This window comes from Propionivibrio soli (genome assembly GCF_025770765.1).
Lineage (GTDB): Bacteria > Pseudomonadota > Gammaproteobacteria > Burkholderiales > Rhodocyclaceae > Propionivibrio > Propionivibrio soli.
On the sequence record NZ_JANZKY010000023.1, the window covers coordinates 1 to 52,440 of the forward strand.

Annotated in this window: 45 protein-coding genes and 1 pseudogene; 27 read left to right on the forward strand and 19 right to left on the reverse strand. The window is 57.8% G+C overall.

Translation table 11 applies throughout. From position 1 onward, the window contains the following. From NZ453_RS20985 to tssA, 7 genes are all read left to right on the forward strand, one after another. On the forward strand, positions 1 to 2,495 hold a 2,495-nt coding region (locus tag NZ453_RS20985; RefSeq protein WP_263772915.1), incomplete at its 5' end, for a type VI secretion system Vgr family protein. Continuing rightward, positions 2,492 to 3,256, forward strand: a complete 765-nt coding sequence (locus NZ453_RS20990; protein ID WP_263772917.1) for a hypothetical protein — start codon at positions 2,492 to 2,494, stop codon at positions 3,254 to 3,256. The genes NZ453_RS20985 and NZ453_RS20990, both read left to right, overlap by 4 nt. A gap of 55 nt (positions 3,257 to 3,311) precedes the next feature. Continuing rightward, positions 3,312 to 3,839, forward strand: coding sequence for a hypothetical protein (locus NZ453_RS20995; RefSeq protein WP_263772919.1), 528 nt, complete (start codon positions 3,312 to 3,314; stop codon positions 3,837 to 3,839). A 447-nt stretch (positions 3,840 to 4,286) separates the two neighbouring features. Continuing rightward, positions 4,287 to 7,022, forward strand: coding sequence for a type VI secretion system ATPase TssH (gene tssH / locus NZ453_RS21000; RefSeq protein ID WP_263772920.1), 2,736 nt, complete (start codon positions 4,287 to 4,289; stop codon positions 7,020 to 7,022). Between the two features lie 28 nt (positions 7,023 to 7,050). Continuing rightward, positions 7,051 to 8,502, forward strand: coding sequence for a hypothetical protein (locus NZ453_RS21005; protein WP_263772921.1), 1,452 nt, complete (start codon positions 7,051 to 7,053; stop codon positions 8,500 to 8,502). 32 nt (positions 8,503 to 8,534) lie between these two features. Beyond that, the gene (locus NZ453_RS21010) at positions 8,535 to 8,804 is read left to right on the forward strand and encodes a PAAR domain-containing protein (protein ID WP_263772922.1); all 270 of its coding nucleotides are present in this window, start codon (positions 8,535 to 8,537) and stop codon (positions 8,802 to 8,804) included. A gap of 51 nt (positions 8,805 to 8,855) precedes the next feature. Continuing rightward, complete coding sequence (tssA, locus tag NZ453_RS21015) at positions 8,856 to 9,941, forward strand: type VI secretion system protein TssA (RefSeq protein ID WP_263772923.1); 1,086 nt, start codon at positions 8,856 to 8,858, stop codon at positions 9,939 to 9,941. A gap of 71 nt (positions 9,942 to 10,012) precedes the next feature. Here the strand turns inward: tssA and NZ453_RS21020 are convergent, their stop codons facing one another. The 3 genes from NZ453_RS21020 to NZ453_RS21030 are packed head-to-tail and all read right to left on the reverse strand — an operon-like array spanning position 10,013 to position 12,022. Beyond that, positions 10,013 to 10,849: a helix-turn-helix domain-containing protein gene (locus NZ453_RS21020; RefSeq protein ID WP_263772924.1), complete on the reverse strand. Its 837-nt coding sequence runs from the start codon at positions 10,847 to 10,849 to the stop codon at positions 10,013 to 10,015. Then, positions 10,807 to 11,238 carry a DUF2000 domain-containing protein gene (locus NZ453_RS21025; protein ID WP_263772925.1) on the reverse strand — a complete coding sequence of 144 codons (432 nt, stop codon included), beginning with the start codon at positions 11,236 to 11,238 and terminating at the stop codon, positions 10,807 to 10,809. Before NZ453_RS21025 ends, NZ453_RS21020 begins: the two co-directional genes overlap by 43 nt. After that, the gene (locus NZ453_RS21030) at positions 11,231 to 12,022 is read right to left on the reverse strand and encodes an acetoacetate decarboxylase family protein (RefSeq protein WP_263772926.1); all 792 of its coding nucleotides are present in this window, start codon (positions 12,020 to 12,022) and stop codon (positions 11,231 to 11,233) included. The genes NZ453_RS21025 and NZ453_RS21030 overlap by 8 nt, the downstream gene beginning before the upstream one ends. A 206-nt stretch (positions 12,023 to 12,228) precedes the next feature. Here NZ453_RS21030 and NZ453_RS21035 point away from each other — a divergent pair, with 206 nt between their 5' ends. Continuing rightward, the gene (locus NZ453_RS21035) at positions 12,229 to 13,341 is read left to right on the forward strand and encodes a mandelate racemase/muconate lactonizing enzyme family protein (RefSeq protein WP_263772927.1); all 1,113 of its coding nucleotides are present in this window, start codon (positions 12,229 to 12,231) and stop codon (positions 13,339 to 13,341) included. A 261-nt stretch (positions 13,342 to 13,602) separates the two neighbouring features. On the opposite strand, the gene NZ453_RS21040 is transcribed toward NZ453_RS21035, so the two are convergent. The 6 genes from NZ453_RS21040 to NZ453_RS21065 all read right to left on the reverse strand — a co-directional run bounded on the left by NZ453_RS21040 (position 13,603) and on the right by NZ453_RS21065 (position 22,254). Continuing rightward, positions 13,603 to 15,819 carry an OsmC domain/YcaO domain-containing protein gene (locus NZ453_RS21040; protein WP_263772929.1) on the reverse strand — a complete coding sequence of 739 codons (2,217 nt, stop codon included), beginning with the start codon at positions 15,817 to 15,819 and terminating at the stop codon, positions 13,603 to 13,605. 258 nt (positions 15,820 to 16,077) lie between these two features. After that, positions 16,078 to 18,342: an nSTAND3 domain-containing NTPase gene (locus NZ453_RS21045; protein ID WP_263772931.1), complete on the reverse strand. Its 2,265-nt coding sequence runs from the start codon at positions 18,340 to 18,342 to the stop codon at positions 16,078 to 16,080. Between the two features lie 258 nt (positions 18,343 to 18,600). Beyond that, complete coding sequence (locus tag NZ453_RS21050; RefSeq protein ID WP_263772932.1) at positions 18,601 to 20,427, reverse strand: ATP-binding protein; 1,827 nt, start codon at positions 20,425 to 20,427, stop codon at positions 18,601 to 18,603. A gap of 336 nt (positions 20,428 to 20,763) precedes the next feature. After that, complete coding sequence (locus NZ453_RS21055) at positions 20,764 to 21,057, reverse strand: hypothetical protein (RefSeq protein ID WP_263772933.1); 294 nt, start codon at positions 21,055 to 21,057, stop codon at positions 20,764 to 20,766. Between the two features lie 277 nt (positions 21,058 to 21,334). Further along, positions 21,335 to 21,934, reverse strand: a complete 600-nt coding sequence (locus tag NZ453_RS21060) for an RBBP9/YdeN family alpha/beta hydrolase (protein WP_263772935.1) — start codon at positions 21,932 to 21,934, stop codon at positions 21,335 to 21,337. Between the two features lie 17 nt (positions 21,935 to 21,951). Beyond that, the gene (locus NZ453_RS21065; RefSeq protein WP_263772936.1) at positions 21,952 to 22,254 is read right to left on the reverse strand and encodes a DUF2325 domain-containing protein; all 303 of its coding nucleotides are present in this window, start codon (positions 22,252 to 22,254) and stop codon (positions 21,952 to 21,954) included. A 241-nt stretch (positions 22,255 to 22,495) separates the two neighbouring features. Here NZ453_RS21065 and NZ453_RS21070 point away from each other — a divergent pair, with 241 nt between their 5' ends. The 9 genes from NZ453_RS21070 (at position 22,496) to NZ453_RS21110 (ending at position 31,629) form a co-directional block, all read left to right on the forward strand. Further along, entirely contained in the window at positions 22,496 to 22,834 is a 339-nt protein-coding gene (locus NZ453_RS21070; RefSeq protein WP_263772937.1) for a helix-hairpin-helix domain-containing protein, read from the forward strand. Positions 22,835 to 23,003: 169 nt separating this feature from the next. Next, a complete protein-coding gene (locus tag NZ453_RS21075) occupies positions 23,004 to 24,032 on the forward strand; it encodes a sulfate ABC transporter substrate-binding protein (RefSeq protein WP_263772938.1) in 1,029 nt (342 codons plus the stop codon). Positions 24,033 to 24,158: 126 nt separating this feature from the next. Then, complete coding sequence (cysT, locus tag NZ453_RS21080) at positions 24,159 to 24,968, forward strand: sulfate ABC transporter permease subunit CysT (protein ID WP_263772971.1); 810 nt, start codon at positions 24,159 to 24,161, stop codon at positions 24,966 to 24,968. A 9-nt stretch (positions 24,969 to 24,977) separates the two neighbouring features. Next, positions 24,978 to 25,841: a sulfate ABC transporter permease subunit CysW gene (gene cysW, locus NZ453_RS21085; protein WP_263772939.1), complete on the forward strand. Its 864-nt coding sequence runs from the start codon at positions 24,978 to 24,980 to the stop codon at positions 25,839 to 25,841. Positions 25,842 to 26,042: 201 nt separating this feature from the next. Continuing rightward, positions 26,043 to 26,621 (forward strand): DNA-3-methyladenine glycosylase I, encoded by a 579-nt coding sequence (locus NZ453_RS21090; RefSeq protein ID WP_420851689.1) that lies wholly within the window; start codon positions 26,043 to 26,045, stop codon positions 26,619 to 26,621. Positions 26,622 to 27,244: 623 nt separating this feature from the next. After that, positions 27,245 to 28,228, forward strand: a complete 984-nt coding sequence (locus tag NZ453_RS21095) for a Bug family tripartite tricarboxylate transporter substrate binding protein (protein WP_263772940.1) — start codon at positions 27,245 to 27,247, stop codon at positions 28,226 to 28,228. Positions 28,229 to 28,499: 271 nt separating this feature from the next. Continuing rightward, the gene (locus tag NZ453_RS21100; RefSeq protein WP_263772941.1) at positions 28,500 to 29,447 is read left to right on the forward strand and encodes a Bug family tripartite tricarboxylate transporter substrate binding protein; all 948 of its coding nucleotides are present in this window, start codon (positions 28,500 to 28,502) and stop codon (positions 29,445 to 29,447) included. Between the two features lie 199 nt (positions 29,448 to 29,646). Further along, the gene (locus tag NZ453_RS21105) at positions 29,647 to 30,111 is read left to right on the forward strand and encodes a tripartite tricarboxylate transporter TctB family protein (protein ID WP_263772943.1); all 465 of its coding nucleotides are present in this window, start codon (positions 29,647 to 29,649) and stop codon (positions 30,109 to 30,111) included. A gap of 12 nt (positions 30,112 to 30,123) precedes the next feature. Further along, positions 30,124 to 31,629 carry a tripartite tricarboxylate transporter permease gene (locus NZ453_RS21110; protein ID WP_263772945.1) on the forward strand — a complete coding sequence of 502 codons (1,506 nt, stop codon included), beginning with the start codon at positions 30,124 to 30,126 and terminating at the stop codon, positions 31,627 to 31,629. Positions 31,630 to 31,893: 264 nt separating this feature from the next. Here NZ453_RS21110 and NZ453_RS21115 read toward each other — a convergent pair whose 3' ends face one another. Genes NZ453_RS21115 through NZ453_RS21125 form a run of 3 tightly spaced genes read right to left on the reverse strand, consistent with a single transcriptional unit; the run spans position 31,894 to position 34,472 of the window. Next, positions 31,894 to 32,817 carry an SMP-30/gluconolactonase/LRE family protein gene (locus NZ453_RS21115; protein ID WP_263772946.1) on the reverse strand — a complete coding sequence of 308 codons (924 nt, stop codon included), beginning with the start codon at positions 32,815 to 32,817 and terminating at the stop codon, positions 31,894 to 31,896. Between the two features lie 24 nt (positions 32,818 to 32,841). Then, a complete protein-coding gene (locus NZ453_RS21120; protein ID WP_263772947.1) occupies positions 32,842 to 33,777 on the reverse strand; it encodes an NAD(P)-dependent oxidoreductase in 936 nt (311 codons plus the stop codon). Next, the gene (locus tag NZ453_RS21125) at positions 33,774 to 34,472 is read right to left on the reverse strand and encodes an RraA family protein (RefSeq protein WP_263772948.1); all 699 of its coding nucleotides are present in this window, start codon (positions 34,470 to 34,472) and stop codon (positions 33,774 to 33,776) included. Before NZ453_RS21125 ends, NZ453_RS21120 begins: the two co-directional genes overlap by 4 nt. A 206-nt stretch (positions 34,473 to 34,678) precedes the next feature. On the opposite strand from NZ453_RS21125, the gene NZ453_RS21130 reads away from it, so the two are divergent. After that, a complete protein-coding gene (locus NZ453_RS21130) occupies positions 34,679 to 35,560 on the forward strand; it encodes a LysR family transcriptional regulator (protein WP_263772949.1) in 882 nt (293 codons plus the stop codon). A 70-nt stretch (positions 35,561 to 35,630) separates the two neighbouring features. Here the strand turns inward: NZ453_RS21130 and NZ453_RS21135 are convergent, their stop codons facing one another. Then, positions 35,631 to 36,569: a LysR family transcriptional regulator gene (locus tag NZ453_RS21135; protein ID WP_263772951.1), complete on the reverse strand. Its 939-nt coding sequence runs from the start codon at positions 36,567 to 36,569 to the stop codon at positions 35,631 to 35,633. A 97-nt stretch (positions 36,570 to 36,666) separates the two neighbouring features. On the opposite strand from NZ453_RS21135, the gene NZ453_RS21140 reads away from it, so the two are divergent. After that, a complete protein-coding gene (locus tag NZ453_RS21140) occupies positions 36,667 to 37,488 on the forward strand; it encodes an alpha/beta fold hydrolase (RefSeq protein WP_263772952.1) in 822 nt (273 codons plus the stop codon). A 238-nt stretch (positions 37,489 to 37,726) separates the two neighbouring features. Here the strand turns inward: NZ453_RS21140 and NZ453_RS21145 are convergent, their stop codons facing one another. Continuing rightward, complete coding sequence (locus tag NZ453_RS21145; protein WP_263772953.1) at positions 37,727 to 38,428, reverse strand: SDR family oxidoreductase; 702 nt, start codon at positions 38,426 to 38,428, stop codon at positions 37,727 to 37,729. Between the two features lie 1,662 nt (positions 38,429 to 40,090). On the opposite strand from NZ453_RS21145, the gene NZ453_RS21150 reads away from it, so the two are divergent. The 5 genes from NZ453_RS21150 to NZ453_RS21170 all read left to right on the forward strand — a co-directional run bounded on the left by NZ453_RS21150 (position 40,091) and on the right by NZ453_RS21170 (position 44,185). Beyond that, entirely contained in the window at positions 40,091 to 41,023 is a 933-nt protein-coding gene (locus NZ453_RS21150; protein WP_263772955.1) for a hypothetical protein, read from the forward strand. After that, positions 41,020 to 41,535: a hypothetical protein gene (locus tag NZ453_RS21155; RefSeq protein ID WP_263772957.1), complete on the forward strand. Its 516-nt coding sequence runs from the start codon at positions 41,020 to 41,022 to the stop codon at positions 41,533 to 41,535. Before NZ453_RS21150 ends, NZ453_RS21155 begins: the two co-directional genes overlap by 4 nt. Positions 41,536 to 41,625: 90 nt before the next feature. Beyond that, positions 41,626 to 42,462, forward strand: a complete 837-nt coding sequence (locus NZ453_RS21160) for a peptidoglycan-binding protein (RefSeq protein WP_263772958.1) — start codon at positions 41,626 to 41,628, stop codon at positions 42,460 to 42,462. Between the two features lie 519 nt (positions 42,463 to 42,981). After that, complete coding sequence (locus tag NZ453_RS21165) at positions 42,982 to 43,416, forward strand: hypothetical protein (protein ID WP_263772959.1); 435 nt, start codon at positions 42,982 to 42,984, stop codon at positions 43,414 to 43,416. Positions 43,417 to 43,789: 373 nt separating this feature from the next. Further along, entirely contained in the window at positions 43,790 to 44,185 is a 396-nt protein-coding gene (locus tag NZ453_RS21170) for a PIN domain-containing protein (protein ID WP_263772960.1), read from the forward strand. 96 nt (positions 44,186 to 44,281) lie between these two features. On the opposite strand, the gene NZ453_RS21175 is transcribed toward NZ453_RS21170, so the two are convergent. Beyond that, positions 44,282 to 45,028: a dienelactone hydrolase family protein gene (locus NZ453_RS21175; protein ID WP_263772962.1), complete on the reverse strand. Its 747-nt coding sequence runs from the start codon at positions 45,026 to 45,028 to the stop codon at positions 44,282 to 44,284. A 262-nt stretch (positions 45,029 to 45,290) separates the two neighbouring features. Between NZ453_RS21175 and NZ453_RS21180 the strand changes: the two genes are divergently transcribed. Together NZ453_RS21180 and NZ453_RS21185 are read left to right on the forward strand one after the other, a co-directional pair. Further along, a complete protein-coding gene (locus tag NZ453_RS21180) occupies positions 45,291 to 45,926 on the forward strand; it encodes an SOS response-associated peptidase family protein (protein ID WP_263772963.1) in 636 nt (211 codons plus the stop codon). 90 nt (positions 45,927 to 46,016) lie between these two features. Further along, positions 46,017 to 47,156 (forward strand): sensor histidine kinase, encoded by a 1,140-nt coding sequence (locus NZ453_RS21185; RefSeq protein WP_263772965.1) that lies wholly within the window; start codon positions 46,017 to 46,019, stop codon positions 47,154 to 47,156. A gap of 165 nt (positions 47,157 to 47,321) precedes the next feature. Here the strand turns inward: NZ453_RS21185 and hflX are convergent, their stop codons facing one another. Further along, positions 47,322 to 48,668, reverse strand: coding sequence for a GTPase HflX (gene hflX, locus NZ453_RS21190; protein WP_263772966.1), 1,347 nt, complete (start codon positions 48,666 to 48,668; stop codon positions 47,322 to 47,324). Between the two features lie 724 nt (positions 48,669 to 49,392). Further along, complete coding sequence (locus NZ453_RS21195) at positions 49,393 to 50,139, reverse strand: SDR family oxidoreductase (protein WP_263772967.1); 747 nt, start codon at positions 50,137 to 50,139, stop codon at positions 49,393 to 49,395. Between the two features lie 95 nt (positions 50,140 to 50,234). Between NZ453_RS21195 and NZ453_RS21200 the strand changes: the two genes are divergently transcribed. Then, positions 50,235 to 51,140: an AraC family transcriptional regulator gene (locus tag NZ453_RS21200; protein ID WP_263772968.1), complete on the forward strand. Its 906-nt coding sequence runs from the start codon at positions 50,235 to 50,237 to the stop codon at positions 51,138 to 51,140. A gap of 486 nt (positions 51,141 to 51,626) precedes the next feature. On the opposite strand, the gene NZ453_RS21205 is transcribed toward NZ453_RS21200, so the two are convergent. Together NZ453_RS21205 and NZ453_RS21210 are read right to left on the reverse strand one after the other, a co-directional pair. Further along, positions 51,627 to 52,187, reverse strand: coding sequence for a hypothetical protein (locus NZ453_RS21205; RefSeq protein WP_263772970.1), 561 nt, complete (start codon positions 52,185 to 52,187; stop codon positions 51,627 to 51,629). A 73-nt stretch (positions 52,188 to 52,260) separates the two neighbouring features. Then, positions 52,261 to 52,440: pseudogene (locus tag NZ453_RS21210) on the reverse strand (NADPH-dependent F420 reductase); the annotation flags it as partial.

Here is a 52,440-nt window from a genome sequence, read left to right on the forward strand (position 1 = left end):
TCCTCGCGAGCTTCACCTGGCGTAACGACCTCACCCAGACCTACCCCGTCCGCTCCTACTGCCTGCAGTACCGCGAATCGGATCTGGCCTTCATCACCCGCCTGCTCGCCGAAGAAGGCATTTCCTGGCGCTACACCCACGGCCCCGACCCCGACACCGCCCCCCCGGGCGAGGCCGGTGCCCGGGCCGGGGGCGGCGCCGCTTCGGGGAGTGCTTCCGGGCGCACGTCGGGAGACGCCGCCGAGACCGACGCCGGCGCCGGCGTCCCCGTACACACCCTGATCCTCTTCGACCGCCAGACCGTCCTGCCCTCAAACCCGCTGCAACAGGTGCGTTTCCACCGCACCGACGGCGTCGAAGCCGACGATGCCGTCGATGTCTGGGAAGGCACGCGGCAGATCCAGAGCGGCCAGACCTCCCTCGCGAGCTACGACTACAAGGCCGTGAGCGTGCACACGGGCGGCGAAACGAGCCGTACCGACCAAGGGTCGGTGGGCACCGCGCTCAGCGACGGGCTCGAAGACTACGACCCGCAGACGCTCTACTACGGCACGGACCCCGACGAAGTGACCCGCTACGCCGGCCTGCGCCAGGCCGCCCGCGACCTCGCCGGCAAGACCTTCCGCGGCGCCGGCACCGTGCGCGGTCTCCTCCCCGGCACCTGGGTCGAACTCACCGACCACCCGCTGCACGACCAGGACGCCCCCGAAGACCGCGAATTCCTCGTCACGGGCCTCACCTTCGACGCCGAGAACAACCTGATTCCGGAAGCCAAGCAGGCCCTGGGCGGACTCTTCCCCCGCGAAACGGGGGGAAGTCTGACAGGCACCGCCGGCCTGAACCGGCCCCGTCCGCTGGGCACGGCAGAAACCGCCCAAGCCACGCCGCCGTACCGCAACACCTTCACCGCCGTGCGCCGGCCGGTGCCGATCGTGCCGACCTTCGACCGCACCGCGCACCAGAAACCGACGGCGAAGGGCCTCACCACGGCCACCGTCGTCGGTCCCGCGGGGGAAGAGATCTTCACCGACGAGCACGGACGCATCAAGATCCAGTTCCATTGGCAACGCCCGGCGGATCACCCCGAGGGCGGCGCCGACTACGACGACAAGTCCTCGACCTGGGTGCGCGTCGCCTACCCGAGTGCCGGGGCCGACTGGGGCACGCAGCACATCCCGCGCATCGGCCAGGAAGTGGTGATCGACTTCGTCGAAGGCGACATCGACCGGCCGCTGGTGACCGGCGTCGTCTATAACGGCACGCACCGCCCGCCGACTTTCTCGGGCGCCGGGCACCTGCCGGCGAACAAGACGCTCTCGGGAATCAAGAGCAAGGAGTACAAGGGGAGCCGCTACAACGAACTCCTCTTCGACGACACGACGAACGAGATCCGCGCCAAGCTCTCGTCCGAACACGGCAAGACGCAGCTCAACCAGGGGTACCTCATTCACCCGCGCACCGACGGCCAAGGCGCACCGCGCGGCGAAGGCTTTGAACTGCGGACCGACCACCACGGGGCGATCCGGGCCAAGGACGGGCTCTTCCTGACCACCGAGGCGCAGACCGGCGCCACCGGTAAGCAGCTCGCGCGCGCGCACGCGCAGAGCCAGCTCGACGCGGCGTATGAACTCACGAAGAGTTTGGCCGACGTTGCCACGAAACAACTCGCCGACACGCTCGAACACGGTCCCGAGACCGTCAGCCCGGACAACGCCCGGGAAGGGAAAACCACCGCCGGGCACTTGAAACACCACGTCGAGGCGCTCAAGGCCTGGGAGGCGGGGAGCAATACCGATAAGGACGGCAAGACGGCGCACGACGAAGCCGGACGGCAACCGCTGCTGGTCCTCTCCGCTCCGGCGGGGATCGCGGCGCTCACGGGGCAGAACCTCTCGCTCGCCACGGGCACGAACCTTGACTTCACCGCCCAGCGCGATACGAACCAGACGAGCGGCCGGCGGTGGCTGCACAACGTCGGCCAGCACATGAGCCTCTTCGTCAACGGGGTGAAGGACACCATCGCGATGAAACTCATCGCGGCTCAGGGCAAGGTCCAGGTCCAGGCGCAACATGGGGAGGTCGAGGTCACGGCGGACAAAGACGTGACCGTCACGTCGTGCAAGGGAAAGGTCGTTGTCGCGGCCAAGGAAGAGATCGTCATCACGTCAGGAGGTGGCTACATCCGCCTTACCGCCGCCGGCAACATCGATGTGCATTGCCCCGGTACGGTGAGCATCAAGGGGGCCGAGCATTTGATCCGGGGGCCGGACAGCATGAACGTGGCTCTTCCCGACTTGCCCGATGCACGCGCAAAACTGTATGACGAAGCTTTCATCATCAAGGATCGCAATACCGGCGAGCCGCTGCCCCAACTTCCGTATCGCATCAAGCGGGCTAACGGAAGCTACGAAGTCGGCCTTACCGATGACAAGGGGCGTACGCACTTGGTCTCTGGCGCCGACATCGAAAAACTGGTTGTCGAGGTACTCAAATGACGAGCAGCGACTCCGCCGGGGAAAATACTCCGAAGTGGAAGAAAGCCGGCGACTCCGTAACCTCGCCGCTGGAAAACGAGACGCGCAAAGAAGTTTTTGTTCAGTCGAACTATGGATTAACAATTGGTTTTGAAGTTAATTATCCGGAATACTTCAAGGACGACATCCAGCAAATCGGAGGGCCGGGGTACCCGCCGCCAAATGATGGTGACTACGGACACGCGTTCTTCTACCTCACCAAGAATGGCGTGGTGACCTGTTTTTTCAGCTTTGGCCCGGCTGGAGGAGGCGAGGAGAAAAGGGTTAGCGTCCCTTTTACGGATATTCAGACTAAGGATCTGAATCCTATCCCAATGCACGCGCGCGCGCGGCCGGGCGATGCGAGTTATCGTATTAGCGAACCGGTCACCGCCTTTCGGCTCAGGCTCACCCAGGCGCAGGAAGAATCGATCCGTAAGGAGGCGGAGCGGGTCAGGAAGAAGATCGAAAGCGGTGAGCAGAAGTACACCGCGTGGATCAATGACACCTGCGCCGAAACCGCGCGGGATATCATCAAGAAAACCCTCCCGGACATCCCTGATGGTTCCGGGCAAATCCGCGTCAACGGCACCCTGTCCAGAGTCCATCTGGTTAATCCGTACATGTGGCACAAAAACATGAACGAGAAGTACAAGGCGGTCAGAAAGATATTTCCGAACCCGATACTGTATGAGAATAGCGATGATCCCCTATCCGCATTTGAATTTGAAACGATCAAGTAGGCGGTTACTCGCCGGGCTATTTTTGCTGTTCGTTTTCGTTCATGGAGTTGGCGCAATGGATTTTGGTAACGTACCGATGAAAACCGAGTATTACACTCCCGAACAGAATGCCGAACTGATCGGCATGATCAAGGCGGCCATTCGTATACTGGCAACGGAAAACTCAGTTGAGAGTCAACTGACACTCTTGCCCAATTTCGAGTATCAATCACCGAAGGCGGGTGGGCCGTCGCTGTTTTGTTCTTCATTCAGAGAAGTAAACTCTATTCGTTTCCACAGAGCCTATGGAAAAGAAGCCTGGGAAACCTCAACGGTTTGGTCAGGCGTTGGAAAGGCCTCTCAAATGAGACGTGTCGTTCCAAAAATCGACAAAGAAGTATTCGACTCGCTGTCCCTTACGTTTCTCGGCATTGGCGAGGCCGAAGACATTGATGGAATCAAGACGCTCAGGTTTCGGTTTGACTATGTCTCGCCAAAGACTGGGAAGCGTGTGGGCTTGGTATTTTATGAGCCTGCTTATTTGCATCAGAACGATAGCTCCTATCCGTCGCACTTCCTTTCCGCCGAACTAAAAACGCAATAACGTGGAACAGAGGGGATTAATAAGACTTTTCCCGCCAGACGAATCTCCATCTGCATATGGAAGCCGACGTCGAAATTCCGTTCCAGGGCGTCCGAGAACGACCTTTTTCCAACAAAGCTGAAGGTGAGATTGGCAAGAAAGAATTTTGGGCACTGTGGGGCGGCATTGTTCATCCCCCGTTCAGACCGCAGCAGCCGCATCCGTTCCGAAATTGGTGCAGCGCGCCAAAGGAATCTTGTGCCTTTATGTTCGCAACGGACACAGCATCCACTCGACAATCGCTCGCAGCCTTAGCCGGCGGTAGCTTTCGAAATCCGGTTTGGTTCACGGGACAACCTAATGGAGAAAGCCTGTCTGGAATCTAGCGAATCGGAGAGTCACATTTTTGCGTGCGGATGAGCCGGATCGTTGTGTTCGCCGAGTCAACAATAAAACGACAACAAACTTATGACCATTGACCTGAAATCATTAATCGGAAAACTGGATACTCCCACGCGCAAGGCGATGGAGTCGGCGGCCAACGTCGCGCTTTCGAGGACGCACCACGAAGTCGACGTTGAGCATGTGCTGCTCGAACTCCTCGCGGCTTCGGATGGTGAGTTAGTGCGGATCCTGTCCGCCTATCACGTAGACGTGGAGCGTTTTCAGGCTGACCTACTAGCCGCTCTGGAGCGTTTCCGAACCGGCAACACGCGTAACCCCGTGCTCTCCCGCAATATCTTGCGTTGGCTTGAGGCAGCGTGGCTGGCGGGCAGCGTCAACTATGGAGCCGAGCGCTTGGGGGGCGGGCTGCTCCTGCTTGCGTTGGTCAGCGACGAGGAGTTGCAACGCCTGCTTGCCGGTTCTTGCGCGGCATTGAAGCGATTGCCGCCGGATGACCTCCGGGACAACTTGATGACGATCCTGCGCGTGGCGGGTGGCGGTTCGGGGAGCAGAAAAGCGAAAGGACATGCCGCCGCCGTGGTGGACGACGACGAAGGCTCCGAGATCGGCCGGACGCATTCGAAGAACACGCCGAATCTCGACAAGTACACGGTGGACCTGACGGCGCAGGCGAAGGCGGGAAAGATCGACCCGGTGCTTGGGCGCGACGGCGAGATTCGGCAGATGATCGACATATTGCTGCGCCGACGGCAGAACAATCCCATCCTCACGGGCGAGCCGGGTGTCGGCAAAACGGCGGTGGTCGAAGGGCTGGCGTTGCGCATCGAGCAGGGCGACGTGCCTGAGGTGTTGAAGAATGTCACATTGCGCACGCTCGACCTCGGCCTTCTCCAGGCTGGCGCGAGCGTGAAAGGTGAGTTCGAAAACCGGTTGCGCTCGGTGATCGATGAGGTGAAGGCGAGTCTGAAGCCCATCATTCTTTTCATCGATGAAGCGCACACCTTGATCGGCGCCGGTGGGTCCGCCGGGCAGAACGACGCGGCAAATCTACTCAAGCCTGCGTTGGCGCGCGGTGAGTTGCGCACTATTGCCGCAACGACCTGGTCGGAATACAAGAAATACTTCGAGAAAGATGCGGCTCTGGCACGGCGGTTTCAGGTAGTGAAGATCGACGAGCCTTCGGAGGACGCGGCGATCCAAATGCTGCGTGGCATCGCCGACAAGATGGAAGAGCATCACAAGGTACGCATTCTCGATGAGGCGGTGGAGGAGGCGGTGAAGCTTTCCAGCCGCTATATCGCCGGGCGTCAGTTGCCGGACAAGGCGATCAGCGTGCTGGACACGGCGTGTGCACGCGTCGCGCTTTCGCGGTCGAGCAAACCCGCAGCAATAGAGGATGTCGAGCGCTTGATCCAGAACATCGATCGCGAGTCGGCCGCATTGAAGAAGGAACAGGACCCGGCGCACGGCAAGCGCCTGGCCGAGCTTGCGGATCGTCGCCAGGCATTGGAGAAGGACCTGGCCGTACATCAGGCGGCGTTCGTCGAGCAGCGGCGGTTGGTCGAGGAAATCATCGCGTTGCGTAAGCAAATGGGGGCTGGCGAGATCACAGGCTCGCCACGTGAAACGCTTCCGTTGTCCAAAGCGAGTGTTAAGGCGAGCAAGGTGCCAGTCAAAAGTAACAAGGCCAAGCCATCGACCGAACGTGAAAACCTGCTTTGCGCGCAAGGCAAGTTGCACGACCTGCACAAAAGCCAGCCCTTGATCTACGAATGCGTCGACGCTTCCACCATTGCCGATGTCATTTCGGGTTGGACCGGTATTCCGCTCGGCGGTATGGTGGCCGACGAAATCGATACCGTGCGGAACTTGCCTCAACTGTTGGAGCAGCGGGTCGTTGGGCAGGCGCATGCCTTGCGGCTTATTGCGCGCCGTATCCAGATTGCCAAAGCGAATCTTGAAGACCCGGGTAAGCCGAAGGGCGTGTTTCTTCTCGTCGGGCCTTCGGGCGTGGGTAAGACGGAGACCGCGCTCGCCCTTGCCGATACCTTGTATGGTGGCGAACGCAATCTGATCACCATCAACATGTCGGAGTACCAGGAGGCCCACAGCGTTTCCGGCCTCAAAGGTTCGCCTCCGGGGTACGTGGGGTATGGCGAGGGCGGTGTATTGACCGAAGCCGTACGGCGCAAGCCGTATTCCGTTGTACTGCTCGACGAGGTGGAGAAGGCGCATCCTGACGTTCTTGAACTCTTCTTTCAGGTCTTCGACAAAGGGGTGCTGGAAGACGCCGAGGGACGCGAGGTCGATTTCAAGAACACGATCATTATCCTCACGTCGAATGTCGGCACGGACATCGTCATGAAAGCCGTCGAACATGGTGTGACGGTCGACGAGGTCAACCGCGCGCCGACGCCCGACGATCTCATCGAACTCTTGCGGCCCAGCTTGCAGCGTTCGTTCAAGCCGGCCTTCCTCGGTCGCCTGTCCGTGATTCCGTATTACCCAATCTCCGACGAAATAATGCGCCTGATCGTTGGACTCAAGCTCTCAAAGGTGAAGAAACGCATGCTTGAGAACCATGGATCTGCGCTCACGTTCGAGGATTCGCTGGTGGACCTGATCGTCACCCGGTGCACCGAGGTGGACAGCGGTGCGCGCGATGCGGAGGCGATTATCACCAACACAGTATTGGCGCAGATTTCCGAACAGGTTCTGGCGCGGATGGCCGAAGGTCAGCCGATACGCACCGTGGATCTCAAGGTACGCAAGGACAAACTGGCAGTTACCGTCAAATAGATACCTGATTATTCGGGGGTTTGAGCACGTGATTCGCGCATTGGTTGTACTCGTCGCGCTCATTGCCGGATGGGTGGGCGCGTTGTGGTTCTTGATCGCGCCTGATTTCAACCATTGGCCACTACGCGAAATGGCCGCCCTGCACGCCTTGCCACCCGTCGGTCTTTGGACCGCCTGGCAATTCTGGCGGCGTTGGCGGATCGGAAAGGCGGCCGCGCTCGCGGCGGATCGAGAAGCCGCCTTGAGCAAAGAGAACGAAGCGCAGATCGCTGCCGCACGCTGTGCGCATGCCGAAGAGATGGCTCGCCGCCAATTTGGATGCGATTGCCGCGCCGTGGCGCTGGCTCAAGTCGTGGTACCGGACGGTCTGGAGAATTCTCCCGTGCCAGAAGGGGACGGTGTTTACTGGTCGCAGATTCAACCGGATTCTCCCGACGAGGACTTAGCTGTTTCCGCGGCTGATTTCCTGGGTGCAGGCGTCGACGAGGCGCTACGCGGTGTTTACGCGTATTGCCCGGCGGCCGCGACGTTCCCGATCTATATCGTTCCCCCTCCAGACACTGTCGGCGAGCAAGCGGTTGCGGCGGTGAGGCAGATCCAGAGAAAGCTGTTCATTGAATTGGACATCGATCTCGAAACCCCTACGGAATACGGAAGAGTACTTTTCCTCCGCTCGCGGGATGGCGCGGGTAATAGCGTGATCGAACTGTTCGAAAACAACCCCGAGCTTCCGGGTGCCGTGGTGCTTGCCTTTGATTCGCCATGGTTGCGTGCGGCACTACAGGGCGAAGAAGAAGAGCGGCCCGAGCGACCACGAAACGGTTCTCCGAGCCAGGGCGTCTTCGCGGTGTTCGTTACCAACCCCCGGCTTCCAGAGATGCTCTCCGAATTGCCCGTGCAGCAAGGTGGGTTCGACGTAATGACTCCGTACTGGGAGAAAGGGGCGGCGGTCGCAGCCCGGTCCGCTTTTCTTGCCGGACTCTCTCAATCATTGCGCGAGAGCCTCATTGCTATGCCGGCCCTTGCACGCATCCATCGCACAGTCTCCTCGACGTTCGCCGGAAAGGCGGAGCGCCCTATGGAGTTTGCGCGCGCCCTGGGCGGAATCATCGAACAGGCACAGATCAACGCTGGTCTGGTGGACGTTCCGTTTGTTGCCGCGGTCGACAACATTCCAGAAGAAAGAGAGTCAGCCGCACCTGCGTGCGGGTGGCTGGTGCACAACGCTGGAGACGTAGACGTCTGCGGCAAACGGCTGGCCGGGATCAGCGTTGCAATGGCAAAACGGGGATACGACCTCGACCCGATCGAGTCAGCCACGAACGTCGTCATCCAACTTGGAGATCTAGGCGAAGCCCGCAGCGTTGCCATGCTGGCGATCGCCGCGGCGAGAGCGGCCGACACGAGCGAACCCGTGCTATGCGCCGAGTTTTCGGGGCGAGATGACGTCTCGTTGTACTTCGCTTGCCCGATGAACTGAGACAGTCTTTTTATGAACGGGGATGAGCATCTATGAAACACGTAATTCGCCTCGGCGATCCAACGTCTCACGGGGGAACGGTGGTCAGCGCGGCTTCGAATACCGTGATCAACGGAAAGCAGGTTGCGCGTGTCGGAGATACCGTCACCTGCCCGATAAAAGGACACGGTGCCGTGACGATCGTAGAGGGTGATGCCTCGTGGTCGGAAGATGGTCGGCCCGTCGCTCTCGAAGGACACAAGACAAGCTGCGGGGCTTCGCTTATTTCAACGCTTCCGACACTTGGGCGATCCACCGGCTGAGTGTTCAGAAGATTGCGAATTTGAAGGACGAAAATACTAGGGTGGGAATCCATGATCAGCATTCAGCCTAACCAACTCCTTGAACCCATCCCCGGCGACGATATCGGCGGGACCGACATGTCGTTCTCGTCGGTTTTCGACGAAATACGTGAAGCGCGTCGAGAAGACGACGTGAGCTTGGCGCAAGGCGAGTGGGAAACGCAGCTCAAGACGGCCGAGTGGCCAAAGGTAAAGGAATTGACGGAGGACATCCTCTGCCGTCAAAGCAAGGATATGCAGGTGGCGGCCTGGTACACGGAGGCGATGGGTCGCATGAAGGGATTCGAGGGGGTCAGTACCGGCCTTCGCGTCATGGAGGGATTGATCGACGAGTTCTGGGAGTTTTGCTATCCGAGCTTCGATCCCGACGATCTGGAGGAACGCGCGGTCAAGATCGAATGGCTGAACAAGCAACTGGCGGCCGTGATTCGGGAGATTCCGCTTACCGATCGCTCCTCCGGCGGTTATTCGTGGCTCAAATGGGAGGAATCGCGTGCCATCGACAACCTCGGATTGAAAGACCCGGCGGCTCGGGACAAAGCGGTCGCCGACGGTAAGCTCAGCGGCGAGGCTTTCGACAAGGCGGTGCAGGCTTCCGGTCGGCCGTACTACGAAAAATTGCATGCCCGGATTCGGGAAGCCGTTGAGAGTGCTGCAGCACTGAGCTCGCGCGTCGACGAGCGCTTTGGCCACGATGCGCCCAGCTTCAAAGACGTGCAAAACGCGCTGCAGGCCTGCGACGAGCTCGTCGGCAAACTGCTGATCCGGCTGGGAGGGCAAATGGGTACGACGGCGGCGCCAAACGTCGACGCGTCAATGTCGTCCAAGGATGCGCATCACCTCGAACAAACGGCACAGCCAGTGGCACGTGCGGCGGGTGGCATCATCGTCAACCGCGGCGATGCGGTTCAGGCATTGCGCGACGTGGCTGCCTATTTTCGTCACAACGAACCGCACAGTCCGGTTGCCCTGCTCGCGGAGCGGGCGGCAAGCTGGGCTGAAATGCCGCTTGATCAATGGCTCGCCTCAGTCATCAAGGACCAAAGCACGCTCGGGCAACTCAGGGAACTGCTCGCTATTCCGGATCCCAACCGATAAAGCGAACTCGTCTCCGTGCTTCTGCCGGGTGGCGGCTGTCGGCGTGCGCCTTGGTCACCGGCGCCCACGGCCTAGGCGACCGCAGGTTGTCCGTCTGCGTCGGCACGTTTTCTTAGGGCGGCCTGCAGATCACCCGGTGTGTAACCGAAGGACTGGCGGAATGCACGGGTGAAATGCGCTTGGTCGGCGAAGCCGCTGGCTGCGGCGATTGCCGAGAGCGGCTCGCCGTCGAGCAGAAGTTCCCGGGCTCTATTGACGCGAAGTGCCCGCAGGTACTCGCTGGGGTTCATCCCAGTCCATCGGCTGATCACGCGATGCAGACGCTCGCGGCTGATGCGGCAGCGTTCCGCTAGTGCGTGAATCGACAACTCCCCTTCGAGAACGCCTTGCTCGAACGCCTTGAGTGTCTGTCGCGCCGAGGCGGTGGGATTGCTCGATTGGATCGGCAAGGCATCGCACAACCAGGGCAACAGGGCTCGGAGCCATTGCTCGATCTGCTCGGGCGAATGCAGATTGGATGCAGCGCGGGCCGACTCCGGTTGCGAGACAAAGCCGCTTCCACGAGGCGGGACGAGCGCCTTCTCTTCCAGCCATTCGGTCGCTACGTAAAGCATCACGACCGAAACGCTTTCGCTCCCATCGATATCGGCCAAAGCCCCGGTGTGCACGGTATGCGGCGAAATCGCCAGCACGTCGCCGGCTACCGCCTTCGCCGGCTTACCGTCGATGCTGCACAGACAGGCGCCGCGCACGATCGCCCCGAACGACCATTCGCTATGCCAATGGGGAATCCATTCCTGGCCCGGGTGCCGATGACGCACGTGTTCCAGCGTCGGCAGGCGCCAGCGGCGAACTTCCGAGCGTTTCAGCGCTTCAAGGGAAGGCTTCCGACTAAACGATTCACCCATCGTTTGGGTCCTGCGACTCCAATTCCGAACATCGATTCGTTGCAATGTGACAGAGTACCGTGTCGTTGCCAATAGGCTTCGGCGCTATGGATATCCTTGGCGTAAGCAGGAAACAGCGTAACGGTGCCGCCCTCCGGTCGTGGCGTTGCCACCATACGCTGAAGTAACCCGGACATGCGTTCTTCGTCCGCTTCCAACACGACAATCGGCAAATGGGACGAGGCGGAAGATGCAAAGCCGTCTCGATCGACCAATGTGCGACCGGCCCAACTCGCTTGCTCATTATGCAGCCCGGCCGCGATGCACGCGGCGACGTTGGCTCCGTCACCCGACGCGAGGCCAGCGGCAAGGACAATGGCGACTTTCTCGACAGATATGGCGTCATGCATCGCGCGCACCCTCGATCGTCAGCGCGATCCAGCCGGCGCTGCCTTCTGTGGCCGCGATCGTTCCCAAGCCGTGGAGTTCTTCCGTCGGGTGGGGATACAGAGATAGCGCCGCGTCCAGCGCATACCATTCGCTTTGCACGCGGTCGCGGATGTCAGGCCGGACAATTGTTGGCTCGGGAATCGTGGCAGGGCAGCGCAAATCGGGCCAGCCGACGGCGCCGAGGGTTGGCATCGAAAGGAAGCCCAACGGCCTCCCCGGGGCACCGGTGAGAACCGCTTGCGCGTCGATTACTCGACGGTCTTTTACCGCCAAGCTTGCGCCGAGACGGGTGCCGGCGCGTAGCGGCGCAGCGGCTGGATGGTCGATCGGCAGACTTCGGGTCAGCCATGTGCTGCCCATCTTCTTCGGCCATCCTTGAAGCAAGCCTCTCAAGAGGGAAACGTCCTGGTCGACCCAAATTGCCGGGCAGTACATACAGTGGCTGCCGTCTGGGCGTTCCAGTTCGAGGACGACGATCGTTTCGCGGTACTGCGCGAGGATGGGATCGAGCAGCTCGTGGCCGTCGGTGCAGGCTTGCCAGTCCGCGAAATGCACGCACCCCGTACCGGTGGGTGAACCGGCAGTTTCAGGCACCAACGATCGGGCTCTGTCGCGGTCAAACGAAAACTCGACGTTGATCAGCCAGCCCGCGTAATGCCAGGGAGGCGGCGGGACCAAGGCACTGACGCCGGTCGTGGTGAAGGGGGGGGTGAAGCTCCGGTTGATCCAGGCGGGTGTATTCATGGGCGCAATTATGGGGACTGCGGAAGAGGATGGATAGAACGCAGGTGAACGGGCAACTCGTTTGCTTGGGCAACAGGTGGCTCGCATGGCGTGGAGGTCTTTGCCTACGGCGACGCCAAAAAGGATCGCCGTGGACATGGGGCTTTACGGGTTCCATGCTCGAAACACGAAGAAAGACCAGGTCAGAGTTTCCGGAGTGAGGAGAGATGAGCAACGACACCATCAAGCAGATTGAAACGCGGCTGTATGCCGTTCCCTTGGCCGAGGTTCTCTCAGACGCAAAACACGGCGATCACACGCACTTCGAGCTGGTTACCGTCACCGTGACCCTTGCCGACGGACGGGAAGGCACCGGATACACCTACACGGGGGGGAAGGGCGGTCACGCGATCCAGGCCATGATCGCGCACGACCTCGGTCCGGCCATCGTTGGGCGTAACGCGGAACGAGTCGAAGAACTCTTCGACTTCATGGGGTGGCACGTACACTATGTGGGCCGTGGTGGAATCGCTTCCTTCGCCATCTCGGCGATCGACATCGCACTCTGGGATATCCGTTGCAGATCGCTCGGACAACCGCTTTGGAAGGCCGCCGGGGGGGCTGACAAGACTACCCGCGCTTATTGCGGAGGAATCGATCTCGGCTTCCCGATGGACAAGCTGTTGCGAAGTATCGAAGGCTATTTGGAGCGCGGGTTCAACGGTGTGAAGATCAAGGTGGGGCACGCCAATCTGCGTGAGGATATTGAGCGCGTCAAAGTGGTCCGGCAACTCGTCGGTCCGGACATCACATTCATGGTAGATGCCAACTATTCGATGAGTATCGAGCAGGCGATTCGAGCTGCCGAAGGCTTTGCGCCTTACGACATTTACTGGTTCGAGGAACCGATTATTCCTGACGATTACGAAGGTTATGCGCGCATCGCGGAAGCGACCGGCATGCCTTTGGCAATGGGCGAAAACTTGCATACGCTTCACGAGTTCGGCTGCGCGTTCAAGCATGCCAAGCTCTCGTACATCCAGCCCGACGCGTCAAATTGCGGCGGCATCACCGGATGGCTACGCGTCGCCGAATTGTCGCGACAATACGGCATCACCGTGTGTACGCATGGCATGCAGGAATTGCACGTCAGCCTGCTTTCCGCGCAATCGAACGCCGGCTGGCTTGAGGTGCACAGTTTCCCGATCGACGCATATACGATGCGGCCCCTCGTCGTGGAAGAATTCAGGGCCGTGGCTCCCGATGCCCCGGGAATCGGCGTGTCCTTCGACTGGCAGAAACTCGCGGGGTACCTTGTCAGCACTGGTCGGGCGAGCTAGATGAGCGAAACAGTCGAACCAAGGCCGTGATAAACCGACTCGGCCCCGGCCGTCCATAAAGAAAAAGGTCAACCGACGAAAGTTAGCCTTGTATCAATGGGCGGGGCGGCGGGATTCGAAAACCAGCGATGCTATTCGCCTCATCTCACACGACAGCAATACTCCCGCGCGAAAAAGGCTGTGCCCGCCGTATAAGCAAATAAGGAATGCATCGTTCGCCCGCATCGGAGGCCCACCTAGAATTTCTTCGGGCTCCCAGTTCTAACTCGATGTCACTGCCATCTTGGCCCGCGCCCGGTGCAGTTTCTTGTAACTGTCGATCAGGCGCTGGTGCCGATCGAGCCCCTCCAGCTTCATGCTCGTGGGAGTGAGTCCGAAGAAGCGCACGCTGCCGTCCACTGACCCTATCGCCGCGTCCATGCGCTCGTTGCCGAACATCCGGCGGAAATTGAGCTCGTAATCGTCCAGTTCCAGGTCATCGTCCAGCAGCACCCCGAGCACGACGTTCAACGCCTGATAGAACAGTCCGCGCTCGACCGTGTTTTCGTTGTACTGCAGGAAGGCCTGCACCAACTCCTGCGCCGCTTCGAATTGCTTCAATGCGAGATGGATCAGCAGCTTCAACTCCAGAATCGTCAGCTGCCCCCAGACCGTGTTCTCGTCGAACTCCACGCCGATCAAGGTGATGATGTCGGTGTAATCATCCAGTTCGCTGTCTTCCAGTCGTTTGAGGAGGGCGGCCAGCGCGGCATCGTCCAGCCGATGCAGGTTCAGGATGTCGGCGCGGAACGCCAGCGCCTTGTTGGTGTTGTCCCAGATCAGATCCTCGACTGGATAGATTTCCGAATAGCCGGGCACCAGGATGCGGCAGGCCGTTGCGCCGAGTTGGTCATACACCGCGACGTACACTTCCTTGCCCATGTCTTCGAGGATGCCAAACAGCGTTGCGGCTTCTTCGGCATTGGAGCTCATTTTTGTGTTATCGCCGTGACCGGAGAAATCCCAGTCGACGAAGTCGTAATCCGCCTTGGCGCTGAAAAAACGCCACGACACGACGCCGCTCGAATCGATGAAGTGCTCGACGAAGTTGTTCGGCTCGGTCACGGCGTTGCTGACAAAGGTCGGCTGCGGCAAATCGTTCAAGCCTTCGAAACTGCGACCCTGCAGCAGTTCGGTCAAGCTGCGTTCCAGCGCCACCTCCATGCTGGGGTGCGCGCCGAACGAGGCAAACACGCCGCCGGTACGCGGGTTCATCAGCGTGACGCACATTACGGGGAACTCCCCGCCCAGCGAGGCGTCCTTCACCAGCACCGGGAAACCCTGCTTCTCCAATTCCTCGATGCCGGCCAGGATGCCGGGAAACCTCGCCAGCACGTCAGGCGGGACATCCGGCAGGGCAATCTCGCCCTCGATGATCTCGCGCTTGACCGCACGCTCGAAAATTTCCGACAGGCATTGCACCTGCGCTTCGGCCAGCGTATTGCCAGCGCTCATGCCATTGCTGAGGAACAGGTTGTCGATCAGGTTGGTCGGGAAATACACCACTTCGCCATCCGACTGGCGCACATACGGTAGCGCACAGATGCCGCGTTGCACGTTGCCGGAGTTGGTGTCGAGGAGATGCGAGCCGCGCAGCTCGCCGTCGACGTTGTAGATGGCCAGGCAGTAGTCGTCGAGAATTCCCGCCGGCAGCGCATCCTTGCGGCCAAGCTTGAACCAGCGCTCGTTCGGGTAATGCACAAACGCCGCGTTGGCGATGTCCTCGCCCCAAAACTGGTCGTTGTAGAAATGATTGCAGCTCGTCCGCTCGATGAACTCACCCAACGCCGACGCCAAGGCGCTCTCCTTGGTCGCGCCCTTGCCATTGGTGAAACACATCGGCGAATGCGCATCGCGGATATGCAGCGACCACACATTGGGGACGATGTTGCGCCAGGAGGCGATTTCAATCTTGATGCCCAGATCCGCCAAGACGCCCGACATGTTGGCGATCGTCTGCTCCAGCGGCAGATCCTTGCCGGCGATATAGGTGCTCGATCGTGAATCGGGTTTCAGCGTCAGCAAGGCCTGCGCATCGGCATCCAGGTTTTCCACCTCCTCGATCACGAACTCAGGCCCGGTCTGCACCGCCTTTTTCACGGTGCAACGGTCGATGGAGCGCAGAATGCCCAGCCGGTCTTTGTCGGAAATATCCGCCGGCAACTCGACTTGGATCTTAAAGATCTGCTTGTAGCGGTTCTCCGGATCGACGATGTTGTTCTGCGACAGGCGGATGTTCTCGGTGGTGATCTTGCGGGTGTCGCAGTACAACTTCACAAAATACGCCGCGCACAAAGCCGACGAAGCCAGAAAGTAATCGAACGGCCCCGGCGCGGAGCCATCGCCCTTGTAGCGGATCGGCTGGTCGGCGATGACCGTGAAGTCATCGAATTTGGCTTCGAGACGAAGCTTGTCGAGAAAATTAACCTTAATTTCCATGCGGGAATCCAAGAATGGCGTTCAAAAAGAAGCGGCCGCTATTATCGGTGTTTGGCAGCGGAAATTCTGTGCTGCACAGTAGTTCGAGGATCCTGGGGGGCGGGGCGGGTGTTCGGCCAAACCAGTCATACGAATGGCGCCAAACAAGCGGCAAGTGTCCCACAGACAGTAGAAGTCGGCTTCGCGAGCGATGGAGCAGCGCAAACGTACTGCATGGCGCCAAAACAGAAAAATACGGCAGGCGCCGGCGAACGCAAATTACTCGTCTATGTCATCAAAAATGCTGCGGCTGACGTCATGGTTTGCACTCGGTTCATTAACCGTGATATCCCGAGAAACCGAGCTATCGGCCTCCGTTGGGTTTCCATCTATCCACTCCCGAACCTGCAGACGCTCCCTTTTTACAATCCTTCTTATACGCCAACTCTGCGGATATGCTTCCTCGATGGCGGATAGAAACTGTGTAAAGCGCCTCATGTGCCATTCAGGGTCATCTTCCGCTTCACGGCCTGCTTGATGTTCAAGGCGTACCTCCTCGATGCGTGGCAGCACCTCAGTACGAACCGTCTCCCTTAGTCTTCTCAGTTCCTTGTCGTTCAACAGTGAACGCAACTCCGGATCGCATAGGACGCGAGCATCGAGAGCATCGCGAGCGTATTTACTGACATTTTCTACCAATGTTTGACGCGCTTTTTCTGGTAGTAGGCCAAACTTGAATAGGCGAATAGCAAGTTCGACTTCGACAGAGAACTCTAAATACGGCATAGGGTTAACAATTGACTCAATCAATTTCGGGTCAACCGCAAGATACGCCTCCAGAAACTGCTTGCTACATCGTTTGGCCAGAAAGACCAGTAGCCCCCGCCGAGCCTCCCAACCTGACATCCATTCGGTCTTGTATGCAGAACTTGTCTTATACGCTGCAAGGCGCTCAATAACTAGTAAAAACAATGAGCTAGGAAGCGAAACGGCACCTTCAACTCCTACGTCTCCGCAAGTTATCTGTCGCGTCAGCCTTTCGATGTCGCTACCGCGTACATAGATCCCAAGTAACTCCGGATTTACTCGAAGCATGGAAGAGTACGCATCGCCAATGGTTGGGTGCTTGAAAGCCCAATAGGTCTCTCCGTCCGAGGTCACATGGACAGCCAGACTGCCGCGCAGAGCTTCGAGAGCCGCAGTACACGCACCCAAATCGCTATCCAAGCGTCTCAGAGCCTCATCTTCAGCAGCCGATAATGAAATCGGACTCGGCAGACGTCCGTTGGACATATAAATCAATGCCAGCGCCGCTTTGCTGTCTTTGTCTAGTTCCTTACAGACGCCTATGAGGAATTGCTCGCCCTTGTCGACAAAATTCGCCAAGCTCCACTCAGATAAGTGCAGCTTCTTGGTAAAGAAGGGATCTGCCAACCTCCTGGCAATCTCTGGAATGAATCTTTCGTGATCCGCTACAAACTCTAGATGCGGCTTTACCGCAGTACGGAACTCGCGTGGCTGCTTTCCCAGTTTCAAATGGTTGTAAAGAATCTGTCGTCGTTCGTCTACCGTAAGGTCATGGACATCGATAACAACCTGGCTCTCTTGGAACAGAGGAAACGCTCCTTCCTTTAACTCCTGACGGGCACGGTTGTAGATGTAGTCTCGTGACGTCATTACCACACGGTTACCTTGGCGGAGGATCGTCTTCACCTCGTTAAGGACATGATTCCAGCCTGAGACAAGACAGCTTTCGTACTGAGTCACTCCGAAGGCGTCGTCGATCCAGAAGAGCTGAGACTTCTCATGTGGATTCCAGTGCTCAACAAGAGACTCCGGAGTCGCTAGCTTAACTACTGACGCGCCCCACTGGTCAGCAGACGACATCGCGAGTAACGAGGCTAAAGTCGTCTTTCCTGACGCTGGCTCGCCAACGAGGAGTACGAAGCGATGTGAGTCGAGAGATCTTGCTGCCTTCCTATAGGATTCCGTTATAACGACTTTAGCCAGATCTTCGCGCATGGATTCCAGGACCGCCGTGGCCTGGGCATACGCTCGCTCGTCTAGGATCTGACTTAGGTCCCCGAGACCGTAAACCCGTGGAACCATCATCCTTAGGTGCTTGCTTCCACGAATCTGGTCTTCCAGCCAAGTGACGCCAAATATCCGGAGGCCATTGACACCCGCCTGGTAGAGCCTCTCCTTGACCTTCAGTTCAGTCTCACCGGAAACGCCTGCATTTGTTATCAAAATGTAGACGTCACATTCGTTCTTGCTGACCAACCGTCTGACCTTGCTGAATTCTTCTTCGAGATCTGATGGCGTGAGGGCGTAACCGGCGCGAGCGGTGAACTTGCATTGGATGACAAACCGGCCTGAGAGTGACTCACCGTCCTGTTGTCTCCAGATACCTGAAAACGCGCCATCTCTACCACCATCATTGGTATCGAGAAAGGACTGGACAGTTTGACCGAGAACCTCGCGCGACACGGACAGACACAGTTGTTGGAAGCTGTGCCAGCCTAATGTGTGAAGATGAAACATGAAAATCGTCGTGCTCTTTTTCTACGAAGAGTTAGCTAACATTCCGTCATGCAGTCTGCTTCAACACAGAGGTTGCAGGTAATGGCCGGAGGCCCCAAAACGGTCATCACCAAAAAGCGAAAACCTGAATTGAACCTCCGGGTCGTCGGTATGAGTTCACCTAATCGAAAAACTGACGTGCAATTCGTAGAGTGAGCATTGCGCACCGTTCCCATTAGCTCTGCCCCTGTCATCTTTAGCCCAGCGGCAACGGCATGGTTACTGGATCATGTCTCGAATCCTGGTCATCCACCCAAGAACCTCCCCTTGCGGGTCACGTTCATGAATCCTTGCAGCAGTCATCAGCGGAAACGCGCGTTCCGCGAGGCGGAGCTTTGCCTTCGTATCCCCCATTACCGCGTCGAATCCCTGGAGGTTCGAGTATGCCTCCGAGAATCGTTTTGGCGTCGCTTTTCCATCGACTGGATGATCGGTCACCTCGACTGCAACATTGAAGGCTTCAAGGATCGCATCAGAATGTAGATAGCTTTCGATTTCATGTTTTTCTGTTTGCACGGCCCAAGAACCGTCCTGCCGCGCATTCACCTTGGCGGCTGCCTCGGCGTAGCTAGCAACATCGCGGTCGTAGATGTGCACCTCTTTTCTGTTGAGAGCACGCAAGTAGTATTCATCGACCCAATGCTTCAAGGTGCCCCCACCCAGCACAACGAACGCAACTCGGTCATCGTTTTCTAGATTTGGCAGCGACTCGTTTTCCAAGTGTAGCGCCTTGCTGAGAGCCTTGAACGCGGCAACGTCAGTTGGGCCTTCTACGCACAACAATACCTTTACACGACTATCCGGTGTCACCCCAAGTGTTTCCGCGACAGCACCAAAAACGTCAGCACCAGCTTGGATAACAGGCTTTCTTGTTGTGGTATCCCGGAAGATAAAGCGAATACTGTCATTTGGAAGATCGGCGGCAAACCCTGGGCTGTGTGTCGTAAGAATGACCTGGCATCCTGCTTCCGAAGCGAGAGACTTGAACGACTCGATCAATATTCGTTGGTTGTTGGGATGCTGGGCGGTTTCCGGCTCTTCGATTGCGTAAATAATGCTACGACGATTGCTGATCTTGAGACGACGTTCGGCCTCTGCCTTAAAGAAACTAACGAGAACCAGCCGCCGAACACCGCTGCCACGTTTGTTCAGCGGAATGCCGGAATCAGTGTTAAGTCCGACGGAGAACAATCCCTGCCACTTGGCTGCTGTCGGTGGAGTGAATTCTGGATTCAACTCGCTGGCTAGCCCAGGGTCTATGGTTTTCAATGCTTCGTGGGTGTTTCTGGCGATTTCCTCGACCTTTTCTTGGACACGCTGCTGAATCTTGGCAATATCCGCTTGGACTTCGGCCAATGCAGCGGCAACGGCTGCCTTCATTGGGCTTTGCACTTCATCATCGGAATCCTTGCTGCTTCTGTCGCTTTGAAAGAGCGCGAACATTGGAAGGTAACTCTCGATCTGATCCCAGATTCTCTTAGCGTCTTCCTTGGCTTTACTGACGGGGATAGCGGTTTCCGTGAACTGCAAATCACCTCCCACTGCCCAGATCGCCTTGCGCATTCCGGGGTTGCCCTTTAGCGGCACATTCAGCTTCAGCTCTTTGACCTTCGCCTGTAGTTCTTTTTCCTTGAGTTCAAGGAGGTTTTGAAAACCGGGAGCCGAGGGGTGTTTGGCAATCACGAAGATTTCGAGCGACGGTTTCTTGTTGCCGCAGTCATAAACTTTTCTGAGCTTCAGGGTTCCCGTGTCCGTCAACAGGAACTCCTCTGCGAGGGATGTTTGAGCCCCAGCGTCGAGGGTTAGCGAATCAGGGAAATCGGTAAATTCACAGGTGATTTCGACCTTTTCGTTTCCGCTGTGTACGTGCGCATCGCTTTGTTCAATTGAGACGACGCCATTGTTGAAAAAGATCTCCAGGGCTTCCAGTACCGATGACTTACCAGTATCGTTCCGGCCAACGAAGGTAGTGAGGTCTGAAAAATCGACTTTGATTTCATCCTCATAGCACCGGAAATTTTTCAGCGTGACAGTCTCCAAGCGCATTCGTCTCTCCCCGAGGTATGGTGGATAACTGCTCAATTTCGATGGTTATTGTCTTGCTAAGCATGACGGATGAGACTATCAGCTGTAAAGAGAACTGCGAAGCGGACATACTTGCCAATTTGCCGCGCTATGACGGCTGACCGGCACATTGCGGTCGTTGGTAGCATGTAGGATCAATGGCCGGATTGGCCGACGAGCGGGCGAGACGGAAACCACGGCGAGACGGAAACCACGTCGTGCTCAATCTCGAACAGCAATTTCGAAACCAGACGATTGCTGCGATGCAGGCGTCACGCTGCGTCGCGAGAATCGATGTCCGGGTTGTCACATCTCTGCCTAGCCCATTGCAATGATCCCCGCCGTTTCACATTCCCACGCACGCAATTGCCGCCAAGTCTCGTCGCGGTTGCGTTCGATGGCGGCGATGCTTTCGGCATCAACGGACCGGAACCGTCCCTGTTCGCCGAAATAGGTCTGTAGTGGGTCAAAGGCCGAGGGCTTGCGCGTGATGGTCAGTGAGCCGTTTTCCCATTCGGCGAGTGGCCATAATCCTGTATCGACGACCGATTTACCCAGAGGGATCGTGGCGTCCGACTCGCAACCCCAGCCCGTCGGGCAGGGGGCGTACACATGCAGGAACGAAGGCCCCTGAACAGCAGCGGCTTTTTTAATCTTCTTGAGAAAGCCCGCCGGATGCCCGCCGCTCGCCGTGGCCGCGTTGGGGGATGCCGTGTGCGGCGGTTATACGCAGGAGGTCTTTTTTTGTGCCAATGAGCATTTTTCTGGACTGGCGAAATAGCCGTGAGTCGGGTCACGGCGGGTTCGATTCTTATGTCGATGTTGCGCCGCGCTTGTCGGCAGAACCGCAATCTAGCAAGCCCATTTGCACGGGCGAACGATTTCTTTCCTATTTCGATATATGCAGATTGCCCGATCGTTCGCTCAGCCCTGGGTACCATGGAGGCACCGACCGTACGCCACCCGCGTTCCGAATCGTGGTGCGCATGCGTGCGACCAGCGCTTCACCCAACGGCCATTCGCCGTATCCCGAAGCGACGTTGATGTGCCCGGCGTTCCTCAGGGTGACATGGGCAATGCCCCACGAAACCGCGAGAGAAACGGCTGATTCGTGCGACATCCAGGGATCGTTGTCGCTGGCTACCAGGAACCCCGGATTTGGAAGCGGCTGGTCGAACAGCGCGCGAGGGAGGTCGAACCGGGCCGGATCGGCTGGCGCAACGAAGAGGGTGGCGAACACGGGTGTGTCGAACATGATCTGAGCGTGGGCGGCCGCCAAGCAGCCGAAGCTATGGGCTACCAGCAGGGCAGGGCCGGGCAGCGTGCGCACGGTTTCGTCGACGCGGCGGCTCCACACCTCGAGCGCGGGGTTTCCCCATTCGTCCTGATGCACGCGCTGCGCTCCGGCAAAATGCGCCTCCATGTGCGTTTGCCAATGGTCATCGCCGCTGTTGCTGCGGCCGGGGACGATCAGTACGGTCGGCTCCATGCGGGGCTCCTCGATGCTCAATGAGAAGGGCGGCCAATGGCGCGGCGAAAACGGCCGATGACTTCATCCAGATGACTGAGCGAGCGCGGCGAATAGACGATCGGCAGATCGCGCTGGCCGGCCATACGCCGCGTCTTCGTCGCCAAACCGTGATTTACCTGATCCACGAGAATGACGACCAGCCGCGTATGCAACGGAATGGCGCGGTGACATTCACTATGTTTGCGGCCGTTCCAATGCAGGACCGGCCCTAACCCGTTTGCCTGCAGGTAATCGCTGTACGTCTTGATGCGGTCTCCACCAACAAGGAGCGTAATCATGGCGCCCTTTCAATTTGACAACCCATGTCAAATCTAAAGGGCCGGGAGTTGCGGCGGAACGAATAAATGGCGAGAAACTTATTCCTGCAGAGCATAAGAACGTGCCGGCCAGCGCCGGATATCGATATCAGGATTTGTTCGTTGGCACCGATACGCAAGGCCCGTATGCTGCGCTCGCTGGGTGAAGCCGCGGCTCCCCGGTTTCCATTTTCGATGGGTGTCCTGGCACGAGGTGTTGCGCATGTCCGACACGTCCGACTGTCGTCCCGAATCGAGGGACGGTTCTTTATCCCCTGCGTTGCCAACCAGGCAGAGAAACGCGTTGCGGGCCTTGCTGGATAAGCCGAGTTTCTCACCGCAGGAGATCGCGGCGCTCGACTTTCGGGTCGTGGCGCGGGCCCCGGGAATCGGCAGAAAAAGCCTTGACCTGATCAACGCATGGCTGAATGGCTATGGCTACCAATTGTCCGGAATGCCGAGGGCATTGCCGAACAGTCGCCAGGCGCGAAGGCGACGCGAGCTCGAACGCGCCATTCGGCTATTGCGATCCGGCGGGTACGTCGTTCATGGCCCTGAATAGGTCGGGGAGCGCTGCTATCCCGCATCCATTAGGAGGAAGGGCCGCCTGACAAGGGCGGGTATCCGACGCGCTATCTCGTCCTTCGCGCATAAACAAATAAAAACTAAGTCGTTTGGAACGGTAGCCGACGTCCCTAGACTCGGGGGCTGTCATCCTTGAGGAAGCCGCCATGACCCGTCTGCCCCTGCATACCGTTCGCCAACTCGCCCTCAGCCTCGTCCTCGGGGCCGCGCTTGCCGCCGGCCCCGGTATCGTCCGCGCCGAAACCACCCTGCTCAACGTCTCCTACGACCCCACCCGCGAGTTTTACCAGGACTACAACGCCGCCTTCGCCAAGTACTGGAAAGCCAAGACCCAGGAAACGGTGAGCATCAACCAGTCGCACGGCGGCTCCGGCAAGCAGGCCCGCAGCGTCATCGACGGCCTCGCCGCCGACGTCGTCACCCTGGCGCTCGCCTACGACGTCACCGCCCTCGCCGAAAAGAAACTCATCCCCGAGAACTGGCAGCAACGCCTGCCGCAGAACGCCGCGCCCTACACCTCGACCATCGTCTTCCTCGTGCGCAAGGGCAACCCCAAACAGATCCGCGACTGGGGCGACCTCGTCAAACCCGGCCTCGGCATCGTCACCCCCAATCCCAAGACCTCCGGCGGCGCCCGCTGGAACTACCTCGCCGCCTGGGCCTACGCCCTCAAGCAACCCGGCGGCAGCGACGACAAAGCCAAAGACTTCGTCGGCCAACTGTTCCGCAACGTCAAGGTGCTCGACTCCGGCGCCCGCGGCGCCACCACCACCTTCACCGAGCGCGGCATCGGCGACGTGCTGCTCGCCTGGGAGAACGAAGCCTTCCTGGCGGTGAAAGAGCTCGGTCCCGAGAAGTTCGAGATCGTCACCCCGTCGCTCTCCATCCTCGCCGAACCGCCCGTGTCGGTCGTCGACAAGACCGTCGACAAGCGCGGCACGCGCCCCGTCGCCGAAACGTACCTCAACTACCTCTATTCCCCGGAAGGGCAGGAGATCGCCGCCAAACACTACTACCGGCCGCGCGACGAGAAGGTCGCCGCCAAGTACGCCAAGCAGTTCGCCAAGGTGAACCTGATCACCATCGATGAAGTCTTCGGCGGCTGGGACAAGGCGCAGAAGACGCACTTCGCCGACGGCGGCACGTTCGATCAGATCTACGGGGCGGCGAAGTAGGGCGGGCGCCGCGAGGTGGACGGGCGAGGACCCATGCCAGCCGCAACGATCGACGCTTTGGACGTCGATACTCCTGCCAAAGGGGCGATTGTCCATCGCCCCGGTCTTCTAGCGCGCCGGCACAGTATCCTGCCGGGATTCTCACTCGCGCTCGGCTATTCCGTTGTCTATCTGGCGCTGATCGTCCTGATTCCACTCTCCGCCGTATTTCTCAAATCGGCGTCAGTCGGCTGGGATGGGTTCTGGCACACGGTGGTTCATCCGCGCGTACTGGCGTCGTTTCGCCTTAGCTTTGGCGCGTCATTGATCGCGGCGGCGATCAATGCAGCCTTCGGGTTACTGTTCGCTTGGGTGCTCGTCCGATACCGTTTCCTCGGCAGAGGGCTCGTGGATGCGCTCGTCGACCTGCCGTTCGCTTTGCCCACTGCCGTGGCCGGCATCGCCCTGGCCACCTTGTACGCCAAGAACGGCTGGATTGGGAGTCTGCTCGAACCACTCGGCTGGGAAATCGCCTACACCCCCACCGGCGTCTTCGTTGCTTTGGTCTTCATCGGGTTGCCGTTTGTCGTGCGGACCGTGCAACCGGTGTTGGAAGATATTGAAGCCGAAGTCGAGGAAGCGGCGGCTTGCCTGGGGGCGACGCGCTGGCAGACGTTTCGCCGGGTCATCCTGCCTTATCTCACGCCGGCCTTGCTCACCGGCTTTGCCCTGGCGTTCGCACGCGCGGTTGGCGAATACGGGTCTGTCATTTTCATTGCGGGCAATATGCCCTTCGTCTCCGAAATTGCCCCGCTCATGATCATCACTAAGCTTGAGCAGTACGACTACGCGGGTGCGACAGCGATTGCGGTCGTGATGCTCGTGCTCTCGTTCGTTCTCCTCTTGATCATCAACGGGCTGCAGGCCTGGACGCAACGCGGCCAACGGGGCCGGTAGGAGAAAGCGATGGCCGGCATCGTGTCGCGAAAAGGTTTATCAAGCACGCCGGCGCAAACGCGGCCCTCCGCGACTGACGAGCCGGTGCTCGTTCGCGCGTTGTTGATTGGACTCGTGCTGGCATTTTTCGGCCTGTTCTTGCTAATGCCGCTGGCTGTCGTTTTCGCCGAGGCGTTCAAGAAGGGATGGGAGGCCTATGCATCAGGGATACTGAGTCCGGACGCCCTCTCGGCGATCCGGCTCACGTTGCTCGTCGCGGCCATCGCCGTGCCGCTTAACCTGGTGTTTGGCGTAGCGGCGGCCTGGGCCATTGCCAAATTCGACTTCCGTGGGAAGAACATCCTGATCACCCTGATCGATCTACCATTCTCCGTATCGCCCGTCGTCTCGGGCTTGATCTACGTCCTGCTGTTCGGCGCGCAGGGATGGTTTGGTCCCCAACTCGAGGCTTGGGACGTGGGCATTCTCTATGCCGTACCGGGGCTTGTGCTGGCGACGGTGTTCGTTACCTTTCCCTTTGTCGCGCGCGAACTCATTCCCTTGATGCAAGCGCAAGGGAGCGACGAAGAAGAAGCGGCTGTGGTGCTCGGCGCGAGCGGATGGACAACCTTCCGCCGCGTGACGCTTCCGAACATCAAGTGGGGGCTCCTCTATGGCGTTATTCTGTGCAACGCCCGTGCCATGGGGGAATTCGGCGCAGTCTCAGTAGTCTCCGGCCACATTCGCGGGAAAACAAACACCATGCCGCTGCAGGTGGAGATTCTCTATAACGAGTACAACTTTGCGGCCGCCTTCGCCGTTGCCTCTCTGTTGGCCTTGCTTGCGCTGGTGACGTTGGGCGTCAAGACCTTCGTTGAACGGCGTTCTGTGTGACACGATCCGTCGCAGAGCTGCCGCGCTGAACGGCTCACCAAAGATATATCGACTCAAGGGGTGATAATGCCTACCGGCGAAGGGCAGGGGAGTGACGTAGTGTCGCCCATCGGCCGAAACGTACGCCCAAGCTTTTTGTTTTCTTAGTATGCTTTGCCGTTAGCTCAACAGGCAGAGGTTATCAACGTGACAAGCGCTACCCTGATGGAACGTTGCCCATGGAGTGAAGGATTTGATCTTTATCGTGAGTACCATGATAAAGAGTGGGGCGCTCCGCTCTACGATGACCGCGCCTTGTTCGAATTGCTCATTTTGGAGGGGGCGCAGGCCGGGCTGTCGTGGTCGACCGTACTGAAGAAGCGCGAGCACTACCGACAAGTGTTCGATGATTTCGAACCTGCGCTGGTTGCCGATTATGGTGATCAGAAGGTCGCTGAGCTAATGGCCGACCCTGGGATTATCCGCAACCGGGCCAAAGTGGCTGCGGCCATTCAGAACGCGAGGGCTTGTCTAGCCCTCCAGTCCGCAGGCCAGACATTCAGCGCCTTTCTCTGGGGATTCGTCGGGAATTCTCCCGTACAGAACCGCTGGAAATCCTTGTCCGAGGTTCCCGCCAAGACGAGTCAGTCGGATGCGATGAGCAAGGCCCTGGTGCGCGCGGGCTTCAAATTCGTCGGCTCGACGATTTGCTATGCCTTCATGCAGGCCTCGGGGATGGTGAATGACCACTTGGTGAGTTGTCCTCGGCACGCTGAAGTGCAGGGACTTCGCCGTCCCTGATCGGGGCGTTCCGCAGGCGAGGGCAACCACTGCCCGTCTTCGGTCCAGGCTGGCGCGGGGCCACCGCCAGAGCATGAGAGGGCGAACGGACACAACGACGCACTTGCAGATGGGCTTTCCTGCCGACGACTGATTGCGACTCTCGCCTTGAAGAACCACTGTGATTCACCTCGGGTCGGCCGTTTCTTGTTCCTGACTGATCTTCCTCACACGTGAGCTTTTTCGGGATCACTCAAAAAAACGGACTGTCCGTTGATCGGCCAAAGCGGAAGTTGAGCACGCAAGCTTTGACCGTCTTCTATCTAGCGCAAGCCGCCGTTAGCTTCCTTAGTCGCAAAGGCCAGCTCTGCCTGGACTGCTGCACTGTGTCAGGGCGTGTGGCAGGAATCTCGACCAAAGCGGCAAACAGTCCAGTTCCTTGATCTCGAATCTGCTGCTATGCGACCGGAAGATTGCCGCCGAGAAGCGAAGGGGTGAATCACCGATCTAGCCGAATCAATCAGTAGGAATTATCGTTGCGAAGAAAAAAACGATTGGACTTGATGGATTGATGTCCTGATTATGGACTGAGGCTACAGGCATTAGTCTTGATCGTCCGCACACGACAACTGGGAAGGGGCACCATGAGCCACAAAGCAAAACGGACCGCGATGACTGTGTTGTTTGCTTCACTAGCTATCGCGTCGGGAAGTACCCTCGCACAAGCTGATTATCCGAATAAACCGATCCGATTGATCGTTCCTTTCCCTGCGGGGGGAGGAACAGATATCTTCGCTCGCGTTATTTCCAACAAACTGTCAGAGCGTCTGAAATGGGTCGTCATAGTTGACAACAAACCGGGTGCCGGCGGGAACATCGGTGTGGATGCCGCGGCCAAATCCCCGGCGGATGGTTACACAATCGTGCTCGGGCAAACCAGTAATCTGGCCATCAATCCCACGTTGTACAAGAAGCTTCCTTATGACCCGCTTAAGGATTTGGTGCCGATTGTGCTCGTCGCCGATTCTCCCTTGACGTTAGTGGTACCTGCACAATCCTCTTACAAAACGATCAAGGAATTCGTAGCGGCCGCCAAGCAAAAGCCCGGAGACATCAGCTTGGGATCGCCAGGTAACGGCACTGTTGCCCACCTAACGATCGAGATGTTCCAAAGCGCATCAGGTACCAAATATCAGCACATCCCGTATAAGGGAGCCGCGCAAGCGATCACCGACCTCATGGGCGGCAGTACCGATTCCTATATGTCATCGGTAACGACAGCGATCGGACACATCAAGGGCGGTAAGTTGCGGGCACTCGCAGTAACCGGAAAAAAACGGGTCGACTCAATGCCTGATGTGCCAACCATCGACGAGGCCGGCTATCAGGGATTCGACGCCTCCACGTGGTTTGGCCTTCTAGCACCGGCCGGCACCCCGCCTGCAATCGTCGAGCGTATCAACACTGAAGTAAACAAAATCCTCGTTTTGCCCGATGTGAAAGAAAAAATCGCCGTTGAAGGCGGCGGACCACTCGGTGGAACATCGCAGGATTTTGCCCGCTTCCTGGCGACAGAACTCCCGAAATGGGCGAGGCTGGTCAAGGAGTCCGGGGCAAAGATCGACTAGTCAGTACAAAAACGTCGATTACACCCCATCCAATGCGCTCTTTGGAAAAGCAGGAAACCACTCTTGGGTCTCCTGAGCGATTGCGTCGATGAAGCTTAATCGCTTGGGATGAATGGTTGTCAGGAAGGGCGCGCCCCTGGGTAACCCCGGGGGCAAGGCACCCACCAAGATGCACCCCATTCCGTGATAGCTACGCCGACGGGCGGGCGTTGATTGTCTGGGGCGGATAACGATCGGTCCTCGATAAAGGATTCCAACCATGTGTATCCGTTTGCTCATCGTCATTTGTACGTTGGTAAGTCTCTCTTCGGCCTTTGCGGCGGAGTATCCAGACAAACCGGTTCGCCTTGTCGTTTCCTGGGCACCCGGTGGAGCGGTTGACGTCATCGCGCGGAAGGTTGCTCAGAAGCTCTCCGAGCAAACCAAGGGAACGTTCGTCGTTGAGAACAAACCAGGTGCCACGGGGACGATAGGAACACAACAAGTGATTCGCTCGGCACCCGATGGTTATACGTTGCTCGCCCTCGACAACACTTTTGCGTTGTTGCCCTTTGTGTTCAAGAAATTGCCATGGGAGCAGGAGGTGCCGTTCATTCCGATTGCAGTCGCGGCATTGCAACCCGTAGTTATCCTGGTCAAAGGTGATTCCCCTTATAAGGACTTGGCGAGTCTTGTCAATTACGCCAAAGCAAACCCGGATACCGTGACTTACGGCACCGGCGGGGCAGGAAGTGCACCTCATTTTTCGGCAGAAGCCTTTCAGCAGGCCGCGGGGGTGAAGCTGATGCACGTGCCCTACAAAGGTGCCGGCGAAGCTATGACCGGTTTGATTTCCGGACAAATCGACATGGTCCTCCTCTCGACGCCTTCAGCAGTATCCCAACTTAAAGCGAATCGGGTTCGTGCGCTGGCGACGAGTGGCAACAAGCGACTAGCGAGTTTCCCCAATATCCCCACCTTTGCAGAAGCCGGTATGCCGGGTTTTGGCATTACGAACTGGGTGGGCATCGCGGCGCCTTTGGGCACGCCAAAAGAAATCGTGTCGCGACTCAATGTTGAGATCCGAAAGGCGCTCGATTCGTCGGACATGAAAGACTTTCTCGGTGGAATGAGCGCCGAAGCGGGCAACCTTGAAGCGGACGGGTTTCTTCGTTTGATCAAAGAGGAAAACGCTCGTTGGGCACAGGTTGCCAAGCATGCCGACATAGAAAAGCAATAGGTACCTAGTGCCGAACGGATTGCGATACGCGCGTCATCGGTGCTGGGATGACCGGTTTCGATAATCACGAGGAATCAGTGGGAGCGGGCCCTACGACTGTAACGATCACGCTTGGTAACGCTCACGCAATCAGGCAGCAATTCTCCGCTGTCACGGAAGCGGATATTTTGGCTACTTCAAACAACGACGGAGGATAGCGGTGTCACCCATAATCAAGAGTCCGAAAGATTTCTGGACGGGCGTGATGTACTCAGGCTTTGGCGGGATTGCCTTTGTGATATCGCGCGACTATGCATTTGGCAGTGCTGGGCGAATGGGCCCTGGCTACTTTCCGTCGGTTCTCTCTTGCCTGCTTATTGGGTTCGGTATCCTGGCGCTCGCCCGGGGTATGCGCAAAGACGGAACGGCGTTTGGAGGATTCGCTTGGCGCAAGGCGGCGATTGTTCTCGCCGCTACAGCGGCATTTGGTTTTTTGCTTCCACGTGCCGGTTTAATCATTGCCCTGCTCGTGCTTATTTTCGGAAGCGCTACGGCCAGTACCCACTTTCGATTCGAATGGCGCGCAACCTTGCTCGCCCTCGCGCTTGTCGCCTTCTGCGTCTTGGTATTCGTTACAGGCTTGGGGCTCCCGATGCGGTTGTTCGGTTCCTGGTTCGGCGCGTAGAGGATTCACGACATGGACGTTCTTTCCAATCTCCTACTCGGTTTCCAAACCGCCGCAAGCTTTATTAATCTGTTCTATTGCCTTATCGGTGTCGCGCTAGGTACAGCGATTGGCGTTCTGCCCGGGCTCGGCCCCGTGGCGACGATCGCCATGCTCTTGCCGATTACTTTTGGCTTGGACCCGGTATCGTCTTTGATCATGCTCGCCGGGATCTTTTACGGCGCTCAATACGGCGGCTCGACCACCGCCATCCTGGTCAACCTGCCCGGTGAAGCATCCTCGGTTATCACGGCCCTCGATGGCCACGAAATGGCCAAGCGAGGCCAAGCCGGGAAGGCCCTGGCTACCGCCGCCCTCGGCTCGTTCTTTGCCGGCACGGTGACCACCTTTCTGATCGCTCTCTTTTCCCCTCCGCTCGCGGAGGTCGCGCTAAAGTTTGGTCCGGCCGAATACTTCTCGCTGATGGTCCTCGGCCTCGTAGCGTCAATCGTTCTCGCACACGGCTCACTGCTTCATGCGCTTGGCATGATCGTATTTGGCCTTCTGCTCGGGATCATCGGCACCGATGTCAATTCGGGAGTGGCGCGTTTCAGTTTCGATGTGCCGGAGTTGACGGACGGCATCAATTTCGTGGTCGTCGCCATGGGTGTGTTCGGTTTAGGCGAAATCATCGGCAATCTGGAGAACGAAGCTGAACGTAACCTCATGGTGAAAAAAGTCACCGGACTGATGCTTAGCAAGGAGGACTTCAAGGCTATCGCTGCACCGGTACTGCGAGGCACGGCGCTCGGCTCTGTGCTGGGTATTCTCCCCGGGGGGGGCGCGATGCTCTCCTCATTTGCTGCCTACGCATTGGAGAAGAAGGTCTCGAAGAACGCCGCGAATTTTGGCAAGGGTGCGATCGAAGGTGTCGCAGCGCCGGAGTCAGCCAATAACGCCGGGGCACAGGCTTCGTTCATCCCCATGCTCACACTCGGTATTCCGTCCAATCCGGTGATGGCGCTAATGATCGGTGCCATGATCATCCAGGGGATTCAGCCTGGTCCGTCGGTGATGACAGAGCAGCCGGCGCTCTTCTGGGGGATCGTCGCGTCGATGTGGATTGGCAACGTGTTCTTGGTAATCCTCAATCTGCCGCTGATCGGACTGTGGGTGAAGATGGTCTCAGTACCGTACCATTTTCTCTTTCCGGCGATCCTCGTCTTTTGTGCGATCGGGGTGTTCAGTCTCGCCAATACGACTTTCGATGTGTATTTCATGGCGGCCTTTGGCCTACTTGGCTACATCTTCCGAAAACTCGAATGCGAGCCGGCACCGATGATGCTTGGCTTCATTCTTGGGCCAATGATGGAGGAGTTCCTTCGTCGAGCGCTTTTGTTGTCCAAAGGCGACCCGTCTGTATTCATCCGTCGGCCGCTCAGCGCCACCATGCTGGTACTTGCCGCTGTAGCCATGGTGACGGTCCTTCTCCCCGCCCTGCGCAAGAAACGCCAGGAGGCCTTTGCTGAAGAGGATTGAAGAATCAGGTCTTGCAGGTGGCAACAGAAACCGCGCGGTGTAATCGCCACGCGGTTTCCGTTTACTCCGGAGGTAGAGCAACTGGAGTGACAAACACGCAACCATGCGGTGCAAACCCACGGTCGGCGCGGTGTTTCGGCTGCGTGAAGATGACTCTGATCAGGCGGACGACAAACATCGCGGATGAGCGTGGTCGATAACGAGCGCAACGAGGCAATGGAGGGTTGCTCGTCGTACGTTATGCGACGAGAAGTGCCCGATTGGTCAATCCCGTCCCCAGCGCTGCGGCACCCCGGGAAAGTCGAGGTCGATACGCAGAATACTGCCGCTGACCGACTCGGTGCAGTACAACGTTTTCCGGTGCGGTCCGCCAAAGGCGATATTGGTAAGCGACGTGCCGGCGGGACTTCGGATTACCACTTCCGGTTCAGCCTTCTTGTTCAGGACCCAGGCCAAGCCGATCCCCGTATTGGCTACGATGAGCCGTCCGGCCTCATCCATGGCCAGGCCGTCTGGACCGCTTGGACCATTTGATGTGAAGAACTGACCGACTTTGGACAGGCTGCCATCTTCCATCAACGGTGCTCGCCAGACGCAATTTCCACGTGTGGCGGCAACAAAGAGGACGCGTTCATCCGGCGACAAGACGATACCGTTCGGACTGGGGACATTGGCAAGTAACAAATCCAATTGCCCGGTCGGTCTCAAGCGATAAACCCTACCGCTTGGGTCGTGCAGGCCGCTTTGGCCTTGGTCAGTGAAGTAGAGATTTCCTGCGGTATCGAAGGTAAGGTCATTGAGTCCTCGAAAGCGCTCACTGTGGCGGCGCTCCAGAAAGGGCTGGACTTGACCGGTCCGGATATCGCAAATCATCAGGCCGTTCTTGTAATCGGCGATCAGTAATTCCTGCGCACTACGAAACTTCATCCCGTTTGGTTCGCCGTCATACTCGGCGATCAGCTCCCATTCTCCAGTCGCGTCAATGCGGAAAATCCGGCCAAACGGTATATCAGTGACAAACAGGTTTCCTTCACGATCGACGACCGGCCCTTCCAGAAACGAGTCTGTCTCGATGCCTCCCCGGTTGGCATCCGCCCAAGCGGACCGAATGCCTTTGCGGCGAAAGCGATTTGGCATGGCCGTGAAAATAGCTGCCTCGCGAATCTCCGGTGGGCTGAGGAAGAACATGGGGGGCTTTCCTACAAAACGGCATCAAGCCGACGCAGGTACGTTATGGAGAACTCCCAAAACATTCTTTGCCGCCGCCACACCCATTTTTACGTAAGCATCGGCGGTAACTCCACCGATATGCGGGCTCAATATAAGGCGTGGTTCTCCATGAAATGGATGGGGAGCTGTCATGGGTTCAATGGCGAAGCTATCCAACCCAGCAAAAGCAACATGACCCGAACGAACGGCGTTCAACAATGCCGACTCGTTAATGAGCCCGCCGCGTGCCGTATTGACGACGATTACCCCTTTTTTACACGCTGCCAGTGTTCTCGAATTCAGCAACTCTCGGTTTTCATCGGTGAGCGGACAATGCAGGGAAATGACGTCGGACTCTCGCCATATCGTCTCCAAATCCACCTGAGCGATATGGCCCGGCAGATTCTTGGCGTAGGGATCAAAGCCTAAGATGCGCATTCCCATCGCATTGGCCATCCGAGCAAAACGAAGCCCGATGGCCCCTAAACCGATTACGCCGACCGTACGGCCTTCCAACTCGATGCTCTTATGTGTAGCTTTGTCCCAGAAACCGGTATGCATGCGTTCATTCAACGCCACTACCGACTTGGCGCAGGCAAGAAGCAACGCCAGCGCCTGCTCAGCAACGGCAGCAGCGTTTGCACCAATCGCTGCGACTACCTTGATCCCGCGCTGCTCTGCGGCTGCTTTGTCGATGGTGTCTGTCCCGCTGCCGTGCTTCGAGATAACCTTAAGACTCGGCGCGGCGTCCATGGCCGCGGCACCGACCTTGCTGTAGCGAACAATGATCGCCACGGGGTTGTGTTGTCGGCAGAGAGCCACAATGTCTTGCTCGGTAGGCGTTTTCCCCGCATACACGATTTCGAGGTCGTTCAATAGAGCAAGGGCTTGGGGTGCCAAATCAGCCGCGGTGACCAACAAAGCTGGTTTGGCGCTCACAGTGTTTCCCCTTCCTTGATGACTCCCGCTGCACGCAAAGCGCCATCCAGCCACGAGGGCGCCAATGCCTTGCGTGATTTGATCTCGGAAATGCGCTTGTTTTCAGCCACCACCTTTTGCTCGGCCAGCGGCAACATGGCAGCCGCCTTGTCGCGTTCGATCACCGTAACGCCGTCTGCGTCACCGACGACGAGATCACCCGGCGACACACTGACGCCACCGATCGATATCGGGTGGTTCAGTCGCCCCGATACCGACTTTGTCGGGCCGTTTGGGTTCAGTCCAGCAGCGAACATCGGGAATCCGAGTTCGCAAATGGCTTCGCTGTCGCGTACAGCGCCATCAATGACGACAGCAGCAATGCCCAGGGCTACGCACTGTTGGGACATGATTTCGCCCATTAGGGCGCTGTTCAGGTCACCCTTGCCGTCAACTAGGATGACGTCACCTGGTTTGGCAATTGCCATAGCGGCGTGGATCATCAGATTGTCTCCGGGGCGCACCTCCACGGTAAGCGCAGGGCCGGCGAATCTCATCGTCGGGGATAGCGGCGAAATGCGCCCGTGAAGAGCGCCGCGTCGGCCAGCAACGTCTGCAAGAATCGATGAGGCAAAACTCGAAGCGCGCTTCACTATCTCCGGGCTAACACGCTCGAAATCTCGAATGACGTCGGGGCATGGGGTGGATTTGCTCATAAAGTAGATCTCCAAACGGTTTCGGAACGAGGGCCCAAGCTTCAGTGAAAGCAACGCGAACGGGTCGATGCTTCTCGCCGGCACTCATAGAGGCGTGGCACGGAGAGATATATCGCCGTACTTCTTAGGTTGAGTTTGATTATTCCGAGGCCGAAACATAAACTCCAATCGATTATTATTTGGAACCGATCATTTGGATTAATGGGATGGATCTACGAGACCTTCGCTATTTCGAGACCATTGCCGAGCTTGAGCACGTAGGGCGAGCCGCAGAGATACTTCATCGGACCCAGCCAGCCTTGACAGGCTGTTTACGTCGTTTAGAGGAAGCCTGTGGGGCGCCGCTGTTCGAAAAATCGGGGCGCGGTATTCGGCTAACCGCTGCCGGAAAAGTGCTGCTTAAGTGGGCGCGAAGTTTGCGTTCTCAGGTCGACGATGCGGAACGCGAAATCAGGGAGCTAGGCAACGGTATTACTGGCCATATTCGGATTGGCATCGTACCGACAGCCGCCCAGTTTCTCTTGCCCTCGGCGGTGCGCAAGATGCTCGATGAAGCCCCTAAGGTTACCTTGCGGACCGTTGTAGGGCTTTCTGATTCGCTTAAAGAGCAGCTACTGCAAGGTGATCTTGATCTGATGGTCGGTACCGAGGGGGCCGCTGAAGTCGGGCTCGTTTCCGAGGTTCTTGCGGAAGACATGATTGTCGTTGCTGCCGTTGCGGATCACGAGATTTTTCACACGGAACCAATCTTGAATAGTCTTCCGCGCTACCGCTGGGCTCTGCAGCCCGTGGGGGCTCCTACGCGTGATTGGCTGGACAGAACCTTCGACCAACTCCATCTGCCACGCCCCAAAGTACAGGTGGAAACGACCATGTTATTGATGCTGCCGATGCTGATCGCTGAAACGGGACTACTGAGCTTCATATCCCGCTTGCATCTCGAGTCGAACTCAAGCGCGTCGCGTCTCAGAGAGGTTCCGGTGAGCCAGGTGAGTATGCGCAGACGCTTGGTTGTGACCTATCGGGAAAACAGCTATTTACCTCCCGCCGCGCGTCGTTTGATAGAGCTTTTGCCACACTCCATATAGCCGGTAAGGCCGGACAGACTCTTCTAGGTTTGTCTTTGGGCCTATGGCCTGTATTTGTTGGCTCTATCGGTTAATCCTTCTGCACCCGAGCTCGCGGTATTTTGGCGCTGACTGGTTTTAGCAATGGCGCATGTTGCTCAAGAAACTCCCAAAGCCGAGTAGCGGCCGGGCCATGAGGCCGATCGCGCCGCCGCGCGGCAACGAGTTCCTCTATGACCCCGGGGAAATGCCTGCCAGCAATAGATAGCAAGCGTCCGTCTCGAAGTTCCTGCTCAATCATGAAGCGGGGGAGGTGGCCCCACGCCATGCCGTGCATGATGAGCTCCTTCTTCATTAATTGGTCGGGGACCGAACACTGGGGCGATCCATCAACGACGTAATGGGTCAGGTCCGGCGGTGTTTGCGCGGAGTCGCGTATGACGCATTGAGTCAGGCTTTGCATCTGTTGTGGCGTAATGGTCGGGCCAAGAGGAAACGGCGCGAATCCTGGAGCCACGACGGGAATCAACGCCAGGCGGCCAAGGTCGACCCACTCAATTCTTGTGTCTCCTTTCGGGACGCGATGCAAGATCAGATCGACCTCGTCGGCGAATAACCGCTCCCATGGTCCTGTTACTGTCTCGAAACTCAAATGCAACCGCGTCTGCGGGTAGGCCTTGAAGAACTGGCTTAGCAATCCGAGTGCTAAGGGGAAAGGACACAAGTCCCCAAGCACAACCCGCAGTTCGGTTTCTTCTCCCATCGCCAACTGATTGGCATAAAGCCGAAGCTCTTGCGCTTCGCGGAGCAGTAACGTCGCTTTACGATGCAAGGCCCGGCCGGCTACGGTCAGGTTTACACGATAGCCGGTTCGGTCCAGCAGCGCCACGCCGAGCTGGGCTTCCAGTTTCGCGGTGGCGGCAAACACCGACGGGTGAGAACGATGCAACTGCTCAGCCGCTGCCTGAAAACTCCCTTGGCGTACCACGGCATCAAAACATTGAAGTTCGTGTAGAGTAAAACTTGCCATTGTTTAATAAGCCTACAAAGAGTTTAAGATAATTGTAGTATCAATATGTTTCGGTCGCTCCTACGATGCAATCATCGCAAGACGAAAGGAGCTCGACATGGATAGCGGTCTTTCCTATATCACTACCGGCGACGGCGTCCGGATTGCTTATCGATTCGACGGACGCGCAGAACAACCCGTATTGTTACTCTCCAACTCGATCGGTACTGACCTGCATATGTGGGATGGCCAGATCAGCGCGTTCTCAAAGCATTTCCGGGTTCTACGTTACGATGCGCGTGGACATGGCGCTTCTGGCGTGCCTTCAGCGGAGTACTCGCTTGATCGGCTGGGCCGCGATGTTCTTGAATTGCTCGATGCGCTGCGCATCGATGAGGTCAACCTGCTCGGCCTCTCTCTCGGTGGGATCGTCGCTCAATGGATAGCGATCCATGCCCCGCACCGGATTGCTAGTCTTGTTCTCTCGAATACGGCTGCTTACCTTGGGCCGGCGGATATGTGGGACCGGGTTATCATAGACCTGCTTCGGGCGCCGGATATGGTTGAAACGGCCGAGAGGTTTCTCAAGAACTGGTTCCCTCCCCGGATGCTGGAAGAGCCTGCACCGATCGTGAACGCCTTCCGCCAAGGACTGCTTGCTACGCGCAAAGAAGGTATCGCGGGTAGTTGGGTGGCTGTGCGGGATGCTGATCTCCGCCGTACGATCGCTTTGATCGATTGCCCGACGCTTGTTATCGCAGGAGAGAACGATACGGTGACTTCTCTTCAACACGGCAAGGAGATCGCTTCGACAATTCCTAGGGCACGGCTGCATGTGATGCCCGCGGTTCATTTGTCTAACATTGAGCACCCGGACCGATTCGCTGACATCGTATTAGCGTTCCTTCTTGGGGGAACATCACGACAACCGGAGGAGTGAGCCGGGTGATTGCGAGAGATGCCGGTCCTCGAATCATCGGTCCAAGGGGCTGAGCGGGGCGTGATCCTTCTATTCGGCCGATTATGCCGTAAGTATGAGCGTTTCACGTAAGCAATGCAGAGCGTCTGCCATGACGACAAGGTATTCATGGGCAGGTGCATCGGGCTAATCTGTCGGCCGATAGGGGCCGTAGAAATCCGTATTGCCAAGGCTGGGCCGGCCAAAGAGGGGGCATTCGTCAGGCGTTTTTCAGCTTCCAGCCACCGTCACAATCAAGAATGGTGCCAGTGACAAAGGTATTCTGAGTAACAAACATGATTGCGCTGGCTAAGTCTTCGGGATTGCCAACGCGGCCGACTGCAACTTCGCTCGCCAGTTGCTCAAACAATTCTTTCTTTGCGGCTTCCGGAACACGAGACCACCATGGCGTATCGACGACACCAGGCACCACCGCGTTAACACGCGTCGGCCGAAGCTCTGAGGCCAAGATGGGAACCATTGCCTCCAGTGCTGCGTTGATGGCCGCAAGACCCGCCGTCCCGGGTTTAAGGGCACGCGATGAGATTGCTCCCACGAAAGTTATCGACCCAGCTGGATTGAGGGTGGGCAGGGCTGCCTTTGCGCAGGAAATTTGGGGCCAGAACTTGCCTTCAAATCCGTTCCGTAGGTCATCGAGGTCAAGCTCGCGAAAGAGCCCGGCGCCCGATGAACCAGAGACACAGAGCACTAAGTGGTCGAGGTGGCCCTGTGCCCGGAAAAAACGCTGAACTGAACCCGAATCGCTGGCGTCAAGTTGAACAGTCGTAGCACCGACCAACTGAGCAGCGGCAAACTTGGCCGGATCGCGACCGGCGGAAACAACCGCATGCCCAGCCTCAACGGCCATCTTGGCGGTAGCAAGGCCAATCCCAGAGGTGCCGCCAATAATGATGTACTTCATGCTGCCTCCCAATAAGCTTTATGCACCAGATACCAAATATGCGACTGCACGAACAACCGTGAGTTTCCTTTTTTTTCTGAGGAGTCACATATCAATCATGTCGATGCCCAAACATTGCTTGTGCCCTCGCTCTGCCCCTGGCTCGTGAAACGCAAAACGGATGTTCGGGCCCATATGACTGTTGTTAAACCATCGTAGTTTGCAGAAGACACGACGACTTATGCGCAGGTTAATTAACCAGTCGACTCTCTTGCAACCTTTCTCGATCCCTATACCGAGGACCGAGGACGAGAGAGATACGTGAGCGGATTAATGGGGCCGCTTTTGATCGCTACCGGACGTTATTAGTCGGTGGCGTGAAGTTGCGCTTTGGCCGAATTTCTGACGAAAGAGGAATCATGTTAAAGGGCCTCTTCAGGTATGCCTACCTATGCTCATCTCACGACGGGGATACCTGAAAGGAGACGAACTAACGTGGATTGCCTATCGGTTCCAGTTTTCGCGAAGACGGACCGCAACTGAGTGCGCACTGTCGGCATCTTCAGTCCGTTGTGAACCGCGTACTGTTCCAAAGACTCCCCGTGGCAAACGGCTCGAGCTAGTCGCGCCTCGGAAGTTGAGAGTCCAAAGAGTTCCATCAACTGCCGCGCGGTCGCAAATCGCCTACGATCGAGTCGAGCGATCAAGCAAATAACTTCGGCATGCAACTCAGCACCACGCTCCGTGTAGTGCGTACTTAGTTCAGGCACCCGCACCAAGGACACACTTAGCCGTTGATCTGGATGGTCAACAGCGTGAACAAGCAAATTGGTCTTGCCCGAGTTTATGGCTTTCGAGATTGCGTCCGAGAAACGCGCCTGACACATTGAGTCGCTACAACAAAGTCGTCCATCACGAATGCTGATTGCATCGTTGTTTTGGAGGAACGCTAGTCCGTGCGTATTGTACTGAACGACATGTGCGGAACTGCTTAACACGACAGTCGCGACATGTGCCGAACAGTGGTGGATCGCCGTACGTTCGACAAATTCTTGGATAGCGCGACAGCGCTGCAGAAACGCTGCTTCCTGACTGGAAGTGGCACGCATATCGTCCAGAAATGCGCAGTCGATGCACTGACTCGCTCGCGCGGACGACAGCTCGCATGGGTTACGTACCTTCCTGCAACGTGGGGCAGGGCGATCATTTGCGCTCGACTCAATGAGCGAAGCAATTGTGTTCTTCTGAACAACAGAAAGTCTTGAATCTTCAAAAAAACCATACGGATCTTTGACCATCCGATCCTCCCGCCATCAGCAGGTTAAGTCATGGCTCCCTTGTCAGCTTCATTCTTGATTATGTGCATCCCGTAATCATTCATTTGGATGATGCGACGAGTATAGGCCATCACGTAGTCTGCATACCAAATCGATTAGGACAGATATGTTTCGAAGAACGTCTGCTTTCCGTTGGGCAGTAATGTCAGGTTGGCAAGCTGGACGTAAGGGTAAGGATAGGCAGACCCCGGCCAAGAGCAGGCGTAGAAGGTAACGTCGAGATTCCTGTTTCTACCGTCAGGCGAATGGCCGGTTTACAGCAAGCCATTTGAATCCCGCTTTGCCCCGGCTCGGCCAGGAAGATCGGCATTGCAACGCAAGTACCGAACTCCAAGGGAGTCAAGCAATGAAGTGTCTTATCGGTGTATTCCTGCTGGTTTTCGTCACAGGCTGCGGCAGCCTTCCGGACGCGAAGCCCTTTGCTGAAGCGACTGGCACGATGTCGGGGTTCGTGAAGGCGTCGGGGCAGGCACTGACCGACTCATTGCGCGACGAGGGCAGCTTGCTACCCGAGAACAAGACCAAGTACGAGGACGACATCAAGAAGTTCGACACGGCTTGGGAGGTCCGGATCAAGGCGGTGGAGGGAGCCGTTGCCTACTCGAACGCAATAGCGGATGTCATTGCCGCGGCGGGAGAAACCCGCGAAACCATCAACAAGGTTGCAGATTCCCTCAGTGCGCTCGCTGGCGCCACAGGAATCGCCTTGCCGACAGCACCGATCATCGGGGTGGCGAAGGATATCGGTGAGTTCCTGGCCGCGCGCATCGCAACGGTGAGGGCGTCCCACAAGCTCGAAGAGGCTCTAGCGCAAGCGCAACCGGCCGTCGACAAGATCGCGGAGAATCTCGTCCGGGAATCGAATGGGGAACTCAAGCCAATTCTGGAAGATGTTCACAAGAACATACTTAGCGCGATCAATAGCACCTACGGTGCCGACGACGACTTCGCCGGCCAGCTCAAGCGCCTCCTCCTCCAGGCACGTACTGAGGCGCTTAGGGACTTGAGCAAAGCGTCTGCGCTGCAGGAGATCGATCGAATGGGGGCCGTGGTGTCGGCGAGGCTCAAGGAACGAGATCAAAAGCGGGATCAAGCCGCTGCCGCCTATAAGGCCCGTCTTCAACTCGTGAATGGATTGTCGACAGCCACCCTCGCCTGGGCGGCCGCTCATCGTGATCTGGCGGCCGCGATAAAAGAAAAACGTAAGGTCAGCACGGCGGAATTGCAGGCAACTATTATTGAACTCAGGGAACTCATCAAGAAGGTGAGGGCGCTATGACATTCTCTGAACTTGATTCCATAGACTGGGATACGTTTGAGACTACCGGGAACTGGATAAAACTGCTGAACGACCTGTTGGGACTGACCGACATCGTCGAGCCCGCAAAACAGGCGCAACTGGCGGACAAGCTTGATGAGTTCGCGGACCACTCTACCTCGGAGGATCTGGCGACCATAACGAAGCTCGATGCCTCCGCCAGGAAGGCCGCCCGCGCGCTGCGGGACAAAGACGTCACGCGACGTATCCAAGCGCTGTCCGCTGCGTCGACTGATTTCCAGACTGCCGTAAAGGACTTTTCGGTTGCGACCACTACCCTGAAGAAGGAGGCGACCGTACTGCGACTTGAAAAAATCAACGCGGCGGCTACGTCGCTGACAAGCACGATCTCTTCGCTGAAGAACTTGGCACTTGCGATCGACAGCCAGGATGACAAAAAGCTGACGGATGCCATTAACCAGACCATCAAGAGCGCTCAGTCCTTGCGCGAGATCCTGGAGAAAACGAACTGAGTTGCGGCAGACCCTCAGCCAGGAATTCATACTCTCCCGGAAGCAGCGCAACTGCAGCAGGTATTCCTCCTACGGACACGAGGTGACACGATGCCGGACCCGATCCTGAAACGACGCGACCAGGGCGATGACGTAGTACTGGCGCAAGACCTTTTGAACCGCGATGGTGCCATCCTTGACGAGGATGGCGACTTTGGAGCCGCGACCGAGCGCGCTGTGCACGAGTTCCGGCGCAAGAACGGGCTCTTGGACATCGGGGTGATCGATAGCGATGTTTGGCCGCTATTGCGCATGCTGCCAGAACCGTCGCCGACAATTCCTACCCGTGCTGTCGCGTTCATCGCTCGTGAGGAGGTCGGTGGGCGTGAGTTCTACGATACGCATGCCGTGCACCCAGAATGGCCGGGTGGCGATAGCGGGGTCACCATTGGGGTTGGCTATGATCTCGGGTTCCAGGAAAACTTTGAGGCCGACTGGCGCGATCTGCTCGCGCCCGCCGACCTGGAGGCACTGCGCCCGTGGTTAGGACGGAAGGGTGATGCTGTGGCATCTGCTCCCTCGCAGTTACGGAGCATCACGATTCCGTGGGCGGCGGCTTGGCTCGGTTATGTGCGGAGAACGCTACCGCAGCAGCTGGCGCTGACACAGCAAACCTTTCCTGTGGATGGCGGCAAGGTCCTCCCGCCGCTCTGCCTAGGTGTCCTCGTGAGCTTGGTTTACAACCGGGGACCAAAACTGACTGATGAGCCTGGCTCGGATCGACGGAGGGAGATGCGCGAGATCCGGAATGCATTGTCCGACGGCAACTTCGCTTCCGTCCCGAATCTGCTGCGGAGCATGTCCAGGCTCTGGCCAATTTCCAACGGCGTCCACAATCGCCGCTTACGGGAGGCAGCGCTGTTTGAAATAGGGTTACAGGCAGCCTGAGGCGTCGCACGAATCGCTTGTGGCTGCCTGATGGATAAGCGAGTCCAAGAAAAATCGAGGAATCCTGATGAGCGCATCGCTCGCTAAGATCTCCGGTCTTAGCCGCTCAATCGTACTTGCCGCCGTAACGGTCATGCTCCTTGGGATGTCTGAGGTTGGCGCGTCGGCGGAGCAGCCTGCCGCCGAGCCGGCCACCACGGCTGCACCCGGTGTAAAGAGCAGGCATGTCACCGCATTCAAGCCGAGGACCTCGCTTCAGCTCCTCTCAGCTCCAGACAGATACCTCTCGCTCTGGCGTACGCCGCTCATGCTTTCGACCGGCGCAGTCGGCTATGTGGTGTTTCTGTTGGGGCGTGTGCGCCTGACAAATTTGTTCATTGTATGTCGTTAGGATAATGCAACCGCGGTCCAATTTTCCATCGAGAGGGACCGCCCACACGCTGTGCTTGTGGGTTTCCTTCGCGGCTTCGCCGCTGCGGCGGCACCTCACGTCAGACGTTAGCCAACTAAGGAGGCTCCATGAATCCAAACGAAATCATTGGTAAGGTTAGCGACCTATCTCAAGCAGAGCAGACGAATCTATATAAAGGCATTCTGTCCTATATCCCACCTGAAATTGCTTCCGCCGAATTGGGGACCTACCTCTCGACAAAGTCTCCTGAGGAAAAGAGCAAAGCAGCTGCACAGTTCAGCGCAACCTTGAGTATGACGTCGACTGTCGGTGTGCCGACGCAACGAGCGCGGGATCGGCTCTGGCTCATCGTCGTTACTGCATTCGCACTAGTGCTTGTTGGTGGCTTTGTAACGCTCGCAGTTGGGGTATTTCAGCCTCCCGCACAAAACGGTGTTAAGCCCGAGTTGATCCTCACGACCTTTACCAGCGTCGTAGGCTTTTTGGCAGGCCTATTCGTCCCTAGCCCAACCAATCGCAACAATAGCAACCAAGATGGCTAGCCCTTCGTTGCACGGGACGCTCCGTCTATCGGCGGCGCGTCCCGTGAGCTCCAATGTTGAACGTCAGCCTTAAGGTCGCGGAGCCATGTGATGTCCTAGCCGTAGCGGCCATCAGCCATCATGGACGGTGAACGGCAGGTAACCGTCCGATAGCTGACTATTTCTGGCCAGACCTCTAAGGTCAGCATTGGCCGAACTCCTGAGAAAGGAGGAACAATGTCAAACCCTGCAGGGCAGGACGCAACCTGCCGCGTAACCGTCACCGCGCTCGCTCTACTTCTGGTCGAGCAAGGCAGTCTGCGTCACGTGTGAAGATGACTGCTGACCCGACGCGGTGCTGCAGCGAACTGGCGTCAGGAGGAGGACGACTTTAGTGAAGTTTGTTATTGGCCCGGATGTGGCGATGTGGCTCGCGGAGCAGCGAGCCCAAGTGCCGGCGCAGCACAAGCTGTTGGCGCCGACATTGCTGCGCTCGCAAGTCCTCGCATGGTGCTATCGCGAAGTGCAAGCCGGTCGCTTGGCGCGCAAGGAAGCTGACGCAAGATTGAACTACTTGCGCGCATTGAAGATCCGGTTGCTTGGGGATCGTGTGCTCCAGCACTCAGCATGGAGCTTGGCCGAACAGTTGGGGTGGCCTGACACCTTTGTGGCGGAGTACCTCGCTCTCACGACGCTGCAGGCTCATGCTTTTGTGACGCGCGACGAGCAATTGGCGCAGGAGATCGGACTTCTGGTCCGTGTTGTCCCGCCGGAGGATCTGCTTCGGTGAGCTTGGCTAGAGGCTTTTGTGCTGCCAAGTGTGCGGTGAGCGCCGAGCACCCAAAGGTGCCTAAATACTGTGAGTGGTCCTTCCTAAGCCCTTAATCTATCGATGCGCCAAATGGGAACCAAAAAAGCGCGCTATTCGTTCTCGCGCGTCCTTCTCGTCGGCGCCCCTAAAGCCATGCTTTGCCCCGCGGTAGATCCTCAGCTCGACTGAAGGGGCGCGAGTCTTTACGAACGACTTCGCGGCATAAGCCTCGTCAACCGGAACGACGTTGTCGGCATCCCCATGGAGTATGAGTGTCGGGGGGAGGTGGGCTAGGCGATCTTTCATCTGCGTCGGAATTCCGCCATAGGCAGCGACAAGCGCGGCGACCTTGCTGTTCGTTCCTGCAACGGCGATTGCAAGAAAGCCTCCCTGAGAGAAGCCCAGCAAACCGATTTGGCGAGCCGTGACACCCTCGTGGCTCATCAGATAATTTATGACCTCGCCCACGGAGTCCACCCACGGACCGAAGCGCTCTGCATAGTAAGCCTGCTTCGCCTCCCCCTTTGCTTTAGTCATTACCTTGAGATCCTTCGCGCTGTAATAAAGTACGGCGCAGACTTCATTGCCCTGTGCAACGAGAGTTGACGCATAGGATTCATAGGCTGATTGAAAAGCCACAAACCCGGATTGCCCGTGTAGAAGAAGGACAAGAGGCCGCTTCGCTGAACTCGCCTCGCCATAACAACGAACCGACACGGGGCCCTGGCGTCCACTAATCTCCAATACCTTCACGTTTATTGCTGCGGCCGCCGCCGTACCGGAAAGGCAGAGCAATAACGAAAAAATCAGTGCTATACGCATGAAGAAACCACGAAAAAGAAACCGTCGGATTCTGGCGTGAAGCCATTTGGATTACAACAGGCGACTAATGGATTTGGCATGCCGCCATGCCAATGTTTTGGCCGGGGTGGAGGCTTTGTCGCAAAGTCGCGGTCAAGGCGTGGTCGGAGTCCCTCTTGCACGCACGAAAATTGCCGCATCTCTCCATCCTACCTGCATCGACTGATGATTCGCGGTTCCTTCGTGGATCGTGTTTCCGGCGTCTCCTGAAGAGGAAGAGGTAATGTGTTCAAGCTACCAGCCTACCGTACGCACGGCGTTAGCGCCCTACGGTCGGCCGTTGCCGGCCTTCGCGTATGCGTTCGACTGCGGCCCGGGGGAGGTGGCGCCCTTTCTGGCCAACGAGCGGCCCGACGAGTGGCTGCCGGGCGAGTTCGGCTTTGTCGTACACGCGCCGACACCCGGCCCGGACTGGCGTGCTTACAACGCGCCTGCGGAAACCGCGGCGTCCGCGCCCCGTTACCGTGCCCCGTGGCGACACCGCCAACTGGCCATCATTCCGGTACAAGCCTTCTTTGCCCGGCGCTACAACAGCAACGGCACCCAGTACGCCCGCTGGCGCATCGCCCGGCAGGATGGCCGTCCCTTCGGCTTGGCGGGCATGTGGGATCGGCATGTCGACGGTGACGTATCGCGCTGGTCCTTCTCGCTGCTGACCGTCAACGCCGACCACCATCCCTTGATGTCACGCTTTTGTCCCCCGGGTGAAGAAAAACGCAGCGTCGTAGTCCTCGCCGACGAAGAATGGAACGCCTGGTTGAGCGCGCAGTACGAGGCTGACCTATGGAGTTTCCTGCGCCTATTCGATCCCGATGTGATGCAGGTGCAGGCCGATCCAGGGATGGCCTCCGCCAAGTGAGATCGACCGCAACACCTGAACTCCCCTCCCAGGGGCAAGTCTAACAGGCATAATCTGCGTTCAAGCGGACGGGTAAGGTGGAGGACCTAAATGGCCGAACGACTCGCCGATTTCATCGGGCACAACATCGAACCCATCGTAGCGCAATGGGAAGCCTTTGCCCGCATCCAGTTGCCGGCGGCGGCGAAGATGGGGACGCTCACGCTGCGCGACCATGCCGAGGAGATTCTCCAAGCCATCGCCAAGGACCTGCGCGAGCCGCAGAGTCGCGAACAGCAGTCACAGAAGTCCAAGGGCCTCGCGCCTATGGTTGGGAATGCCCCCGAGACGGCCGCGCAGACGCACGCCCTCTTGAGAGCCCACAGCGGCTTCGACGTGCGGCAACTGGCGGCGGAATACCGGGCACTGCGGGCAAGCGTCCTGCGCTTGTGGATGGACGACTGTGGCGCCAATGTACCCCATCTCGACGACGTGATTCGGTTCAACGAGGCCATTGACCAAGCCTTGGCTGAATCGCTCGACTTCTTTACCGTGCGCGTCGAGCAGTCGAGAAACCTCTTTCTCGGCATGTTGGGTCACGACCTGCGCAGTCCCCTGCAGAGCATTCAAATGACGGCAACGTATTTGGGCGCACTCAACGTGGGGGAGGAGATATCGGCAGCGGCCAAACGCCTCATCGGCAGCGGTGCGCGCATGCACGCACTCCTGGACGACCTGCTCGACTTCAACCGCGCGCAACTCGGACTTGGGATTTCCGTAACGCCAACCCCGGTGGATCTCGCCAGCCTGTGCGCTGACGAAGTGAACGAACTCTGTTCGGCCTACCCCGGCCAGACGATTGAGTTGCAGGTGACGGGCGATGTTCGGGGCACGTGGGACGGACGGCGCCTGCGCCAACTCCTGAGCAACCTCGTGATCAATGCCGTGAAGTATGGAGACCCCGGCACCCCCGTGCACGTGCGCCTGATCGGTGAAGGGAATCCGATCCGGATCGAGGTCAGCAACACGGGCGAGGCCATCGATTCAGACGTGTTGGAGAGCCTCTTTGAACCGCTCCGGCGCGGTGTGCACGACGGCAGCGACCGGAGTAGCCTGGGCCTGGGGCTTTATATCGCCCGCGAGATCAGCAAAGCGCACGGGGGCGACGTTGAGGCGCATTCGGATCATGGGGAAACCGTGTTCCGGGTGCGTCTGCCGCGGCTGCTCACGCTTCCAGAAGGGCAGGAGTAGATGAGTGTTCGGCCACTGCCGACGTTCGACTCGCCCGTGAGAGTGATTGGTTTAGGTAACGAAGCAGACTGACTCCAAAGTCAGTGGCGATTCACGCCGCCTATTGTTCATCGTCGGCGTTGTCCGTACGCGGTAATTTGGCAGGAGCCAGGCCTTGAGTGATCGTCATGACGCTTGCGAAAACCGCCGGCGCAGGCTTTCCAGCAGGTCGTGGTCGCCACGGACACGAAAAATCGCACCCCCAACATCGGCTTTTTCCTCCAATACTTCACAGCTTGCGTAGAGTTCTCCCCGCAGCTGTTGCGCTGACCACGGGAGAAGAAGTTCGATTTCGACGAGATCTCTCTGGAAAAAGCGAACAATCATCTGGCGTAGCCGCACGACATCATCCGGACGGCGAGCGCTCATCACCATACAATCCGGGTACCGTTCTCTGAGCATTACTTCGCGTTCAACTTGCGCAGCACGGTTGCCGAGGCAATCGATCTTGTTGAAAACAAGAAGGCGTGGCACCGCGGTGGCGCCAATTTCATCAAGTACGTTGTCAGTCACTCCAAGTTGACGTTCAAACCCGGCATCGCTGGCATCCACCACGTGAAGTAACAGCGATGCATCCAGTGCTTCTTCCAGCGTTGATTTGAAGGATGCCACTAGGTCGTGCGGTAGGTTCTTGATGAAGCCGACGGTATCGCTGACGAGTACCCGAGGAACGCTCTCCGGTTGAAGCGTGCGCACCGTCGTATCGAGCGTGGCAAACAGCTTGTTAGCAACCAGGACTTCGCTTCCTGTGAGCGCGCGCATGAGTGTGGACTTGCCGGCGTTCGTATACCCAACGAGCGCGGTGCACGCCAATCCTTGGCGCTCTTGTCGCCGTGAGCGCTGTATCTTCCGCTCGGCATCCATCGCGATGATCTCCTGCTGGAGTTCGGCAATCCGGTCACGAATCTTGCGGCGGTCCAACTCGGTATGCGATTCACCGGCTCCACGTCCGCCCATGCCGCTACGTTGCCGTCCTTGCGGCCCCGCAAGCTTCGCCGCTTCGCGCAAGCGCGGCGCCATGTAGCCGAGGCGGGCAATTTCTACCTGAGCTCTTGCGGCTCGGGATCTGGCGTTCCGATGGAAAATCTCAAGGATGACCATCGTGCGATCCATCACCTCGCAGCCAATCTCATTCTCGAGGTTTCTGGCCTGTGACGGCGAAATCTCGTGGTCCACAAGGATCGCGTCGATGACTACATTCCCGCCATGCGCCTCCTCCAATAGGGCGTCATCGGTCCCCGTTTCGTTGTTCACGAAACGGCGTATTTCCTCGCGCTTGCCGGCGCCCATGTAGGCTGTCGTATCGAACCCCGGGCGCTTCTGCGTGAAGGTATGAACCACTTTGAACCCCAGTGTTTTCGCCAGGTCGCGTAATTCAGCGAGCGATGCTTCGAACTCAGTGTCGTTCACACTCGGCCGTTGAACGGCAGCAACCACGGCGTATTTGAGGGCTTCGTTAGCGTCCGTCTGCATTCGGGGAAAGCTTTCTTTGAGGGAGAGGTTTAGCAATGGTAACCGCCAACTCCGCTTTCGCCCGCTTTAAGCGAATGGCGGTCCGGCGTGTTGGCAGGCGAGTGTACTGGATTGGATGCCGCTGATTCATTTTCATTTTTGGGTCACGTTTCCCGTCGTGCCGCCAATCCTGAAAATGTGGCGGTTTCCAGCTGCACGAGTGGTGACGCCTTTGTGATTGCGCAAAAGCGGTCGGGAAAATCAGACTTTCGGCATCTGGAAAATCGCAGCCAAGCTTCATCGGACGCCGCATCGTCGCCTGCAAAAAAATCGGGGGCGATATATTTGAGCCGACAACTTGGCACTCAGCCTTGCGTGAAACTCAACATAAAGCCGAGAAGCTCTCCGTCATTGCGGCTCCGTACGAAGTGATGGTGGCGATCGGTCGTCAGGAACGGTGGCTCCACTCGGTCACCGTCCATAGATTTCTTAGACAGCGTCTGACAGTTTAGGGTGGGGAGCCGGACTACGCTGTTAATGAAAGCGGCCATTGATTACCGCCGGCGGTTGAGCGGCAGTTAACCGGCTCACAGCCGCCCGATTGTCGCCTTCGCCCGAACGTCTGTTTTGGCCGAGTTGTTCACCTAGGCCATCTTGCAAATTTCGGACTACTGAGGACCTACGAGAATACGATACGCCCACGACTGCAGCGTATCGTATTCTCAACGTCCGATTCAAACTCCAACTAATTTCGGTTGAACCATTCAATCGCATCTGCGCCGGCGGGAAGGCGGAATGCCGTCGGAGCGTCTTGCACGGCTTGCCAAACCACTTCGGCCACATCAACCGCACGCGTCACCGGACCGTCGTAGTTCTGAAATCCCGAAAGCATCGCGTTCATTGCCGCGGCGTAGTCATTGGGAAATGCCTGCGCGACTCGCTCATGCGCGTTGCTGGCAAATGCGGTTTCCGGTGCCATGCCAGGCAGGACGACGCCGACCTTGATGTTGAATTCCTCGAGTTCCAGCGCCAGTGACTTTGTGAATGAGACGATCGCCGCCTTGCTGGCTGTGTAGACCGAAAGCAAGGGCAGGGTTTTTAACGTGACCGATGACGCGATGTTAACGATGATGCCTGCTTTGCGTGTCCGAAACTGCGGCAGGAATGCCTGCGTGACGGCCATCGTGCCGAAGGTATTCGTCTCAAAAACATCCCGTACGGCATCCATCGACAGGCTCTCAAACGGTCCAAGCATGCCAACCCCAGCGTTGTTTACCAGGACATCGATCGGCCCCGCCTCCTCGACCGTACGACGAATGCTTTCCGCATCAGTGACGTCCAGTCTCAAGAGACGCAAGTGCTCGGACTGCGGCAAAACCCCGTCTCGAGGCGTTCGCATCGTGGCAACGACTTTCCAGTTTCGGTCCAAAAAGTACTTGGCCATTTCCAGACCGAATCCGGAAGAGCAGCCTGTGATGAGTATGGTTTTCATGTTGATCCTTTCATTGCGAGAGAGACACAACGATAGTCGGCACTAAACAAACCATCCACAATCAAACGTCCATAATTTATTGGCAGAAGTCCGGAATGGTTGAGCCTCTGACGTCCGTTGTTGCGCATCTTCAGCCGAAGATGGCGTACTCAAAAATTGTGACCGGTGCCGGACGCTGGGGCGTGCGCGGTGAATTCGACGATGCGCCTTTGTGCTGTTGCGTGGTTCTGGAAGGGAAAATGCACTACGAAGTCGATGGATCGACGCTGGTCGTGGAAGCGGGGGACTTCGTCCTGATTCCGTCGGTGTCAAAATTCTCGGCCTTCAGTTTCGACCCTCCCGGCGAAGACGAATGGCAGTCGGCACCCGCCAAACTTGCGAACGGAGAGCATCGCAATGGCGTGGTCGAGGCCGAGGCCGATGTGAGAACGCTGGTCGGCTTTTGCCACCTGACATCGCCAGACGCCACGTTGCTTTTGACGCTGCTACCGAAGCTTGTTCATATTCGCGGTGATGTTCGCCTGTCTGCACTGGTCCAACTCGTCATCGATGAGTCACGCTCACAACGACCCGGCCGGGATGTGGTACTGGAACGTCTATTGGAGGTCTTGCTCATTGAAGCGCTACGTTCCTCTAGCAATGCCGTGACATCGCCGGGCCTGTTGCGTGGGCTCGCCGATATCCGCCTGGCGAACGCAATCCGGCGCATCCATGAAAACCCCGAAATACCGTGGACAGTCGCGCTTTTGGCAAAGGAATCGGCGCTGTCCCGGTCCGTTTTTTTCGAGCGATTCAGGGCCGCTGTGGGCGTCACACCGATGGACTACCTGCTGTCGTGGCGGATGGCCTTGGCAAGGAATTTTCTCGAACGAAAGAAAGCAATCACAGAAGTAGCGGCGCTCATCGGATACAGTTCATCAAGCACTTTTAGCGTTGCCTTCGCCCGCCACACGGGTATGCCGCCTGGCCAGTATTCCAAATCGCGGCAAATGCAAGAGTAGCGAATACCTTCAGTGTGTCTGCAACAGCATGAATTCTTCCCTCACGGACACTTTCGCAGCCAGTACTGTCCATTCGCTGTTTCTGGAAACCGGCCCCTGAGTGCCTGTTCCGATCTGGATACTGGTATAGGGGATAGGTGAGCAACTCGGCCGAGCCGCCTCCCCATCTCGCAGGGCTGAATTAGGTCGCAAAGCAGAAGGTCAATACTGTCTAGGAAAGTCGGAGCGATTCATCGGGCCTGAGCGGTGGCTTCGCAGAATCAGCCGCGTTTGGCATAGGGGAACAGGAGATCTTTGCCACACAGATTGCGGTCTTCGACAGTCGTCAGAGTTAGATCGGCAGATAGCTGGCACATAGCCTGCCTGAATTTGGACAGAGGCCGAACGTCGGCAAAGGCCGACATGCCGAAATAGATCACCAACATCTTTCAGAGCGAAGCCAACCACCGAATCATCCTTGTGGGCCGGAGTCCCGACCGGTGATGGTCAGCGCCAGGCGGCCTCGTGCTTGGTTCCGACGTAAGTAACGTCAGGGAACCGCAAATGGTGCATGAGTTCGCGCAGAATCAGAACCCGCGCCGCGAATTCACCGTCCGTGGGAATCTTCGCATAGGAAATCGGTTGCCCTTCAGCCGCCGCCACCAGGCGACCAAAAACACCTTCCACGGCCGCGATATTCAAAGATACCGTACCGCCAATCTCCTTGAGTCCAGCCTGAACCGCGATCTCCCCGATGGCGGTGTCGGTTGTGAAGAGCCGAAAGTGCTTCCCGCCTACCTTATAAGCGGTGGCGATTTCGTCTTCAACCTGTTGAATCGCCCTCTCCAACGCAAGCGGCGTGGGTAGCCGGTCATTGAAGTATTCCTGCGCAATTCCCGAGGTGCCAAGCGAAAGCACAAGAACCTCATCCTGATCGATCGTGTCGCCGAAAGCGATGGCCGTTTGTTCTTCGCCCAAGTGTAAGACGGCGATGGCCCCCTCCGAGACATGATTCCGGATGAAAGAAGTGCTTTGCAGAATGTGGCTCGTGATGGCTGAGTGGTTCATCTTTGGCTCAAGGACACCGCGGCAGCTCCACCGGTTAGTTGAAACCGGGGAGAGCCGTCGGCGAATGGCTGTTTCAGGACTTCCGCATCCACGTGGGGGCGATGGCTGTGCCGAGGCCGGCGCCGTAGCCGAAATAGATGTTCAGCCCAGCCAGCGGCTCAAGATAGCGGGCGTTCTTCAAGCCTCCGGCATCAACCGGCGAAAACCCCAGGCTTGAGGCCAATTCCGTCGCGATGCGTTTGGCGCGGGCACT

What these genes read in the sequence shown, in the direction of transcription:
- NZ453_RS20990 (WP_263772917.1), top strand. Translation starts at nt 2,492, where the DNA reads ATGACGAGCAGCGACTCCGCCGGGGAAAATACTCCGAAGTGGAAGAAA.
- NZ453_RS20995 (WP_263772919.1), top strand. Translation starts at nt 3,312, where the DNA reads ATGGATTTTGGTAACGTACCGATGAAAACCGAGTATTACACTCCCGAA.
- tssH (WP_263772920.1), top strand. Translation starts at nt 4,287, where the DNA reads ATGACCATTGACCTGAAATCATTAATCGGAAAACTGGATACTCCCACG.
- NZ453_RS21010 (WP_263772922.1), top strand. Translation starts at nt 8,535, where the DNA reads ATGAAACACGTAATTCGCCTCGGCGATCCAACGTCTCACGGGGGAACG.
- tssA (WP_263772923.1), top strand. Translation starts at nt 8,856, where the DNA reads ATGATCAGCATTCAGCCTAACCAACTCCTTGAACCCATCCCCGGCGAC.
- NZ453_RS21020 (WP_263772924.1), bottom strand. Translation starts at nt 10,849, where the DNA reads ATGGGTGAATCGTTTAGTCGGAAGCCTTCCCTTGAAGCGCTGAAACGC.
- NZ453_RS21025 (WP_263772925.1), bottom strand. Translation starts at nt 11,238, where the DNA reads ATGCATGACGCCATATCTGTCGAGAAAGTCGCCATTGTCCTTGCCGCT.
- NZ453_RS21030 (WP_263772926.1), bottom strand. Translation starts at nt 12,022, where the DNA reads ATGAATACACCCGCCTGGATCAACCGGAGCTTCACCCCCCCCTTCACC.
- NZ453_RS21035 (WP_263772927.1), top strand. Translation starts at nt 12,229, where the DNA reads ATGAGCAACGACACCATCAAGCAGATTGAAACGCGGCTGTATGCCGTT.
- NZ453_RS21040 (WP_263772929.1), bottom strand. Translation starts at nt 15,819, where the DNA reads ATGGAAATTAAGGTTAATTTTCTCGACAAGCTTCGTCTCGAAGCCAAA.
- NZ453_RS21045 (WP_263772931.1), bottom strand. Translation starts at nt 18,342, where the DNA reads ATGTTTCATCTTCACACATTAGGCTGGCACAGCTTCCAACAACTGTGT.
- NZ453_RS21050 (WP_263772932.1), bottom strand. Translation starts at nt 20,427, where the DNA reads ATGCGCTTGGAGACTGTCACGCTGAAAAATTTCCGGTGCTATGAGGAT.
- NZ453_RS21060 (WP_263772935.1), bottom strand. Translation starts at nt 21,934, where the DNA reads ATGGAGCCGACCGTACTGATCGTCCCCGGCCGCAGCAACAGCGGCGAT.
- NZ453_RS21065 (WP_263772936.1), bottom strand. Translation starts at nt 22,254, where the DNA reads ATGATTACGCTCCTTGTTGGTGGAGACCGCATCAAGACGTACAGCGAT.
- NZ453_RS21070 (WP_263772937.1), top strand. Translation starts at nt 22,496, where the DNA reads ATGTCCGACACGTCCGACTGTCGTCCCGAATCGAGGGACGGTTCTTTA.
- NZ453_RS21075 (WP_263772938.1), top strand. Translation starts at nt 23,004, where the DNA reads ATGACCCGTCTGCCCCTGCATACCGTTCGCCAACTCGCCCTCAGCCTC.
- cysW (WP_263772939.1), top strand. Translation starts at nt 24,978, where the DNA reads ATGGCCGGCATCGTGTCGCGAAAAGGTTTATCAAGCACGCCGGCGCAA.
- NZ453_RS21095 (WP_263772940.1), top strand. Translation starts at nt 27,245, where the DNA reads ATGAGCCACAAAGCAAAACGGACCGCGATGACTGTGTTGTTTGCTTCA.
- NZ453_RS21110 (WP_263772945.1), top strand. Translation starts at nt 30,124, where the DNA reads ATGGACGTTCTTTCCAATCTCCTACTCGGTTTCCAAACCGCCGCAAGC.
- NZ453_RS21115 (WP_263772946.1), bottom strand. Translation starts at nt 32,817, where the DNA reads ATGTTCTTCCTCAGCCCACCGGAGATTCGCGAGGCAGCTATTTTCACG.
- NZ453_RS21125 (WP_263772948.1), bottom strand. Translation starts at nt 34,472, where the DNA reads ATGAGCAAATCCACCCCATGCCCCGACGTCATTCGAGATTTCGAGCGT.
- NZ453_RS21130 (WP_263772949.1), top strand. Translation starts at nt 34,679, where the DNA reads ATGGATCTACGAGACCTTCGCTATTTCGAGACCATTGCCGAGCTTGAG.
- NZ453_RS21135 (WP_263772951.1), bottom strand. Translation starts at nt 36,569, where the DNA reads ATGGCAAGTTTTACTCTACACGAACTTCAATGTTTTGATGCCGTGGTA.
- NZ453_RS21140 (WP_263772952.1), top strand. Translation starts at nt 36,667, where the DNA reads ATGGATAGCGGTCTTTCCTATATCACTACCGGCGACGGCGTCCGGATT.
- NZ453_RS21145 (WP_263772953.1), bottom strand. Translation starts at nt 38,428, where the DNA reads ATGAAGTACATCATTATTGGCGGCACCTCTGGGATTGGCCTTGCTACC.
- NZ453_RS21150 (WP_263772955.1), top strand. Translation starts at nt 40,091, where the DNA reads ATGAAGTGTCTTATCGGTGTATTCCTGCTGGTTTTCGTCACAGGCTGC.
- NZ453_RS21155 (WP_263772957.1), top strand. Translation starts at nt 41,020, where the DNA reads ATGACATTCTCTGAACTTGATTCCATAGACTGGGATACGTTTGAGACT.
- NZ453_RS21160 (WP_263772958.1), top strand. Translation starts at nt 41,626, where the DNA reads ATGCCGGACCCGATCCTGAAACGACGCGACCAGGGCGATGACGTAGTA.
- NZ453_RS21165 (WP_263772959.1), top strand. Translation starts at nt 42,982, where the DNA reads ATGAATCCAAACGAAATCATTGGTAAGGTTAGCGACCTATCTCAAGCA.
- NZ453_RS21175 (WP_263772962.1), bottom strand. Translation starts at nt 45,028, where the DNA reads ATGCGTATAGCACTGATTTTTTCGTTATTGCTCTGCCTTTCCGGTACG.
- NZ453_RS21180 (WP_263772963.1), top strand. Translation starts at nt 45,291, where the DNA reads ATGTGTTCAAGCTACCAGCCTACCGTACGCACGGCGTTAGCGCCCTAC.
- NZ453_RS21185 (WP_263772965.1), top strand. Translation starts at nt 46,017, where the DNA reads ATGGCCGAACGACTCGCCGATTTCATCGGGCACAACATCGAACCCATC.
- hflX (WP_263772966.1), bottom strand. Translation starts at nt 48,668, where the DNA reads ATGCAGACGGACGCTAACGAAGCCCTCAAATACGCCGTGGTTGCTGCC.
- NZ453_RS21195 (WP_263772967.1), bottom strand. Translation starts at nt 50,139, where the DNA reads ATGAAAACCATACTCATCACAGGCTGCTCTTCCGGATTCGGTCTGGAA.
- NZ453_RS21200 (WP_263772968.1), top strand. Translation starts at nt 50,235, where the DNA reads ATGGTTGAGCCTCTGACGTCCGTTGTTGCGCATCTTCAGCCGAAGATG.
- NZ453_RS21205 (WP_263772970.1), bottom strand. Translation starts at nt 52,187, where the DNA reads ATGAACCACTCAGCCATCACGAGCCACATTCTGCAAAGCACTTCTTTC.